This window comes from Alcaligenes sp. WGS1538 (assembly GCF_043187505.1).
Taxonomy (GTDB): domain Bacteria; phylum Pseudomonadota; class Gammaproteobacteria; order Burkholderiales; family Burkholderiaceae_B; genus Alcaligenes.
In genome coordinates this window covers 2,757,428-2,812,927 of the sequence record NZ_CP171109.1, presented here as the reverse complement: position 1 = coordinate 2,812,927, position 55,500 = coordinate 2,757,428, and the positions used below count along the sequence as shown (strand labels likewise).

Here is a 55,500-nt window from a genome sequence, read left to right as displayed (position 1 = left end):
GCATTGACCAGGGTCCGGGCCAGCGACCGGACGGGCGCGTCCAGGCCGGAATCCTGATATCTGCCGACAATGGCGACCGTTTTGAAATGCATGGGGCGAAAACCTTATTGATTAATGAAATAATTGCGATAAATTGATTATAGAGTTGCCGCTACAGGCTTGGTTGCAAGAATCTTCCCTTTGTCCTGCAGAGCTGGTTTTTTTTACCGCCGGGCCATCGGAATGCCGCATCACCCAAGATAAGAGGCGTTCCCCTGGGGGCGGCAAGCAGGCTTTAGCCTGCGCAGAGCGGGGGCGTTTTTTTAAGTGATACACGCGATATGGATGACAGAGCGAATGCATTGCTGAAGGTGCTGATCGAGCGGTATATCGCCGATGGGCAGCCCGTCGGGTCCCGTACCCTGTCAACCGTTTTTGATTTCTCGCCGGCCACCATACGCAATGTCATGGCCGAGCTGGAAGCCCTGGGCCTGATCCACAGCCCCCACACCTCCGCGGGCCGGGTGCCCACGCCCAAGGGGTACCGGCTGTTCGTGGACCGGCTGCTGGCCTCGCAGCGCTTCGAGCGGCCCGACGCCCAGAACCTGAGCCAGTTCCTGCCTTTCGACGAGCCCAATCGCGCAGTCAGTTCGGCGGCCTCCCTTCTGTCCAATCTGTCGCAGTTCGCCGGCGTGGTCCTGGCGCCCAAGAAGGCCCAGACTTTCAGGCAGATCGAATTCATCCGGCTGTCGGACAAGCGCGTGCTGCTGATCATCGTCACCCCGGATGGCGACGTGCAGAACCGCATCCTGTTCGTGCCGCGCGACTACCTGGAGCATGAACTGGTCGAGGCCAGCCATTTCTTCAACCAGCATTTCTCGGGCATGTCCTTCGAATCCGTGAAGCTGGCCCTGTCGCAGGAACTCAGCTCCCTGCAGGAGGACATCTCGCGCCTGATGCAGCAGGCGGTGGACGTCGGCAGCCACCAGCCCGACAACGAAGAAGCCGTGGTGATCGCCGGCGAGAGCAAATTGCTGAACGTGACGGAGATGGTGGCCGACATGGATCGCCTGCGCCGCCTGTTCTCGCTCTTCGAGAAAAAGACCGACCTGCTGCACCTGCTGGATGTCTCCAGCCAGGCCGAAGGCGTGCAGATCTACATCGGCGGCGATTCGCAATTGGTGCCGCTGGACGATGTCTCGGTCATCACCGCCCCGTACGGGGTGGATGGCAAGGTGGTCGGGACGCTGGGCGTGATCGGACCGTCGCGCATGGCGTACGATCGGGTGATCCCCATCGTGGACATTACCGCCCGGCTGTTGTCAAATGCCCTGAGCCATCATTCGGCCGGCTAGTCCGGTCTGCCCCCTTGGCCGGCCCTGCGGGTTCCGGCCTGCCGCTTTTTGCCTTTACCGCCATGCCCAAGTTGCTTGCTTCCCCCTATCTGCCCGAACCGGTCGACGTCGATATGTTCAATGCCGATGCGCCTGTGCGCGAGACCGGGCCGATCGGCATCCTGATGATCAACCTGGGCACGCCGGACCAGCCCGAACCCAAGGCCATACGGCGCTACCTGGGCGAATTCCTGTCCGATCCGCGCGTCATCGAGATCCCCCAGTTCCTCTGGCAGGTCATCCTGCGCCTGTTCATTTTGCCGCGCCGGCCGGCCAGGCTGGCGCCGCGCTACAAGGACATCTGGCTGGCCGAGGGCGCGCCCCTGCTGGTGTGGAGCCAGGCGCAGGCCGAGGGCCTGCAGGAGTTGCTGGCCGGGCAGGGGCACGATGTGCGCGTCGAACTGGGCATGCGCTATGGCAATCCTTCCATTGCCGGCGCCCTGGACAAGCTCAAGGCCGCCGGCTGCGAGCGCATCCTGGCCTTGCCGCTGTATCCGCAATATGCGGCCAGCACCACGGCCACGGCCTTCGATTGCGTGGCGGCGCATCTGCGCCGGCAGCGCAACCAGCCCGAGCTGCGCTTCATCAAGCGCTACCACACGCACCCGGATTACATCGGAGCGCTGGCCTCCCAGGTGCGCGGCCATTGGGAGGAGCATGGCAGGCCGGATCGCCTGCTGCTCAGTTTCCACGGCCTGCCGCGCCGCTGCGCCGAGCTGGGCGATCCGTATCTGCGCGATTGCCGCGAAACCGCCGCCGCCTTGCGGGCAGCGCTGGACGAACCGGCCGTGCCCGTCTTCATGTCCTTCCAGAGCCGTTTCGGCGCCCAGCGCTGGCTGGAGCCCTATACCGAGCCCTTGCTGCGTCAATGGGGCAAGGAGGGCGTGGGCCGGGTGGACGCCCTGTGTCCGGGCTTTCTGGCTGATTGCCTGGAGACGCTGGAGGAGATCCAGGTGGAATGCCGCGACGCCTTCCTGCAGGAGGGCGGGCGCGAGTTCCACTATATTCCCTGCCTGAACGCCGATCCCGAATGGGTCGAAGGGCTGGGACGGCTGGCCGTGCAGCACCTGGGCGGCTGGCTGCCCGGCCGCATTGCGCCGGGCTGAGCGCGCGCCGTCGCGCCGCTTTTTCGGCAAAATCTCGAATGCAGTCTTGAATTGGGGGCGCACGCCCCCATTTTCATGCGATCAACGATTCACGTAGTGGAGAAAGACGAATGGCTACACATGCCGATCCCAACAAGCCTCTGGACGGGGAAGTGACGGAAAACACGCCTGAACAGGCCCAGCCGGAAGTCCTGGGTCAGCAGCCCGAAGAAGACACCGCCGACCTGGCCGCCGAGCTGGCGCAGGCCCAGGAGAAGGTCTCGCAATACTATGACCAGCTGCTGCGCGCCAAGGCCGAAGTGGAGAACATCCGCCGTCGCGCGGACGACGAAGTCTCCAAGGCCCGCAAGTTCGGCACGGAGTCCTTCGCCGAGAGCCTGATCCCGGTGCGCGACAGTCTGGAAGCCGCCCTGGCCCAGCCCGAGCAAAGCGTCGAGGCGTGGAAGGAAGGGGTCGAGACCACCTTGCGCCAGTTGAACAGGGCTTTCGAGCGCAACAGCCTGAAGGAAGTCGCGCCCGGGCCCGGCGACAAGTTCGACCCGCACCTGCACCAGGCCATTTCGGCCGTGCCGTCGGAATACGAGGAAGGCGCCGTGGTGCAGCTGCTTCAGAAGGGCTACACCATCTCCGAGCGCGTCCTGCGTCCGGCCCTGGTCATGGTGGCTGCCGCCAAATGACGCTTTTCTGCCGCTGCCTTCAGGCGCGGCAGGCGCTTTTCCTGCATCGTTCAGGCCGGTCTGCCTGCCCCTTTCCAATGGGCGCTTTCTGTCTTGGAACGGTCCGGCGGCAAAAAATCGAGCTCCGGCTCTTGAAATGCACATAGTGTTCCCCATATGCATTTCATCGAACAATTTGCTTTCGCAATCTATTTTTTAGTCAGGTAAAAAATCATGGGCAAAATCATTGGTATTGACCTTGGCACCACCAACAGCTGTGTGTCTGTTCTGGATGGCGACCAGGTTCGTATTATCGAAAATGCCGAAGGCGCGCGCACGACGCCTTCCATCGTGGCTTACATGCAGGATGGCGAAATCCTGGTTGGCGCGCCTGCCAAGCGCCAGGCCGTCACCAATCCCGCCAACACCATCTTCGCCGTCAAGCGCCTGATCGGACGCAAGTTCACGGAAAAAGCCGTGCAGACGGACATCGACCACGTGCCTTACACCATCGTGGCTGCCGACAACGGCGATGCCTGGGTGGAAGCGCAGGGCAAGAAGCTGGCTCCTCAGCAGGTGTCGGCCGACATCCTGCGCAAGATGAAGAAAACCGCTGAAGACTATCTGGGCGAAGAAGTCACCGAGGCCGTGATCACGGTGCCCGCCTACTTCAACGACAGCCAGCGCCAGGCCACCAAGGACGCCGGCAAGATCGCCGGCCTGGACGTCAAGCGCATCATCAACGAGCCGACCGCGGCAGCCCTGGCCTTCGGCCTGGACAAGACCGACAAGGGCGACCGCAAGATCGCCGTCTATGACCTGGGCGGCGGCACCTTCGACGTGTCCATCATCGAAATCGCCGATGTGGACGGCGAAAAACAGTTCGAAGTGCTCTCGACCAACGGCGACACGTTCCTGGGCGGCGAAGACTTCGACAAGCGCATCATCGACTACATCATCGCCGAGTTCAAGAAAGAAAGCGGCGTGGACCTGTCCAAGGACGTGCTGGCCCTGCAGCGCCTGAAGGAATCCGCCGAAAAGGCCAAGATCGAGCTGTCTTCCGCGCAGCAGACCGAAATCAACCTGCCTTACATCACGGCTGATGCTTCCGGTCCCAAGCACCTGAACCTGAAGATCACCCGCTCCAAGCTGGAAGCGCTGGTCGAGGACCTGATCGAACGCACGATCGAGCCTTGCCGCGTGGCCATCAAGGACGCCGGCGTGAAGGTTTCCGAGATCGACGACGTGATCCTGGTCGGCGGCATGACCCGCATGCCCAAGGTGCAGGAGCGCGTGAAGGAATTCTTTGGCCGCGATCCTCGCAAGGACATCAACCCTGACGAGGCCGTCGCCGCCGGCGCCGCCATCCAGGGCTCCGTGCTCTCGGGCGACCGCACCGACGTGCTGCTGCTGGACGTGACTCCCCTGTCCCTGGGCATCGAGACCCTGGGCGGCGTCATGACCAAGATGATCCAGAAGAACACCACGATCCCGACCCGTCATTCGCAGGTGTTCTCCACCGCGGACGACAACCAGCCCGCCGTGACCATCAAGGTCTTCCAGGGCGAGCGCGAGATCGCCGCCGGCAACAAGGCGCTGGGCGAGTTCAACCTGGAAGGCATTCCACCGGCAGCCCGCGGCGTGCCGCAGATCGAAGTCACCTTCGACATCGACGCCAACGGCATCCTGCACGTGTCCGCCAAGGACAAGGGCACGGGCAAGGAGAACAAGATCACCATCAAGGCGAATTCCGGTCTGTCCGACGAGGAAATCGAGCGCATGGTGAAGGACGCCGAGGTCAACGCGGCCGAAGACCATCGCATCGCCGAGCTGGCCGTGGCCCGCAACCAGGCTGAAGCCCTGATCCACTCCACCCGCAAATCGCTGGGCGAATACGGCGACAAGCTGGAAGCCGCCGAGAAGGAAGGCATCGAGAAGGCCATCGCCGAACTGGAGGAAACCCTCAAGGACGGCGACAAGGAAGCCATCGACGCCAAGGTAGAAGCGCTGGGCGCGGCCTCGCAGAAGCTGGGCGAGAAGATGTACGCCGACATGCAGGCCCAGGCCGCCGCTCAGCAAGGCGCCGAAGGCGCTGCGCAGCAGCCTGCGGACGAGAACGTGGTCGATGCCGACTTCAAAGAAGTCAAGCGCGATCAGTAATTGCGAGCCTGAATAAGGTCTCGGGCCCGATTTCCGGCTGCGCGCTGGAAATCGGGCATTATTATTCAATCAGCGGCGTCACGGGCGTCGTTAAACAAAAATGGCAAAACGCGATTTATACGAAATTCTCGGTGTGGCCAAGAATGCGACGCAGGATGAACTCCGCAAGGCGTATCGCAAGCTCGCCATGAAGTACCATCCTGACCGCAATCCCGACAGCAAGGATGCCGAGGAAAAGTTCAAGGAAGCCAAGGAAGCGTACGAAATCCTGTCCGACGAACAGAAGCGCGAAGCCTATGACCGTTATGGTCATGCCGGAGTCGATCCCAACGCCGGCATGGGCGGCATGGGCGGCGGCATGGGCGGGGCCGGATTCGCGGATGCCTTTGGCGACATTTTCGGCGAGATCTTCGGCGGCGGACGCCGCGGCGGCGGTGGGCCCCAGGTGTATCGCGGGGCGGACCTGCGCTACTCGCTGGACATCAGCCTGGAGCAGGCGGCGTCCGGCTTCGATACCGAAATCCGCGTGCCCAGCTGGGAAAATTGCGATACCTGCTCCGGTACCGGCGCCAAGCCCGGCACCTCGGCGCAGACCTGCCGCACCTGCCACGGCAGCGGCGCGGTGCGCATGCAGCAGGGCATCTTCAGCATGCAGCAGACCTGCCCGACCTGCCACGGCAGCGGCAAGGAAATTCCTGACCCCTGCCACGTCTGTCATGGAGAAGGCAAGGTCAAGAAGACCAAGACCCTGCAGGTCAAGATCCCGGCCGGCATCGACGACGGCATGCGCATCCGCTCCAGCGGCAATGGCGAGCCGGGTGTGAACGGCGGCCCTCCGGGCGACCTGTATGTGGAGATCCGCATCAAGCCGCACGGCATCTTCCAGCGCGACGGCGAAGACCTGCATTGCGAGCTGACCATCCCCTTCACCACGGCCGCCCTGGGCGGTACGGTGGAAGTGCCCACCTTGACGGGACGCGGCGAGATCACCATTCCCGAAGGCACCCAGGTCGGCAAGACCTTCCGCCTGCGCGGCAAGGGAATCAAGGGCATTCGTTCCAGCTACCCCGGCGACCTGTATTGCCATATCCAGATCGAGACGCCGGTGAGACTGAACGAGGAGCAGAAGAAATTGCTGCGCCAGTTCGAGCAGGCCTTGAACGACGGCGGCGTGAAGCATTCGCCCAAAAGCGAATCCTGGACCGACAAGGTCAAGGGCTTCTTCTCCTGATTGAGGCAGGGAAGGCCGCAAGGCCTTTCCCGCTGCCGCTTCTAGCGTCCAAGCAGGGCCTGGATGCGCGCCACGGCCAGCGCAGCCCCGTCTTCACGAGACATGCTGCGCGCCAGGGTCTCGGCCCGTGACCTTACCTTCTCCGTCCTGGCAAGCCGGACGGCCTGTCGGATGGCGTCCGCGCTCAGTTTTCGCGTGGAGATCGGGTCGTCGGCCAGGCCCAGGCGCTTCAACTGTATTCCCCAGAAAAACTGGTCCCCCGCGAACGGCAGGACGATGGAAGGAATGCCGGCTCTGCAGGCCGAATGCGTGGTTCCGCTGCCGCCATGGTGAATGGCCAGCGATGTACGTGGAAAGAGCCAGCGATGGGGCGTCTGTCCGAGCACGAATATATTTTCGGGGAGCGGGACAGCGGGCATGCCGGCCCAGCCAGGGTAGAACAGGATGCGTTCCCCTTTCAGGGCCTCGAGCAGCGTGTGCAGCAAGGCGTTGCGATCAAATCCCACCATGCTGCCGAACCCTAGGTAAATCGGCGCCTCGCCGGCATCCAGAAAGGCTTGCAGCTCGGCGCTGGGGCTCCATGGCTGCTCCGGCTCCAGCCATTGGCCGCACAGCGTGGCGTTTTCGGGCCAGTCCGCGGGCTCGGGCAGCAAGGCCGGCGAGATGCCGTACAGCATGGGATGCCCGGTCCACAAGCGATGGCGGGGGTGCATGCCAAGCACCTGCTTTCTGGCCTGGTTGATCGATTTTCTGAATGACTGCCACAGCAGCCAGTTGACCAGCTTGTGGGAGGCCTTGTTCAAGGCCGGCGGCAGGCGCTGCCCGGACAGGAACGGCGAGGCGAAAGCCTGTGTGGGAGAGAAGGGGATCATCCCGGTTCCGATCACCGGAATGCCGAGCTGGTAGGCCACCGACAAGCCGACGAATGCGGTCAGGCCCGAAACGATGAGGCCGTCGCAACCGGCAGCCGCGTCAGCGGCTTGCCGCATCCAGCTTTGCGCCTGGGCATTGGCCATGCGCGACAGGCCCTTCAAGGTCGCATTGACCCCGGAGCCTTGCAGAACCAGGGTCTGCAGGTCCTGTTTGATGTCTCCGCTCAAGCTGTCATGCGGAACCGCCAGCTGGCGGGCGCTGTCCAGCGAGTTGGCCTCGGCCAGCAGGCGGACATGATGGCCGGCGTCCATCAAGGTGCGGCATAGTACGGCCAGGGGCCGGGTGTCGCCTTCCGTGCCGTAGGTCAGGACTGTCAGTTTCATCTTGGATGGATTTCATCAGCCGGTGGTCGGGGGCGAGGCCGCCCGGCCACGCCGGGCGCCTTCGCGAAGCGTGTCGGCAGGTTCCGCGCCTTGCGGAGCCCGCCGGCGGCTTAGTGCGCTTGCTCGGCGGCAGGCGCCTGGGCGTCGGTCTTCTGACGCTCGTGGTCTGCCGCGATCGCCACCACCAGATCCTCAGGCTTCAGGTACTTGCGCAGGACGGCATTGACCTGGGCGGCGTCCAGCTTCTGCATGGCCTGGTCCATCCGTTCGGACCACTCGAAGGTGCGTCCCAGGTCCAGGTAGTTGAGCCAGGCGCTGCTGAGCACGCTGTCATTGCTGCGGGTGAGACGGCGGTAGTTCAGCAGGGCGTTGACGCCTTCCTTGACTTCCTGCTCGGTGAAGCCTTCCTTGAGAGTCTGCTGCAGCACCTCCTGGATCGTCTTGTCCACCTTGGCGCTGTTGGCGGGTGCGTGGATGGCGTAGATGGTCCAGGAGCCGTTGGGCTCGTAGCTGGAGGCGTCCACCTGACTGCGCACGTTGTAGGAAAGGCCGTCCTGCACGCGCACCCGGTTCCACAGGCGGGAGGTCTCGGACAGACCCAGCAGATAGTTGGCCACGTAGATCGCCGGGAAGTCCGCGTCGCTGTCCTGCAGCTTCAGGCCCAGGTCCGCCAGGTAGAAGGCGTTGGCCTTGTCGGGCGTATTGATGTCGAACTGCTTGGGCGGCACGGCGTGGAACGGATCTTCGGGGCGCTGGTAGGCGGGCGCCTTGCGCCAGCCCTTGAAGCCGTCGGCCAGGACCTGACGGATCTGATCCTTGTCGAAATCGCCCACGGCGCTGAAGGCCATGTCGCCGGTACCGTAGAATTTCTGGTAGAAGTCGCGCACCTGCTTGATCTTCAGGTCCTGAACCTGTTCGATGGCCTCCTCGAAGGTGGGGGTGTAGCGTATGTCGCCCTTGGGCCAGGGGTTGCCGTAGCGCTCGATGGCGTGCTGGGCCAGGGCCGTGGGGTCGGTGCTGGCCGATTTCAGGTCCGTGATCGTGTATTCCTGATATTTCTTCAGTTCGGACTCGGGAAAGCTGGCTTCGCGCAGGATGGTCAGCGCCAGCGCCAGCGCCTTGGGCAGGTTTTCGCGCGTGGAGGACAGGCTGATCTGCAGGCGGCCGTTGGAGCCGTCGAAGCTGAATTGGGTCTGCAGGGCGGTGAACTGGTCAGCGATCTGCTCGCGGTCCAGCTTCCGGGTGCCGGTGGCCAGCAACGCCGCCGCGGCGGCTGCGGCCGCGCTTTGGTTCTTGAGTTCATCGGGCGTGCCGAACTTCAGGGACAGGCGCGCTTCCACCCGTTCGGCGCGGGTCGCCTTGGGCAGCAGGGCCATCTTGATCTCGCCCAGTTGCGGTCCGAGCGACAAGGGTTGAAGGTCGGTTCGGGCATCGATGTTGGCGGGGCTCGGATCGAAGGCTTCCACGGCCTTGCCGGTGTCCTTGCCTTTGTAGTCGGCGACCAGTTTCTGGACGTCGACCGGCGTCGCCTCGGGCGCGCGCACGGGCTTGTCGGTGGGAATGTACAGCCCGTTGGTGCGATTGCTGGCCACCAGCCAGGTCTGCAGGGCTTTCTGAACCTGGTCCAGCTTGGCGGACTCCACGCGGTCGCGCTGCAGGAAGAACAGCCGCCAGTCGCCGCTGGCGGCCGCTTCGGACAGCGCGCCGGCCAGGCTGGACGGGTTGGCGTAGGTGCGGGTCCAGGACGTCAGCCATTGGCTGCGGATGCGTTCCAGGTCAGTGGAAGCCAGCGGCGTCTTGGTCAGACCCTCCAAGGTATCGTTCATGACCTTCAGGGCTTTTTGCTGGTCCATGCCTGGTTTGAGCTCGGCGCCGAACAGCGCGTAGCCGGGATCGTGGCTGCCGGAGTCGAAGCTGAACACGCTGGTGGCCAACTGTTTGTTGACCAGGTTCTTGTAGAGCAGGCCGCCGGGCGTGTCGCCCAGGGCGCTGACGCCCAGGCTCAATGGGATGTAGTCGGGGCTGGCGGCGCTGGGCATGTGATACATGGACATGATCAGCGGCGCGCCGCCGTGGCGGCGCAGCGTCACGCTGCGGGTGCCGTCCTGCACCGGCTCCACCGTGTATTCGGGTCGCAGGCGGCGGGTGGGCTTGGGAATGGCGCCGAACGCCTTGGCGATGACCTCCAGCGTGGCTTCCTGGTCGAACTGCCCTGTAACGAACAGGACGGCGTTGTCCGGCTGGTAATAGTCGTGGTAGAACTTGCGCAGCTGCTCGATGTCCACGTTTTCCACGTCGGAGCGCGCGCCTATGGTGTTCTTGCCGTAGCTGTGCCATTGATAGGCCGCGGCGACCACTTTCTGCATCAGGATGCGAAAGGGATTGTTCTCGCCATTCTCCATTTCGTTGCGCACGACCGGCATCTCGGCTTCCAGGTCCTGCTTGTCGATCAGGGCGTTGACCATGACGTCCGCCTGCCAATTCAGGTACCACTCCAGAGTTTCAGGCTGGGCGGCGAAGCTGGCGAAATAATTGGTGCGGTCGCTGGAGGTGGTTCCATTGGCCTCCAGGCCGCGCTTGGCGAATTCGCCAAGCGCATTGCGCAAGGTGGGCGTGCCGCGGAACAGCATGTGCTCGAGCAGGTGGGCCATGCCGGTCTGGCCATAGTTCTCGTGACGCGAGCCGACCAGGTAGGTCATGTTGACGGTGGTGGTGGGCTTGGAATCGTCCGGAGCCAGTACGACGCGCAGGCCATTGTCCAGAGTGTATTGGGTGACGCCTTCGACCGAAGGGCCCTCGGCCAGTCCGGCGGGCAGGGCGTAGGCGGCCAGCGAGCTGGACAGCAGGGCGGCTCCGGCCAGATGGCGCAGGCGCAGGGCGACGGTCAGTACCGAGAGTTTCATGCACAATTCCTTACTGGGGTTACCGATGGAGCAGCCGGTAGCGGCGGCAAGTGTCTTTTGTAGCATGGGCCGGTTTGGCTGGGTAGGCGGCGCAATGGGCGGCCCGGCGGTAAAAAAGGTACTTCGAGGAATTCCGGGGATTCTTCCGTGTCTGGCGAGCCGTCTGGGCCAGGCGGAAAGAAACTCGGGTTCTCGCAAGGCCGGCCGGTCCGCCCTGGCCGGCCTCGCGAGAACGGCGCCGCTGTATGGGCCCAAACGGCGGGACGTCCGCGCACGCCGTCCAATGTATCAGCCATCGCTGAATTTTCTGTTTGGCATGGATGCGTATAGCCCTGTCCGATCTTTCTGCGCCTTGAACGGTGTCTTCAAAAAACCGGTTCGGCATCGACCTGGCAAATTGGCTGCCGCAATTCCTCGAAGAGCCAAAAAAAACCCACCAGGAGACCTGGTGGGCAAAGCAGCAAGAAAGCATCCGGATTTCAATCCGTTTTGTGTTTGAGCCGCTCCAGCGCGCTGGCTCGCAGGCTGGCGATGCTGTTGAACAGAAAATCATAGATCGCGATGAGCTGGGCGGGGTTGTGGCTGGCCGTGCGTTCAATGGCGCGGGCGGCGGACTCCTCCATGCTGATCATGATCTGCCGGCACTGTTTCAGGTCCGGGTACAGGGCCACCATGCGTTTATCCGCGGGATGGCGGCTGCGGTGGATGTAGCCGGCTTGTTCCAGTCGCCCGATCAGGGCGCTGGCGCCACTCGCGCTCAGGTTCAGCAGTTGCGCCAGCTGCCCTGGCGAGAGCGGATTCAGTTCCAGAATGAATTCCAGCGCCTTGTACTCATTGAGTGTCAGCCCGACATTTTCCGCCAGGCTGTACTTGCCGGCTTCGGCATAGACATCCAGTTGACGTCCCATCATGCGGGCAATATCGCTTCGCATATGCCCTGACAGGACGTCATCCGTGTTGCGCAGGCCGGACGAAAAGTGAGTGCCAGGCGGTTTGTCCGGCATGCGCAGTGCTCCTTATCGAGGAGACCCGCCCAGCAGGCCGCCGAGCAAACCATTGACGGGAGCGAGCAGGCCGCCATTGGCCGCTGCCGGAGGATTGCCAGCGGGTGGAGCGGACGGCTCGCCGGCCGGCGAGCCGGTCAGCCCGCCTACCAGGCCGCCGACCAGTCCGGTGACGGGGGCGAGCAAGCCGCCGTTGGGGCTTGCGCTGCCTTGGCCGCCGGCCAGCCCGCCGGTCAAGCCGCCGACCAGGCCGGTGACGGGCGCAAGCAGGCCGCCGTTGGCTTCGCCGCCGGTCAGCCCGCCGGTCAAGCCGCCGACCAGTCCGGTGACGGGCGCGAGCAGGCCGCCATTGGCTTCGCCGCCAGCCAGCCCGCCCGTCAGTCCGCCGACCAGCCCGGTGACGGGAGCCAGCAGTCCTCCTTCACCGCCGCCCAGTCCGCCGGTCAGGGAGGCGACGGCACCGGTGGCATGGTTCAGGGTCGCGCCCAGTGGATTGGGGTTCCCTTCGGTGGCGTGCAACAGGCCGCCGGCGCTGGCCACGGCGTCGCCCAGTCCGCCCAGCAAGCCGCCCAGGCCCAGGCCGGCTGCGCCGTCAACGGCTGAACCAGTCTGGTTCAGGACCGAACCTACGCCGCCCAGCAGGGCGTTGATGGGCTGGCCCACTCCCAGGCCGTCGCCGACTTGCTGGGTGACGTGAGTCACTGTTGCCCCGACAGGGGCGACGACGGTATCCAGAGTTTCGCCTACATTGCCCAGAATAGGGTTCAGGCCCACGGGAATGATGTTGTCCACGGCCTGGCCGACATTGCCCAGGGCGGGCTCGAGGATGGGAGCGGCATCGCCGCCGTTCAGCAAGCCGCCCAGGCCCAGTTGGCCGGTCAGCGGGTAAAGCAGGCTGCCTTCGCCGGTGAGCGAGTCCGTCAGCGCCGCCAGACCGCCGGTGGCATGGCCCAGCACGGCCGTCAGGGGGGCGGGGTTGTTGGGGTCGGCATGCAGCAGGCCGCCAGCGCTGCCGACCGCATTGCCCAGACCTGTCAGCAGCCCGCCCACGCCTTGACCCAGGTTCAGGGGCAGGCCGCTGTTGCCCAATTGCTCGCCCAGATTGGCGACCACGCCGCCGGTCTGGTTCAGCAAGCCATTGACGGGCTCGCCCAGGCCGGTCGCGCCGCCCACTTGCTGCGTCAGGCCTGTGGCCGTATCGACAACCGGCGCGACGACGCTGTCCAGGGTCTGGCCCAGCTTGCCGCCGGTTTCCTGCAGCCCTGCGGGCAGCACGTTGTCTACGGCTTCTCCGACATTGTTCAGCGTGGTTTCCAGAGGGCCTGGAGTGCGGGCGGGAGGTTCACCGCCGCCATTATCGCCGCCGCCGTTATCGCCGCCGCCATTGTCGCCGCCGCCATTGTCACCGCCGCCGTTGTCTCCGCCGCCATTGTCGCCGCCGCCGTTATCGCCGCCGCCGTTATCGCCGCCGCCATTGTCGCCGCCGCCGTTATCGCCGCCGCCATTGTCGCCGCCGCCATTGTCACCGCCGCCATTGTCACCGCCGCCGTTATCGCCGCCGCCGTTGTCACCGCCGCCGCCACCGCCATTGCCTGGATCAGGATTGGTCGGCACTGGTTTGCCTGAACCAGAAGAGCCGCCGCCCGTCAGGCTTCCGCAGGCCGTCAGAGTCAGTGTGCTGGCCATCAAGGTTGCCAACAGTGTCAGGCGAAGCACGGATTTCTTGCTGTCTGTGTTCTTATTCATTGCTTGCTCCAATAAGTGATCTGAGTATTCAGTTGCCTCAATACTTAAGAAGCAATAAGCGTGCCAAATTGAGTTCGGCGCGAAAGACCGCGGCAATCCTGGCTCTCCGTGAAAGGAGGCGAAAAAAAGAGGGTGTTTGTTACGCTGGCCGGACACACTGGGCCCGCATGTTACGTAACAAAAAAAAGAACCGCTGCAGGCAGCGGTTCAAAAAAGGAGATGAAAAGTATCAAGTCATGCGCGGTACGAGCGCCTTGGCATCCAGCCATGCTTTGGTGTTCTGCCGGAAGGCGCTCATGCTGTCCACCAGGAAGTCGTACATGGCGATCAACTGGGCCGGATTCTGGTTGGCGGCCGCATTGATGGCTTGAGTGATGGCGCGCTCTTTGATGGCCAGGACGCCGCGACACTTATCCATGACCGGGTGCAGGGCGATGACCCGCTTGTCCAATGGATGTCTTCCGCGAGTGATGTAGCCTTTGTGCTCCAGACGGTTGATCAGCGAGCTGACTCCGCTGGCGCTCAGGTCCATCAGCTGTGCAAGCTGTCCCGTGGGCAAGGCGTCGAACTCCATGATGTATTCCAGGGCCTTGAAGTCATTCAGCGGCAGGCCGGCTTCTTCGGCCAGGCTGGCTTTGAGCGCTTCGGCATAGACGGTGAACTGACGACCCAGCATCTTGCTCAGATCGAGCAACATTTTTTCTGAAAGCATCGTATTGCCCTCTGGGCGCGCGGACCAGTCTGTCCTGGAGACGGCGCCGGGCTGATAGCTTACCGGCCGGGAAACCGGGTTCATGACTTTATTCATCATTTGCGTCCACCTCCGAGCAGTCCGCCCACCAGTCCGGTAACGGGCGCCAGCAGTCCGCCATTGGCTTGAGCCGCTGGCGATGCTTCGCCGGCGGCGCCGGCATTGACGGAGGCTTGCACGCCCACGCCGCCCGTCAAGCCCCCCACCAGGCCGCCGACCAGGCCGGTGACCGGCGCCAGCAGCCCGCCGCCGGCTTGAGCGCCCGCTTCGGCGCCGGCGCCGACCGTCACGCTGCCTGTGATGCCGCCCAGCAAGCCGGTGACGGGAGCCAGCAGCCCGTCGTTGGCGCCGTCGCCGCCGGCCAGGCCGCCCGTCAAGCCGCCCACCAGTCCGGTGACTGGGGCCAGCAGCCCGCCGCTGGCGCCGTCGCCGCCGGCCAGGCCGCCCAGCAGGCCGGTCACGGGCGCGAGCAATCCGCCGTTATCGCCGCCGGCGACCCCGCCCAAGCCGCCGGTCAGCGATGCCACGGCTTTGGTGGTGCTGTTCAGCACATCGCCCAGCGGGTTCGCGTTATCAGCAGAGGCGTGCAGCAGCCCTCCGGCCGAGGTGACGGCATTGCCCAGATGGCCGACCACGCCGCCCAGTCCCAGCGGCGCCGCCGAGTCCAGCGTTCCGCCCGCCTGGTTCAGCACGCTGCCCACTCCGCCCAGCAAGGCGTTGATGGGTTGGCCTACGCCCAGCCCGTCGCCGACTTGCTGGGTGACATGGGTGACGGTGGCCGCCACGGGGGCAACCGTATTGTCCAGGGCGGCGCCCACATCGCCCAGGATGGGGTTCAAGCCCACGGGAACGATGTTGTCCACGGCCTGGCCGACATTGCCCAGGGCGGGCTCCAGGATGGGAGAGCCGGAATCGGCCAGAAGAGCGCCGCCCAGGCCCAGTTGAGAGGTCAGGGGGTGCAGCAGGCTGCCTTCACCCAGCAAGGCGCCCGTCAGCACCTCCACACCCTTGGTGGCGTGTTGCAGCGTATTGCCCAGGGGGTTGGCGTTGTCCGGATCGTTGACCAGCAGCCCGCCAGCCGAACCTACCGCCTGGCCCAGATGGCTGAGCAAGCCGCCGGCTCCCACGCCCAGATTCAGGGGAAGGCCGCTGTTGCTCAGTTCCCCGCCCAGGCCCGACACGACGCCGCCAACTTGCTGAGTCACGCCATTGACGGGTTCGCCTAGTCCGGTCACGCTGCCAACGGTGCGCGTGGTGTCCGTCACGATGCCGGTCACGGGCGCCAGGGCGCTGTCCAGGGTCTCACCCAGTTGCGAGCCTGTCTTTTCCAGGTTGAGCGGGATGACGTTGTCCACGGCCTTGCCCAGATTGCCCAGGGCGTTCTGCGTGACATTGGTGCCGCCTCCGTTGTTTCCGCCGCCGTTGTCGCCGCCGCCGTTGTCGCCGCCGCCGTTGTTGCCGCCTCCATTGTTGCCGCCTCCATTGTTGCCGCCGCCGCCAGGGTTCAGCGGAAGACCGGGGTCGACCACGGGAGGGGTGACGGCCACGTCGCTGCTGCGCACTCCGCCGCGCGAGGAGCAGCCTGCCAGCGCCGCGGCGCTGATGACGAGGGTGGCGACGACGGTGCGTTGCAGGATGCGTTGCACGGCGGCTTTTCTTGCTGAATTCCTTGCTTTCATGTCTGACTCCGTTTTGATATGAGAGGACGGCCCAGCGGGGCTGTTGATGAACATGAAGCAATAGTCGTGCCAATTTTTATGCTTATGGTGTTGTTGCTGGTTTCTCTTTAAAAATCAATAAACTGAAGTTTTTTTCAAGAGCAAGGGAGCGTGCTTCCTGTACTGGAAGCGGAATTTGGCCGCTGCGCCGCAGCCTGTTCCGGTGACGTGTTCCGTTCCTGTTACGTAACGTTTTCCGTAACACCTTGGTAAAAAAACGGCGAAGTTGAGGCATAAAAAAAGGCCATCTTGCGATGGCCGGGCGGCGGAGGCGGAATGCCGGGTCAGAAACCGTCGTAGAAGAACAGGAAGTTGGTGTTCAGCCGCAGCTTGCGCTTGTCCGTATTGACGGGCAGATCGCCGATGGGTTTGGCGATATTGATGTCGAACAGGTAGTGCTTGTTGTTGGACAGGCGCACGCCCAGCGCGGCCGAACTCAGCTTGCGATTGTTGTAGCTGTTCAGGCGCTCCAGGTTGTACCAGGCGCGGGCCCAGTCATAGGCGATATAAGGCTGGATGCTGTTGAGCCAGGAGGAGGAATTGGTGAAACGGCGGTTCAGTTCGATGGTGGCGCCTATGCCTTTGTCGCCCGCCAGTTCGCCTTGGGGATAGCCGTAGCCGTGGCGCCATGCGCCGAACGACACCTGTTCCGAGTTGGGCAGGACGTTGCTGCTGTATTGGCCGCTGGCTGACAGGCTCAGCCCGAACTGGGCGGGCAGGGCCACGTTCTGCTTGATCGAGGCTGTCCAGCGGGTGAAGTCCAGGTCCAGGTCCGACTCCATGTCCCGTTGCAGGTACGTGCTCAGGGTCTTGCGGGCGCCCATCGCGTCCATGCCCTTGTAGACGCCCAGATTGATCTCGCGGGACTGCCGCGCCGAGGCGTCCTTGTACTGCAATTCGCCTTTGACGGCGCGCACGTCGGTCGTGTTCTCGATCCAGACATTGTCCAGAGTCTCGTGCGTGTAGTCATCCAGCGAACGGCTGGCGTAGAAGCCCACATTGCCTTTCAGGCTGCGCTGGTTGCTCAGGATGAAAGGGTAGCTGATGGCGGCGCCGATGCGTTCGTTGATCACTTTGCGCTGCCACCCATCCCTTTCCAGCACTTCGTCCCGTGGCTTGGAGCGGTAGTGGTAGCCGTCGATGTCCAGCGACAGGCCATTGCCGGTCAGGGGGATGGACAGCGTGCCGCTGACGTACTTGACGTCTTCCGACGAGGTGGGGATGGCCGCCGTCAGCTTGAATTCTTCGCCCAGCGGGGTAAGGCTGTTGGTGGTCAGCTGCACGATCCCTTGCTTGCTGGATCCCATCTCCGCCACGCTGGCGTTGACCGCGAAGCTTTTGTGCATGGCGGCAATGACCAGTTCAGAGGCCCCGTCCGTGCGCGCCGGCATGTCCAGCTTGGGGTCTATCTTCAGGCCGGGAATGGTGCGCAGCAGGTTCATGGTGCGTTCCAGCGTGCGCTGGGTCAGCGGCTTTTCGTCCAGCATGGCTTGCGCGACGCGGCGGATGCGTGCTTCGCTGCGGCCGGGATCTCCCTCGATGCGCAGGCTGCCCACGTGTCCTTCCACGACCGTGACTTTCACGTGGCCATTGGCGAAGTCCTGTTCCTGCAAGATGGCGAACGACAGCGGATAGCCTTTTTCCTGGTAGAGCGCGGTGATGCGGTTGACCTGATTGATCAGTTCCGCAATGGTCAGGCGCTTGCCCGCCAGCGGTTCCAGGATGGCGGTGATCTGTTCGAAGGGAATGCTGCGGCTGCCGCTGACATCGAAGCTGCGTACCACCAGTTGCTGTTGCAGGCGGGCCTGCAACTGGGTCTGGGCCGGCGATTGCGGAATCGCCAGCGGGGCTGTCGGAGCCGGTTGGGCGGGGGCGGCTATCGGGGGCAGGGAATCCACGGGGTTGCCGCGCAGAGGCGCGTCGGCGCGGCTTTGCAGCGGCATGGCGCCGATTCCCAGGCCCGCCAGCAAAGCCAGGCAGAGAATGCGCGGTGAAGGCGTGTTCGTTGTCCCCGAGAGAGCGTGCGGTCGATGTAGGTTCATGGTTGCTGCTGAATTGTTATGCATGAAAACGTCGCGTGCCGTTACTGTGCCGCAGTTTGCCTGCGCTGTCATTTTTTGTTGTTCGAAGGTAACCGAATGATGGGTAGCCGATTTTCAATCCTTAACTATTACACTCGGAAACATAAGACCTGAAAAACCGCTTACCCTCTGCCTGATGTTCATAGGTTTTGAAAAAGGTTTTTCTTTTTTGCGCTAAGGGTATACACCGAGCCTCGATGGCTGACACAAACGAAGATACTTGATTTAACAAACCAAATTTATTTCACGATCGTTTTAAATCCTGCGTTGACGAAGCGGAATTTCATTGTGTCGAAAATGATAAAAATATTAACAATGACAAAGTTTGCCATATTTTATGTAAGTACATGGTTCAAAAAGCCGATTTTTTGCCGTTTTTTCATATATGAAATGACGTTCTGAAGCCACATCCATGCTTTTTTTGTATCTTTGAACTAAAATTCATCTCGTCAACAGGGCTTGTTACACGTAAATACTAGTTAAAACAACGAACTAGATAGTTATAAGATGTGTATCAACGCAAATTGAAAAAATTGATAATTTTGTTTGCCTGCTCCTGAGGCGCAGGCAGCACTGAAGTGCCCTGAGGGGCGTCCTGCCACCGGGTCCGGCGGCAATTTTTGTTCAAGGGGGAAGTCATGAAAGCTCAACTTCAACAATTCTGGAACGACGAAGACGGCGCTACCGCCATCGAGTACGGCCTGATTGCGGGCTTGATTGCCGTGGTGATCATTGCCGTCCTCACCCAGGTGGGGGATGGGCTCAAAGCCATGTTCCAGCAGGTGGTCGACAAACTGCCGGCGGGCGAGGGTGGAGAGGCAGCTAATCCTTAAGAGATTTAGCATCGGCCAGTTCCTGACTGGCCATTTTGCTGGCTTGAATAGGCTGATGCTAATGCTTTCCTTATTGCAAGGCATTTTTATATTTCTTCTGGTTTTTTTCTCGATCCAGATTATTTATCGTGATTTGAGATTCCGGAAGATTCATAACAACGTTCTTGTTCTTTATTTCCTGTCCATCCTGCTGCACAAACTGGCGGCGAATCAGTGGGTCGGGCTGCCTTCGGGAATCGTGCCGGGCTGGGGCGCATCGCTGATCGGCTTTCTGGGCGCCCTGGCGCTTTTTTTTCCGGTCTGGCAATGGCGCCTGATGGGCGCGGCCGATGTGAAGCTGATGGCCGTTCTCGGATTTGCGCTGGGGTGGCGCAGCGGCGGGGAAGTGGTGCTGATCGGGACCGTGCTGGCCGGCATGCATGCGCTGCTGTTGGTGATGGCGCCGTCTCTAGAACAAAAATATGGGTTCTCCATGCCGGGAACCCGGGTCAAGGCACGCAGCGTCCCGCTGGGGGCGTGGCTGTCTGTCGCAACAGTGGGGTGGATATGGATGCAGAGCTGAAGCAGGCCCGAAGGGGCTCGCCCAAGGCAAGGCAGCCCGCCATGGACAGTTGGCGTCAGCGCGGCGCGTACGCGCTCGAATTCGCCCTGGTCTTCCCCTTGCTGTTCATTCTTATTTATGCATTGCTGACTTTCGGTTTGATCATGACCGCTCAGCAATCGCTCAACTATGCGGCCGAATCGGGCGCGCGCGCGGCATTGGTGGCGCCGGGAGCCGATCCCGACCTGGGCGGCCTGACGCCGGCCGAACGCGAACAGGTGCTGCGCAACCGGCTGCTGAGCCGCGTGGAGCAGGCCCGCGCCCAGGCCGATGAGCAGGTCCGCTGGCTGTCGGACTGGGTGGGCGCCCAGTATGTGCGCGTATCGGCAGAGCTGATCAACAACGAAGTGCGCGTCGGCATCATCTATGACTATGGCCGGGCGCCGCTGGTGCCCATGCTTGGCCCCAGCGGCCTGTTCGCCCTGGTGGTGCCGGCCCGGCTGGACGGCCAGGCGCAGGTCAACCTGCAAGTGGCCGGCGAACTGGGAGCCGCCCTATGAGCACGCGTTCCGCCGCTGCAACCGACCTTCGTCCGGCCGCCCGGCAGCGCGGCGTGGCCGCCATTGAGTTCGCCCTGGTGCTCAGCCTGATGCTGGTGATCTTCGGCGCCATCATCAGTTTCAGCGCCTTGTTCCTGGCCCAGCAGAAAATCACCCACCTGGTGGGCGATGCCGCGCGCCAGAGCGTCACCCAGGCGCTGACTCCTGTTCAGACGGCGGCATTCTTTCAGGAATACGTGGACCGCCGCGCCCAGGACGATGTCCTGCTCAACTGGCTGGGCGGGCTGAGCGGCGGTTTTCGCCAGGCAGCCTGCGTGCAGGAGCCGGCGAATCAGTGCGGACGGTTCTCGTTGGAATTGAGTGTGCAGCCTTGGTTGCTGGCCAATCTGCTCGACATCCTGTCGCCTTTGCTGACGGACGATGAGCAGAACCATGCGCCGGGCAGTCTGCATGCGACGGCATTCGTTGTCCTAGGGAGAGGAAATCAATGAGCGGCATCATGAAGGGAGCGGCAGTGGTCCTGCTGCTGATCGCGGCAGTTCTGGTGGGCCTGGCCGTGTATCTGGGCATCAAGCCCAAGCCCGCGCCGGTGGCGCCGGCAACGGTGGGCACGGCCGAAAGTCACCGCCAGCCCTTGCAGTCGGTAGTGCTGGTCAAGCGCGCTCTGAAGGCGGGGGATACGCTTACGGCCGATGCCCTGGAGCTTGCGCAGTGGCCCGCGGCGCCCAGCCAATCCTATCAGGACATGCAGCCCCTGGTGGGCAAGACGCTGCGTTTCGACCTGGAGGCCGGGCAGCCCGTCCTGAGCAGCTTCATCGCCAAGAGTCTGGCCAGCTATCTGGAAGAAGGCGAGCGGGCGGTGACGATTCCGGTCGATGCGATTTCCGGCGCCAGCAATCGTGTCGAGCCCGGCGATCTGGTGGATGTGTTCTTCACGTTCAACAGCGGCAACGAAGTCAGTGATACCCAGGCGCGCCTGCTGATGCCGCGGGTGCGCGTGCTGTCTTACGGGAAATCCTCGCTGGCCGGACCGGAAGCCTCGGAATCCTCTGTTGCGCGTCAGGAAGGGCAGGCGCGCAACGCCATGCTGGCCGTGCCCCTGGCCTCGGTCAACGAACTGCTGCTGGCAAGCCGCAGCGGCAGCCTGCAACTGGTGCTGCGCGCGCCGTCGGACGCCAGCCTGCCCGACCCTGGCCTGTTTCCCGAATTCGCTGCTTTGATACCTGCGCGCGCGGGTCTTGCGCCAGAGCAGCGCGAGGCTCTGGCGCTGCCTGACAACCGGGCCATGGCGGGCCTGGGCCTGCGCGAGTTCTCGGCCAGCAATGAAAAGCTGGGCGAGGCCAAGACGCCGGTCGCCGCGCCGCGGACCGACGGCATGGCGCAGCCCCGCCGGGCTGAAGTCATACGCGGCGGGCGGGTCGAGGTGATCCAGTATTGAACGGGGGCGGATGCGTCCGCCCGCGGGATCCGGCCGGCTTTCGCGATGGAGCCGGGGTGATGCGAAGCAAGGCAGCATGGATTAGAGACATGAAACAACAAATCAGAACAGCAGGTCTGGGATTGATGTGGGCACTGGCGGCGGCAATGAGCGCGCTGCCCGTGACGGCAGTGGAGGCGCAGACGGTCCAGTCGGCCGGCAGCCAGAAGATCGTGAGACTGGTGGCCAATGACCAGGACATTCTGCGCCTGCCGCAGGTGCCGCAGCGTCTGGCCATCAGCGACGAGACGGTCGCGGATGTGCAGATCCTGTCGCCGGCGGCCGGCCAGCGCGGCGAGGTGCTGCTGGTGGGCAAGCGCGCGGGCAAGGCCGACCTGAGGATCTGGATGCCCGGTCGCAGCACGCCCGAGCGCTGGACCATCGAAGTGCAAAGCCAGGTGGAGCGGCAGCTGGAGCAGGCTGGACGATCCTTGTCCGCGGACGTTTCCGCGGCCGGACCGCAAGCCCTGGTCACGGGCAGCAGCCCGTCCCTGCTGGAGCATCAGGGAGCCGTGGCCGCCGCGCGCGCTGGGAGCGGCAAGGACGGCGCGGTGCTGGACCTGTCGGAAGTGGACGCCAGCGGCATGGTGCAGGTGGAAGTGAAGGTGGTGGAGGTCTCGCGCGAGGTCATGAAGGATATCGGCCTGAGCGCGGAGGCGATCGGCGGCAAGCCCTGGACGGGCGGCGTCAATCTGCTGCCGCGCGCTCTGAGCGGCGGACTGAACGTGATGTACAGCTCTCGCAATTTCAGCGCCACGCTGAATCTTCTGGAGCAGAACGGACTGGCCCGGGTGCTGGCCGAGCCCACTCTGGTGGCCATGTCGGGCCACAGCGCCAGTTTCCTGTCCGGCGGGGAGATCCCCATTCCTTCCTCGGCCGGCCTGGGCACCACGACGGTGGAGTACAAGCCCTTCGGCATAGGCCTGACCGTGACGCCCACCGTGCTCTCGCGCGAGCGCATCGCCTTGAAGGTGGCTCCCGAGGCCAGCGATCTGGATTACTCCAGGGTCGTGGAGATGCCGGGCGGCGGCCTCATGCCGTCGCTGCGCACGCGCCGGGCCGACACCACCATAGAGCTGGGCGATGGCGAAAGCTACATCATCAGCGGACTGGTGTCGCGCCAGACCGCCGCGGCCGTCAAGAAGATTCCTTTCCTGGGGGATCTGCCCATATTGGGCAGTTTCTTCCGCAATGTGCAGTACAGCCAGAAAGAACTGGAGCTGGTGATCGTCGTCACGCCGCGATTGATCAAGCCCATCCAGAAAGGAGCCACGATCGCCTTGCCGGGCGGGCGTCAGGAGAAGCTGGACGATGCGCCCAATGCCTGGGGGTACTTCCTGCTCGGCCGCCACGGCTATGAGCAGATGCCGGGGTTTTCGCGCTGAGCGGTTGGAGTCGTCATTGTGCAGAGATACAGGGAGTACCTGCTGTGTACCGAACGCCCCGAGCTGGCCGAGGCCATCAACGGCGCGGCGGCCGGGTTGCTGAAGGTGCGCGCCATCCTGCCTACGCAGGAGAGCCTGCGGCGCGAGCTGGCGGCTCAGGCCGAGCCCATGGTGTTCTTCGATTTCGCGCATGTGCAGCCCGACGGCAGCCAGGCGGGGATCGCCGCCCTGGTGCGCAGTCTGGCCCGCCTGGACGCCAGCGTGCAACGGGTCGCGGTCGGGCGGGTTTCTTTTCCGCAGGGAGCGGTCGAGGCCTTGCGCGCCGGCGCCAACGAGTTCCTGAATCTGGATGGTGCGGAGAACCTGCGCGAGGAGCTGCAGCGCATCATCGATCAGGCCGGGCAGAGCCAGCAGAGCGTGCTGGTCAAGAAGCCGTTTCGCTGCGTGCTGCTGCTGGGCGCGCGCGCGGGGGTGGGTTGCAGCACGCTGGCCAGCAGCCTGGCCTGGGTGCTGCAGCAGGAGATGAACCGTCTGGGCAAGCAGGCCCGCGGCCTGCCCGTCAACAAGCCCCTGCCCACCGAACTGGTGCCGCTCGGCGAGCGCGTCGGGCTTCTGGACCTGGGCTGGCCGACCGGCGACTGCGCCTTGTACATGGGCGCGGGTTCGGAATTCGATTTCATCCAGGCCGCCTCCCAGCGGCATCGTCTGGACGACACCATGCTGCACTCCGCGCTGGCCCAGCACAGCAGCGGGCTCAATGTCCTGTCCTTGCCCGCCGATGTGAACAGCCTGAACCAGATCGGCCTGGAAGATTCGCTGGGATTGTGCAGCTACTTGCGCGATCGCATGGGTTGCCTGGTGATCGATGGCGGCGGTTTTCCCAACCCGCGTTTCCTGGTGGAGCTGGAGTCGCAAGTGGACGAAGTGCTGCTGGTGACCGACCAGAGCATGGGGGCGCTGGTGTCGCTGGCCGAGACGCTGGCGATCCGCTCGGAGCTGGACGGCCTGGCCACGCTGCGGCTGGTGGTGAACCAGTTCGACGAACGCTACGGGCTGTCGGCTCAGGCCATTGCCGGACGCTTCGGGCTGGAGCTGGCCGCGGTGTTGCCGGACCGCCGTCTGGGGCACATGCGCAGCGCCAGCCTGGGCAAACTGCTGGTGCAGGTGGATGAAAAAGATGCCTATGCGCGCGCCGTGCAGGCGCTGGCGGGCGACATGGTGGAGCGCAAGGAAGTTCCGGCCCAGGCTGACGCGCCGTCGGTCTGGAATCGTTTCAAGTTCAGGTTTGGGGGCTGAGCCGGCCCATGCATGGAAGATTGACGCATGAATAGTATGTCTTTGCTCGGAGGGCGGCCCGACCTGATCCAGGTCAAGGAGCAGGCCCATGAACATCTGCTGGCCCGCATCGAAGAGCTGGGCGCGGAATTCGGCCGCTGGACGCGCCAGGCGATCCAGGATTTCGTCGGCATCGAGGTGGCCAGTTTCGCGCGCCTCAAGCGCATACCCGTCAACGAGGCCGAGATCCGCGAGGTGGTGCAGGCATTGACCAAGGAGCTGGCCGGCCTGGGTCCGCTGGAGGATTTGCTGGAGGATCCGGCGGTCGAGGACATCCTCATCAACGGCTTCGACAATGTCTTCGTGTCGCGCGGCGGCGTGCTGAGCCGGGAGAAGGCCAGCTTCACCGACAACCAGCATGTGCTGCGCATCGTGCGCCGCATCCTGGCGCCGCTGGGCCGGCGCCTGGATGAGTCCGTGCCCATGGTCGATGCGCGCCTGCCCGACGGCGGCCGCCTGAACGTGGTCATCCATCCGCTGGCGGTGGACGGTCCCATGGTGTCCATCCGCAAGTTCCGCAAGGATCCGCTCAAGCCGGACGACCTGATGCGCCTGGGAGCCTTCGACGAGTCCATCAACCGCCTGTTGCAGGCGGCGGTGGGCTCGCGCTGCAATATCCTGATCTCGGGCGGCACCAGCTCGGGCAAGACTTCGCTGTTGAACGCGCTGGCCTTCTACATTCCCAAGACCGAACGCGTGGTGACGGTGGAGGATACGGCGGAACTGGCCCTGAACCATCCGCACGTCGTGCGCCTGGAGGCCAGGCAGGCCGGCTACGACGGCAGCGGCGAGATCACGATCCGCGACCTGATCCGCAACAGCCTGCGGATGCGGCCCGACCGCGTGGTGGTGGGGGAAGTGCGGGGCGCCGAGGTCATCGACATGCTGCAGGCCATGAACACCGGCCACGAAGGTTCGATGGCCACCATCCATGCCAACTCGCCGCGCGAGTGCCTGTACCGGATCGAGATGCTGGCCGGTTTCGCCGGCTTCCAGGGCAGCGAGGACAGCCTGCGCCGCCAGATCGCCAGCGCCCTGGACTTCATCATCCAGATCGGACGCCTGCCCAATGGCAAGCGCCGCATCCTGTCCATCACGGAAGTGACCGGCATGGGCGACGGCGTGATCGCCATGCAGGAACTGTATCGGCATGAATCATATGTGGCCGCCGACGATACGGAGCAGGATCGCTGGGTCAGCCTGGGCATACACCCGCATACCCGCAAGCTGAACCAGTACCGCGACCAGCTCACGAGCGAACAGGCGCAGATCAGCGAGCCCGCTCCCAAGGAAGGGGGCGGCTTCTGGGACTGGAGGCGCTAGATGACGGCCTTGCTCATTGCCCTTGCGGCCGTACTGCTGATCCTGGGCGCCATGCTGCTCTGGCGACAGGCTGGACGGCGCCAGCAGGCGCAGATTTCCGCCAAGGTGCTGGAGCGGCAGCTGGCCCTGCGCCCTGGCGTACCCCTGGCCACGCGCGAGGAGCGCGTGCAGCAGGATGCCTGGCAAGGCGCGCCCAAGGGGTGGCGCGAATTCATGCTGCGCACAGGCATGCGCCCGTCGCGGCGCTTCTATTTCGCCTTGCTGGCCTGGACGCTGGGCCTGCCTGTGCTGCTGCTGGCGCTGGTCGGCCCGGTGGCGGGGGCGGCCATGCTGGCGGCGGCCATTGCCGGCGCCTATGCCTTCCTGTGGTTCAAGACCGATAGGCGGCATCGCAAGATCGTTGCGCAGATACCGGATTTCCTGGATCTGATGGTGCGCCTGATCACCATTGGCAACAGCATGGGCGCGGCTTTTCTCAACGCCGCCGACAACACGCCGCTGCCGCTGGGCGAAGTCCTCCAGGAGGCCAAGGCCCTGCACCGTTCGGGGCAGGAGCTGGATGCGGCTCTGCGCACCGTTTCCCGCCAGCATGGCCTGCATGAACTGTTCCTGGTGGCGGCGGTGATCGGCGTGGCCATGCGGTTCGGCGGACGCAGCGACCAGACCATGGAGCGCATGGCGGGTTTCATGCGGGACCGGGAAAACGCCCGCAATGAGCTGGTGGCCCTGTCGGCGGAGGTGCGCCTTTCGGCCTGGATACTGGCCTTGCTGCCGGCCGTGATCGCCGTGTACATCCTGATCTTCAACAACAATTTGTTCATGACCATGTGGCAGGACCCGACGGGCTTTCGCATGCTGGTGTTCGCGGTCGTGCTGCAACTGGTCGGTTGCTACTGGTTGTATCGCATGGCGCGCAATGTGTAGGAGCAGGCAATGATGGCAATGGATGCGGGGACGTTACTGATGTGGGGCGCGGCGGCCTGCGCCCTGGCCGGCTGCCTGCTGCTCGGTCTGTGGGCGGGCGCAAGCTGGCGGCAGCGGCAACAGGAGCGGCGCCTGGCGCGCGCCGTGGGCGAGCGCCTGCACGGGGCGCCGCCGGCGGCCGCGCCCGCCGGCCATCCGCGTCAGACCGTCGAGCAGATCAAGAGCCGGGCGGGCAATCTGGGCGCGCGCTGGCTGCAAGGGCGTTTCGGCGGCAGCCTGCTGGGCGAGGATGACCGGCAGCTGATCAACAATGCGGGCTTCGAAGACGTGGAGACGGCGCGCCGCTACTTCGTGCTCGGCCGGGTGGGCTTGAGCGTGGCCTTGATCGCCTTGTTCAGCCTGGTTCCCCTGACCCGGCGCCTGAACGACATGCTGCCCTTCCTGACCGTGTTCCTGGGCTTCGCCCTGGGCTGGATGCTGCCCAAATGGTGGCTCATGCGCCGGGCCGCACAGCGGCGCGTGCAGATGTCGGCCGAGCTGCCCTTGTTCGTGGATCTGCTGCGCCTGCTGCAGGGCGTGGGCCTGTCCATGGACCAGACGCTCTACACCATCGAGCGCGACTTCAAGGACGTGCTGCCCGTCATGGGTTCGGAGCTGACGATCGCGGTGGAGCAGTATGCCCGCGGCCGCACGCGCGAGCAGTCGCTGGAGCGTATCGCCCACCATTTCGGCAACGAGGACCTGTCCGTGATCTGCCGCCTGATCGTGCAGGTGGACCAGCATGGCGGGGCCATGCAGGAGCCCTTGCATCGCTTCGGCGTGCGCCTGCGCGAACAGCGCCGGCTGGAACTGAAGGAAAAGGTGGGCAAGCTGACGGTCAAGATGACGGGGGTGATGGTGCTGACCTTGCTGCCCGCCTTGTTGATCATTACCGCAGGGTCGGGCTTTCTGGCCCTGTTTCGAGGTTTGAGCCGGGTGGCCGGAGGATGAGCATCATGAAATCCCATGCACGCATGCGCAGATTGGCGGCCCTGGCCGTGATGACGGGCGGCAGCTTCTTGCTGGCGGCCTGCTCCAGCACGGATTCCGCGTACGAGCTGATGCGCCAGCAGCAGGAGCAGGAGGCGTTTATGCAAAGCAAGGAAATCGAACACTGGGAAAAGCGCAAGCCCAGCGACCGCCAGATGGCGGTGCAGATGCTGCAGGAAACACAGAAGCAGGGGCGGTACTTCGCCTCCCTGGCCTATGCGGACGCCATGCAGAAGGAGTACGGCGCCGATCCCGAGATGATGGCCCTGCGCGCCGAGGCCCTGCGCCAGACCGGCCAGCTGGAGCAGGCCGCCGCCACGTTCAAGTCCTTGCTCGGCACGCCGGTGAGCGCGCGGGCGTACCAAGGCCTGGGCCTGATTGCCGGCTCCCGGCAGAATTTCGAGGCGGCCGCCCATTACCTGGCCAAGGCGGCGGGGCTCGATCCCACCCAGGCGGCGCTGCAAAGCGACCTGGGCTATGCCTACCTGCGGGCCGGCCGGCCCGACCTGGCCCGTCTGGCCCTGGGCAAGGCGGCCGAGCTGGAACCGGACAATCCGAAGATACTGAGCAATATGGCCCTGTACCTGCTGGTCAGCGGCGCGCCGCAACGCGCCCAGTTCGTCATGCAGCAGGCGGGCATGAACGAGGCGACGCAGCAGGCGGTGGCGGAGATGGCCGGACAGATCGGCCGGGAGCTGGAGCAGTTGCATGCGTCCCGCCAGCGCGAGCAGCTGCTGGCGCGGGCTCAGCGCGCCCGGACTGTCGATGCTCAGTTCGCCGGGGAAGCGGCGGCGTCGGACGGGTCGCCCGTCGCAAGCCGCCGGGTGGTCGTCAGCCAGGACGGACAGGCGCCCGTTACCCAGCCGTCGCCGGCTGCTCGTCCGGCCGCCCTGGTATCGGATGCGGGGCTCAACCGGCCTTTGCTGGAAAGCCTGGCTCCAGCCTCGGCTCATTGAAACAAAGCTGCTTATTCAAGGATGTGACATGAACCATCGACAATTTCTGGCCTGCTGCTCGGTTCTCATGGCGAGCGCTTCGATTGCGCAGACTCAGCCGCCCCTGACGGGCGCCATGGCTTTGGAGGCGACCTCGTATCCTGTGGCGCCCAGTCCGGCCGCGGCGCCGGCTCCCGCCGAGCCGGCCCGGCCTGCGGCGGCCGAACGCCAGCCCTATGAAACATATCGCCTGACGCAGGAACAAGTGCACCCCTGGCCCGAAGTCGAAGGCCTGCCGGTCCACGTGCAGAATGAGCGCCGTCACATTCCGCCCGTGCTGCAGGTGGGCGAGGGCACGCGCAGCCTGATGAGCATGCAGGCCGATCCGCAGCGCGAGGGCAAGGAGCTGCCGGTGGCGGGCGCGGCGGCGACGCTGGCCTGGGAGCGCTACCTGAACAGTTTCAAGCATCCGATTCCTGAGTACATGCAGGAACGGGTGAAAACCAGCGGCAAGAATTAACAGATCGCGCAGTGTAGCGGGAGGAGGCACTATGAACTGGTTCGGCATTCGAGAGCGGGCGCAGCGAGCCGATCGGCAGACGGGTTCCGTGATCGTGCCCGCCGCCGCCGCTCTATTGGTGGGTCTGGTCTTGCTGGGCGCGGCGCAATTGGGCCAGAACTTCTATGCCAAGCGCGATCTGCAGAATGCCGCCGACCTGGCGGCGCTGGCCGGTGCGCAGTCGCTGGGCGCCGGCGATGCCGCGGGCTGCCAGCAGGCGCAGCGCATGGCCGGGGTCAGCCTGCGCAGCCAGAGCGGGTCGCCGGCGGCCGGGCTGACAGGCGAGGCGGCGCGGGTAAGTTGCGGCCGTTGGGACGGCAGCGTGGCCGATCCCGCGCAGCGTTTCACCGAGGCCCTGCCGGCGCATTCCGTGCAGGTGCGCCTGAGCTACCAGGCGCCGTCCCTGTTCCCTTTCCTGTCGCCGGCTTCGATCGACGCCGTGGCCACGGCCAATACCAGTGAGCCGACCGCAACCTTTTCGGTGGGAAGCCGCCTGTTGGCCTTGAAGAAAAACGGGCTGGTGTACAGCCTGCTGCGCGGCGTGGGATTGCGTCCGGACCAACTGACGGTGCTGGATGCGGCCGGGCTGGTCAATGCCAGGATCACGCCCGCCGGCCTGCTCAAGGCCCTGGGGCTGCCGGCCACGGTCATTGCCGGCGTGGGCACGCCCGAGGAATTGACGCGGCTGGAGCAGTTGACCCTGGCCGACCTGCTCAACGCCAGCCTGGAGCTGCTGGACCAGCAAAAGACATTGGGTCTGGACGTGGGCGCCCTGCAGGAGTTCATACGCCTGCTGCTGGGCGTGGGACCGTTGGACCTGCCCATCAAGCTCCTGGGCGAAGGCGGCATCCTGGCGATGGTCGATGGCGTGGATCCCTTGTCCGCCCTGAATGTGAACCTGGACGTGCTGCAACTGGTCAATACCGGGCTGGTGGTGGCCAACGGCGAGAACCTGATCGACCTGAACCTGACGGGCCTGCCCTCGTCCCTGTTCAACAAGACACTGGATTTGCGGGCCCGTATCGTGGAGCCGCCCAGCATTGCGATGGGCGGCGTCGGCACGACGGCCAATTCGGCCGGCGTGCGCATCTACCTGAAGCTGGACACGTCCCAGATCCCGGCGGTGGGGCCCATCCTGAAGGCGCTGGGCACGGAAGTCAGCCTGCCCCTGATCGTCGAGCTGTCCCAGGCGCGCGGCAAGCTGCTCAATGTGTGCCGTCCGCCCATCGAGCGGGATCAGGCCACGATCGCAGTCACCTCGTCGCTGGTCAATGTGTGCCTGGGCAATTTCCCGCACAGCGATTTTTTCTCGGCGGCCAACAGTTGCAAGGACACCGAATTCGGCGCCATCCAGCGTCATCGCGTCATCAACGTGCTGGGCATCCTGCCCCTGACCGCCAAAGTGACGCTGCCGCTGATCGACACCAAGGACCCGGTGGAGGTCACGCTGACGGCGCCTCCCGGCGAACCTTCCGAAAAGACGGTCAATGCCACGCAGCTCGATCTTTCGCGCAGCGTGCGCCTGCTGTCCGACGCCGTCCTGTCGGGCATTCTGGGCGATCTGCTCAACACTCCCTGGAGCGGCGCCTCGGGCAAGCGCCAGATGGCTGAAAGCGTGGTGGGCGACGGGGCGGGACGGGCCATTTCGTCCGTGGTGGCGGAAATGAACTGGTCCAAGGAGCGCATGGACCAGCTGGCGCGCACCATGAGCCAGAACGGGCTGGTCGGCGTGCTCGGGGGCACATTGGGATTCGTCGACAACCTGTTGACCACGCTGTTGGGCGCGCCGCTGAGCGACCTGGCCTGCGGTTTGGCCGGCATAGGCGGCGAGAAGGCCATGCGTGATTGCCGTGTCGGCGCAGTGGAAACGCTGGTCTTCAAGGATTCCAACCTGGTCGGCGCCGTCTTGAGCCTGGTCGTCGCCTTGCTGGATCCGGTGCTGCAGTCGCTGAGCGCATTGCTCGAAGGCCTGTTGCAGCTGCTGGGGCTGAGCCTGGTGGAGGCCGACGTCAAGCTGCACGACGTGCAGTGCGGCACGGCCTACCTGGTGCAGTAGACAAGGAGGCGGACAAGGACATGAGTAGCAGTTTCATCAGCAATGAACCTGTTCTGTACGTATGGGAGGGAAGCTCCGACCTGGCGGCGCGCGCCGAGCGCGCGATGGAAAATTCATCGGTGGCGGTGCTGCGCGTGGATCCGTCCCTGCGGCTCGATGCCGAGACGCATGCCACGCGCCACGCGGTCGCGCTGGTCTCGGTCAGCGTGATGACCGAAGGGCGCTTCGAGCAGCACGAATGGCTGGTCGAGCACGCCGTTCCCGTCATCTGGGTGGCCTCAGAGGAGCGCAGTTACGATCCGCGCTTCTATCCTTCCGCCTATTCCTATACCTTGCCCCTGTCTTTCACCGGCGCCGAACTGCGTACGCTGGTGGCCAAGCTGGCCGGACTGGTGGCCCAGGTCGACCGCCATTCCCAGGGCGGGCCGCGGCCGCTGGTGGCGGTCTCGCCCATCATGCGCGCCTTGCTGGCGGAGGCGGACATGTACGCCGACAGCGGGGCCAGCGTGCTGATCCATGGCGAGACCGGCGTGGGCAAGGAGCGCATCGCCCAGCTTCTGCATGAGCGTTCGTCGCGCGCCCAGGGGCCGTTCGTGCCGGTGAATTGCGGCGCGGTGCCCGAGGGGCTGTTCGAGGCCCATTTCTTCGGTCATGCCAAGGGTGCGTTCACCGGCGCCATCGGCGCCCACAAGGGCTACTTCGAACAGGCCGATCAGGGCACGCTGTTCCTGGATGAGATCGGTGACTTGCCGCTGCACCAGCAGGTCAAGCTGCTGCGCGTGCTGGAGCAGCGCACCGTCACGCGCCTGGGCGCCACGCAGGAGATCCCCGTGGACTTTCGCATGGTCGCCGCCACCAACAAGAATCTGCTGGGCCTGGTGCAGCAGGGGCAGTTCCGCGCCGACCTGTACTATCGCCTGGCCGTGGTGGAGCTGGTCATTCCCAACCTGGAGCAGCGCGGCCCGCAGGAGAAGATCGCCATTTTCTGCGCCTTGCTGGAGCAGGAGCTGCAATGCGACGTGGAGGACATTCCGCAGTGGGTGCTCGATGCGGTGGGCAATATGCGCTTCAACGGCAATGTGCGCGAGCTGGCCAATCTGGTCGAGCGGGTGGCGGTCATGAGCAAGCAGTTCGGCGCCTGGGAGTCGGTGCAGCTTCGCCAGGTGCTGGAGCGCTTCAATGCGCCCATCATGCCGCCGGCCCTGCCCTCGGCCAACCCGGCGCTGCTGCGCGAGTACGCCGAGCCGGTCCCGGCCTTGAGCGCGCACGAGCAGGAGGAGCGCGACCGCATCGTGGCGGCGCTGGACTCGCAGGGCTGGCGTCGACAGGATACGGCCGCCGTGCTGGGAATTTCTCGTAAGGTTTTGTGGGAAAAGATGCGGAAATTCAACATAAAGGCACAAGGCGCAACAACGGACGTTTAGAATACGCACTGTTCTCTATGTCAAGCGAATCACAACAAATTGATTTTCAAGGGAAGGGTATGGTGAACCTTAGTCGCAAGACAGGCATGGCTTTGTCGCTGGGTGTGCTGTTTGCGCTGTCGGCGTGCAGCTCGGTGTCTCTGGTGCAGGAGCCGGAGCGGCCCGTGGTGGCGCAGACCCAGGACGAAGCCGTTCAGGATGTGGAGCCTGTCGCGCCTGCGGCCGCGCCTGCTGCGCCGGCCCGTTCCGCCGCCGCGCTGAACACGACCGTGGCCGAACTGCAGCAGCTCATCCAGGCCCGGGGCGTGCAGGAATTGCGCACCGCCTACAACGGACGCTACGGCGCCAGCCTGCTGTTTGCTTCCGAGAACCTGACGTATTACGTCGCCCTGTTCCAGCAGCGCGAGTTCTGGCGCGTCTTCAAGACCACCGACGCCTCGCTGGCCGAGCGCATGTATACCCAGTACCGTCAGGACACGGTGGACTATGCGGCTTCCGACCTGGAGCGCATCAAGCTGCAGGCCGAAGTCGCCCGCACGGAAAAGGAACTGAACCAGAGCGCGGACCAGCTGACCATCCTGCAGAACGACCTGGCCATGCAGCGCCAGCAGGAAGCCCTGGCCATCGCGCAGCGCGAAGAGGCGCGCCGCGAGGCGCAAGCCCTGGCCGAGCAGGAGCGCGAAGCACGCGACCAGTTGCGTGAACTGCAGCGCCAGATCAAGGAACTGGAGCAGCAGCGCGCCGGCATGCTGGAGCGCCAGAAGCGCCGTTGACGCCTTGACGTCAAAAAAACCCGCAACGTCTGCCGGCGCTGCGGGTTTTTTTCATGGGACGGCCGCGGTCAGCGCGACAGGTAGCGCATGGCCTCTTCCAGCCCCGCCGTGGTGACCGGGTACATATGGCCGGACATCAGGTTCTCGATGATGGCGATGGACTGGCGATACGGCCAGTAGGCGCGGGGTTCAGGGTTGAGCCAGGCGGTGCGCGGCCAGTGCTCCCGCAGCCGCTGCAGCCAGGCGGCGCCGGTCTCCTTGTTGTAGTGTTCCACCGAGCCGCCGGGCGCCATGATTTCGTAGGGGCTCATGGTGGCGTCGCCCACGATGATGACGCGCCAGTCGTCGTTGTACTTGCGCAGCAGGTCCCAGGTGTCCAGGCGCTCGTCGTAGCGCCGTGAGTTGTGCCGCCAGACGGTCTCGTATACGCAGTTGTGGAAGTAGTAGGCTTCCAGGTGCTTGAATTCCGATCGGGCTGCCGAGAACAACGCCTCGACCTGGGCGATGTGGTCGTCCATGCTGCCGCCCACGTCCAGCAGCATCAGCACATTGACGCGATTCTGCCGCTCGGCGCGCATCTGCAGATCCAGCATGCCGGCGTTGCGGGCCGTCTCCCGTATGGTGCCGTCCAGGTCCAGCTCGGTGGGCGCGCCTTCCCGGGCAAAGCGCCGCAGCCGACGCAGCGCCATCTTGAAGTTGCGCGTGCCCAGCTCCTGCTGATCGTCGTAATCCTGGAACTCGCGCTTCTCCCAGACCTTGACGGCGGTCCGGTTGCCAGCCGACGGTCCGCCCAGGCGTATGCCTTCGGGATGGTAGCCTCCATGCCCGAAGGGCGAGGAGCCGCCCGTGCCTATCCATTTGCTGCCTCCGGCGTGGCGTTCCTGCTGTTCCTGCAGGCGCTGCCTGAACAACTCCAGCAGCTTGTCCAGGCCATGCTTTTCCAGGGCCGCCTTCTCTTCCGGGCTCAGGTGGCGAGTCAGGGTCTGGCGCAGCCAGTCCTCGGGCAGGACCTTGCCCTGTTCGAGCGCGTGCAACTGGGGCTGATAGAACTCGCCGAAGGCCTGGTCGAAGCGGTCATACAGGGTTTCGTCCTTGATCAGGACCAGTCGGGCCAGATTGTAGAAATCGTCCAGGGTGGGCGGCATGATGCCCCGGCGCAGGGCATCGAGCAGCGTCAGGTGCTCCTGGATGGAGACGGGCAGGCCCCGGGAGCGCAGGTGGTAGAAGAAATCAAGCAGCATGGCCGTGCCGCCGCAGGCGGTCCAGCAGGTGGGCGCGGGACTCGGGCCATTCGCCGGCCAGCAGGCTGTACATCATGGTGTCGCGCACCGTGCCGTCGCGCCGCGGCGCATGGTGGCGCAGCCGGCCGTCGAAACGCGCTCCCAGGCGGGTGATGGCCTGCTGGGACGCGAAATTGAAGTTGTCGGTGCGCCAGCCCACGACCGCGGCGCCCAGGGTGTCGAAGGCGTGCCGCAGCAGGAGCAGCTTGCTGGCGGTATTGACGTGGCTGCGCTGGACGCGCCGCGCGTACCAGGTGTAGCCGATCTCCAGGCGCGCCACGGCGGGCAGGATGTCGTGGTAGCGGGTCGTGCCCACCGCCTGGCCGCTGAGCAGGTCGCGCACCAGGAACGGCAGCATGTGGCCCTGCCGCTGGCCCTCAAGGGCGGTCTGTATGTATTGAGCCGCCTGGCCGGGGGCGGGCACGCCGGTGATGCGCAGGTTCCACAGTTCGCCGTCGGCGGCGGCCTCTTCGAGCAGGGGGGCGTGCTCGGCCAGCAGGGGCTCCAGGCGCACGCCCCAGCCTTCCAGGGTCAGCGGGACGATGGGAGCGCGAAAGGCAGTATTGTTCATGTCAGCTCCGCCGCTGGGTTTTCTGGCTCATGGCGGCCAGGCGCTGCATCAGGCTCAGGTCCTGTTCATTCTTGAGCAGGGCGCCCGCCAGCGGCGGCAACCCCCGGTCCAGTTCCTGCAGCGCGTCGGCGGGCACGTCGTTGGCCAGCAGCAGGTGCAGCCAGTCCAGGAATTCGGAGGTGGAAGGTTTCTTCTTCAGGCCGGGAACTTCGCGCAAGGCGAAGAAAGTGTCCAGGGCGCTGGCCAGGATGTCGCTGCGCAGGTCCGGGTAATGCACGGCCACGATCTGCTCCATCGTTGCACGGTCGGGGAAGCGGATGTAATGGAAAAAGCAGCGGCGCAAGAAGGCGTCGGGCAGGTCTTTTTCGTTGTTGGACGTGATGATGATCAGGGGCCGATGGCGCGCCTGCACGGTCTGGCGCGTCTCGTACACATGGAACTCCATGCGGTCCAGTTCCTGCAGCAGGTCGTTGGGGAATTCGATGTCGGCCTTGTCGATCTCGTCGATCAGCACCACGCTGGGCTGCTCGGACTCGAAAGCCCGCCAGAGCACGCCCTGCACGATGTAGTTGCCGATGTCGCGCACTTTCTCTTCGCCCAGCTGGGAGTCGCGCAGGCGCGAGACGGCATCGTATTCGTACAGGCCCTGGTGCGCCTTGGTGGTGGACTTGATGTGCCACTGCAGCAGCGGGCGATCCAGGGCGCGTGCCACTTCCAGGGCCAGCAGCGTCTTGCCCGTGCCGGGCTCGCCCTTGATCAGCAGGGGGCGCTGCAGGCTGAGCGCGGCATTCACCGCCAGCTTCAGGTCGTCGGTGGCGACATACTGGTCGGTGCCTTCGAAGGTGGCGGGCGTACCGGAACGGGAGGCGGTGGTCATGATGCGGATCCTGTGACTGGCATGAAATGTTGATCTGTCAAGAATGGTTTTTCAGGGATAAACACTAGTATCAATCATCCTTGGCAATTATCATACAATCGACTCAGTACTCGTCGGTCAGCATCACAAAAGGCAGGTGTCGCGTTATCCCACCCCGTGCTGTAATTGACGCGAGAGCCTGACCCGGACCGTTTTCAACTCCACGACAAAGCGAATAGCGATGATGAAGTTGCAAATGAAGCGGTATGTCTCTTCCATTCTTCTGGTCTCGTCCACCTGTCTGGGGCCCCTGGCGCTGGCGCAGGACGCTCCGGCCGCCAAGGCCGACCCTCAGGCGGCCCGCGACAAGGTCTCCATGTGCATAGGCTGTCACGGCCTGCCCGGCTACAAGGCCAGCTTCCCCGAGGTCTATCACGTGCCCATGATTGGCGGGCAGGGGGCGGCCTACATCGAGGCCGCGCTCAAGGAATACGCCAGCGGGGCCCGTACCTTCCCGACCATGCAGGCCATCGCGCAAAGCCTGTCGGAGCAGGACATGGCCGATATCGCGGCGTACTACGCCGGCACCAAACAATAAGAAGGGGGGCAAGCATGAAAAAAGCAGTACTGCTGATGGCGCTGGGGATGGCGACGTCCTGGGCGGGCGGCGCCCTGGCGGCCGACGATCTGAAAGCGGCGGGCGAAGCGGCCTGGAAGAAGTTCAATTGTGCGTCCTGCCATGGGGCCGACGCCAAGACGCCGCTGAATCCGGAATATCCAATACTGGCCGGGCAGCATGCGGACTATCTGCGCCAGTCCCTGATGGCCTACCAGCGCGGCCAGGCCGGCGCGCCGGCCACATCCAACATCCGCAAGAACGCCGTGATGGGCGCCATGGCGTCCACGCTCGCCCAGTCGGACATCGACAGCATCTCGGCCTGGCTGGCCAGCCTGCCGGGGCCCTTGTCCGTGCGGAAATAAAACCTTCAGTTGCGCGTGGCGTGCCGCAGGATCAGCTCGATGTAGCGTTCATTGTTCAGCGGCGCGCCCAGGCGCTGGGCCTCCCAGATCACTTCCCCCAATGCTTCCATGATGACGTGCGCGGCTTCGTGGCGGTCGTGCGTGGCCAGCAGCCTCTGATAGGCGGCCTTGATGCCTGGCGGCTGGTCGATGGACAGCTGTTCGTCTATGGCCAGATGCATGGACAGGTGCAGGAAGGGGTTGGTGCGTCCCTGCTCCACGGAATAGTCCTGGGCCACGGCGTCGGGATTGCGCAGGTCTTCGTGATATTCGGGGTGCTGCTGCATCAGGTCCACGGCCATGGTCTCCAGGGCGGTCAACAGATGGCCGCCCTGGTGCTTCTGCCAGGCTTCGATGAAGAATTGGCGAACCTGCTCGCGGGATGGATTGAACATGGTTTAGTCTTGAAATAAAAAGGCGGCCGGGCCGGAGGGGCGCATTGCGCCCGGGCATTTTACTACCGGGCCGCCATTTGCGCGGGCTGCGCACGTCGGCGCCTGGGGCGTGTAGAATCAATGATCCGCACGGAATGGAGACATTCTTGGCAAACATCGAGTCTGCAGGCGCATGATTGCGCAGGAATAAGTTAAACTCTTATATAAGACTCCGGAAACGCCGACGCGTTCCGTGTTTAGCCATTTTCTATTATTGGAGCACAACTGGAGCATCCATGTCTTATCAGCACATCAAGATCCCCGCGTCGGGGCAGAAAATCACGGTCAACGCGGACTTTTCCCTGAACGTCCCCGATCAACCCATCATCCCCTACATCGAGGGTGACGGCACGGGCGTGGATATCTCGCCAGTCATGATCAAGGTGGTCGACGCCGCCGTGGCCAAGGCCTACGCCGGCAAGCGCAAGATCCAGTGGATGGAAGTCTACGCCGGCGAAAAATCCACCAAGGTCTACGGTTCGGACGTCTGGCTTCCTGAAGAAACCCTGGATGCCGTCAAGGACTACGTCGTCTCCATCAAGGGTCCCCTGACCACCCCCGTGGGCGGCGGCATCCGCTCCCTGAACGTGGCCCTGCGCCAGCAGCTGGACCTGTACGTCTGCTTGCGCCCCGTGCGTTATTTCAATGGCGTGCCATCGCCCGTGCGCGAACCCGAAAAGACCAATATGGTCATCTTCCGCGAGAACTCCGAGGACATCTACGCCGGCATCGAGTTCGCCGCTGAATCCGAAAACGCCAAGAAACTGATCGATTTCCTGCAGAACACCCTGGGCGTCAACAAGATCCGCTTCCCCGGCACGTCCGGCATCGGCGTCAAGCCCGTGTCGCGCGAAGGCACCGAGCGCCTGGTGCGCAAGGCCATCCAGTACGCCATCGACAACGACCGCTCGTCCGTGACCCTGGTCCACAAGGGCAACATCATGAAGTTCACCGAAGGCGGCTTCCGCGACTGGGGCTATGCCCTGGCCCAGAACGAGTTCGGCGCCGAACTGATCGACGGCGGCCCATGGTGCAAGTTCAAGAATCCCAAGACCGGTCGCGAGATCACCGTCAAGGATTCGATCGCCGACGCCTTCCTGCAGCAGATCCTGCTGCGTCCCGCTGAATACGACGTGATCGCCACGCTGAACCTGAACGGCGACTACATCTCCGACGCCCTGGCTGCCCAGGTCGGCGGCATCGGCATCGCTCCCGGCGCCAACCTGTCCGACTCCGTGGCCATGTTCGAAGCCACGCACGGCACGGCGCCCAAGTACGCCGGCAAGGACTACGTGAACCCCGGTTCGTTGATTCTGTCCGCCGAAATGATGCTGCGTCACATGGGTTGGACCGAAGCGGCCGACCTGATCATCTCCAGCATGGAAAAATCCATCACGTCCCGCAAGGTCACCTACGACTTTGCCCGTCTGATGGAAGGCGCCACTCAGGTGTCCTGCTCCGGCTTCGGCGAAGTCATGATCGAAAACATGTAATCGCTGCGGGCCCGCGGGCTCCTTTGATGCAGGCGAAACCGCCGGCCTTCATGGCCGGCGGTTTTTTTTGCTGCGGGTCGGCGAATGGGTCGTCCATTTTGTTTCCTCAATGCGTCAAAGGGCCGCGGAAAGCTTTCTGCAGGCCGATTTGATCAGGCGTCATGCGCGAGAATCTGTCTTGGGTGCGGTAGCTGTGCAGGTCCCCGGACCACAGCTTGAATCCGAGGCAGGCTTGCCACTTGTCCAGCTGGTACAGCCAGTGCGTATGGCAGACCGAGCAGCGGTACAGGCTTTCGGTGCCGTTTTCGCCGAAGTCCTCCAGCCGGGTAAGGGGGCGCATATTCGCATGTCCCGGTGTGTGAGGTTTCGAGAGCGGTAGTGTCTGGCACATGATGCACATGGTGCCGTGGTCAAGCTTGGCCATATTTCTTCTCCTGGTAGTGGTGCTACAGTCGAAACGGCAGGATCAGCCGCAGTTTCAGGCATGGATGCATGAGAGGATTCATGCCGATTCTTGAAACAAAATTCAGTCTATAGAAGTATGTTTGTCATTTATGTGCAAACGTGTTTTGTGTAATCGACTGTCGCCTCAGGCTCAGGAAAGGCGAAGTATGAAAAGGCCGCCCACTAGGCGGCCCGGCGGCTGCGGAAGGAGCAGAAATAACAGGACAGGGTTCAGGCCCTGCCGGGTTCGTGCGGTGTGCGATGCGGCTGATTGCCGGGACGCTGCCCTGGATTGCGGTTGGGGCCCGTGTCCGACGTCTTGTCCCTGTCCTCCTGCACCGGCCGCCTGCTGCCGGGAATGCGTTCAGGATCGGGCTCGGGGTTGGGCGTCTTGCCGGGCGGCGTCGTGTCGGGGGCCTTGGTTGGATCGATGACATATCTCATGGCAGTCTCCTGATGAGTGGGTCCGGCGCCCAGCCGTTTTTTGCAGCGCGGACGGCCGCGTGCGCCTGAAGTGCCATCGTCACATGATCATCTTGCAAGGCTGTAAGCATTTTGCTCGTTTTTGCGGCGATTGTTTCCGTTGGCGTTCGACAATGCCAATGCCTCAGCATATCCCTGCAAAAAAAGAGCCGCTCGTAGAGCGGCTTAAACACGAGGGAGATGGAGCCAGGATGCGGGTGTGTTTCAGACGCGTCCGGGATCATTCGGGTTTGGACGGGAAGGCTCGCCAGGCTCATGGCCGGGCAGGCGTTCGGGGTCCAGGTCTGGTTGCGGCTCGGGGTCCATATCCGGCAAGGGGTCTTCACCCGGCATATTGCCCGGAAGGGGCTCGTGATTGGGAATGCCGTTGGACGGAAGGTCGCCTGGACGGGGGACGGGTTCGGTAAGACGGGTCATGGTGCTGTCTCCTGTGCTGGGGGCGCCGTTACCGTTTCTGCGGTAGGAACGCTGCTTCTTGGCACCTTGCACTTGCATCCTACATTTCCGGGACGGGCGCGATGTAAGCGCTTATGGCTGATCTGGAGCAAGCTTCCATAGGAGAAAACGCGGAACGCACGGATATTCTGTTGCGCTTTTCAGCAAGTAGTCCAATGCCGCATCAATTCAAATCCGGCATTGCATATGCAAACGCCGATTTGCAATCTGCCTGATACCCCTTTATGGCGTCTGCCGTGACGTCTACGGCTTGACTGAAGGCCTGCAGAGCAGGGCCGGACTGGTTTCGGCCGAGCTCCGTTCCTGTTGCCGGCAACCGGACGTGGCAGGTGGTCAGGCTGGCGCGTCGGGCTACATTCTCGAAGGCGCCGCCCTACACGCCCAGATAGGCCTGCTGGATGGCCGGGTCGGCGGCCAGTTCGGCGCTCGGCCCTTCGCGCACGATGCGGCCTTCGCTCAGGACGTAGGCGCGTTGGGAGACCCCCAAGGCCATGCGCGCGTTCTGTTCGGCCAGCAGGATGGCCAGGCCGTCGCGGCTGAGCCGGGCGATGGTGGCGAAGATCTCGGCCACGATCTTGGGCGCCAGCCCTAGCGAGGGTTCGTCCAGCAGCAGACAGCGCGGCCTGCCCATCAGCGCGCGGGCGATGGCCAGCATCTGCTGCTCGCCGCCCGAGAGCGTGCCGGCGGTCTGTTCCAGCCGCTGCTGCAGTTTGGGGAATACGTCCAGAACCCACTCCAGGTCCTGGCGCACGGCTTGCCGGTCGCGGCGGCTGTAGGCGCCCATCTGCAGATTCTCGCGCACGCTCAGCGGCGCAAAGACCTGTCGGCCTTCCGGCGACAGGGACAGGCCTTGCCGGATGCGCCTGTCGGCCGGCAACGCGTCCAGCGCGCGCCCGTCCAGCGTGATCCGGCCCTCGCGCTGGCGCAGCAGCCCGGCCAGCGTGTTCATCAGCGTGGACTTCCCGGCGCCGTTGGGCCCCAGCAGGCAGGCGATCTCCCCGGCCTGCAGGCGCAGGTCCACGCCGTGTAGGATGCGCGCCTGGCCTATCCAGGTCGAGACGGATTCGACTTCAAGCATGGTGGCCTTCTCCCAGATAGGCATCGAGCACGGCCGGGTCTTCGCGCACTTGCGCCGGGGCGCCGTCCGCGATGCGCCGGCCATTGTTCAGGACGGTGATGTGGTCGGACAGGCGCATGACCACGCGCACATTGTGTTCCACCAGCACGGTGGTGACCTTCTGGCCTTGCAGGAAGCGGATGGCCTGTTCAACGTGTTCGATGGCGCCGGCCGGAAGGCCCGCCAGGGGTTCGTCCAGCAGCACCAGGCTGGGCTCGGACGCCATGGCGCGCGCGATCTCCATCAGCTTGCCTTCGCCGTAGCTCAGCGCGCCGGCAGGCTGCCCGGCCCTGGCCTGCAGGCCGAGCTGCTCGAGCAGGTGCATGGCGCGCTCCCGGCCGAGGCGATTCTCCCGGCGCTGCCGGCGGCTGTTCAGCAGGGCGTCCCACAAGGTGCTGCGGGTGCGGGGGTGGCAGCCGACCATCACATTTTCCAGCACCGTCATGTCGGCGAACAACTGCAGGTTCTGGAAGCTGCGGGCCATGCCGGCCTGGATGCGCAGGTGCGCGGGCAGGTGCTCGACGGGCCGGCCCTGGAACAGGATGCGGCCGCTGGAGACCGGATTGACGCCGGTGATCAGGTTGAACAGGGTGGATTTGCCCGCGCCGTTTGGTCCGATCAGGGCGTGGATGGCGCCCGGCTGCACAGTCAGCGATACCTCGTCCACGGCCTTGAGGCCGCCGAAGTGGCGGCTGACTTTGTCCAGTTGCAGGATGGGCGCGCTCATGAGGCTCTCCCGGACTTGCCGCCCAGTCGGCGCAGCAGGCCCGCCAGGCCGGCGGGCATGAAGCCCACGACCACGATCATGGCGGCGCCCAGGATCAGCAGCTCCACGTCGTGGAAGCTGCGGATCAGCTCGGGCAGGGCGGTATAGAGCAGCGCGCCCAGGAAAGCGCCCCAATAGCTGCCGAAGCCGCCGATGGCCACCATGACCAGCAACAGGATGGAGGTGGAAAAGGAAAAGGAATCGGGCGACACGAACTGGTTCTGGTGCGCGAACAAGGCGCCGGCCAGACCGGCGATGGCGCTGGCCAGCACGAAGACGCCGATCTTGTAGCGCAGCACGGAAATGCCCATGCAGGCGGCGGCCACATCGCTGCTGCGTATGGCGCGCAAGGCGCGGCCGCTGCGGGACTGTTCCAGGAAGCACAGACTCAGCATCACGGCGCCGGTCAGCAGCCAGCCCAGCCAGTAGAAGGAGGCGGCGTCAGCCAGCTCCCAGTCGCCCAGGCGGTAGGCGGGGATGCCGATCAGGCCGTTGGGTCCGCCGGTCCAGTCCACCAGTCCCACCAGCAGCACCGACACGATGGCATTGAAGCCCAGCGTGGCCATCGCCAGGTAATGGCCGCTCAGGCGCAGCGTGGGCAAGCCGACCAGGGCGGCGCACAGCGCGCACAGCAGCATGGCGGCCGCGGTGCCCAGCCAGGGCGACAGACCCGCGTGCACGCTGAGCATGCCGCTGGCATAGGCGCCCAGGCCCCAGAAGGCGGCGTGCGCGAGCGAGGTCAGGCCGGTATAGCCCACCAGCAGGTTCAGGCTGGCGATCAGCAGCAGATGAATGAAGAAGGTCGAGCCCAGGCTCAGCACGTAGTCGTTGGGCGCCAGCCAGGGCCAGGCCAGCAGGAGCAGCCAGAGCGGGACGAGACGGCGCGCCGTGGGGTTCAGGCAGGCGTTCATAGCTTGTTGATCTCCGCCTTGCCCAGCAGGCCCTGCGGACGCAGCAGCAGCACCAGCAGCAGGACCAGGAAGGCGGCCGCGTCCTTGAACTGCGAGGTCACGTAACCGCTGACCAGCGCCTCCAGCAGGCCCAGCAGCAGGCCGCCCAGGGTGGCGCCCGGCAGGCTGCCCAGACCGCCCAGCATGGCGGCGCTGAAACCCTTGAAGCCCAGCATGGCGCCGCTGTCGTAGGACATCAGGGTGAGCGGGGTGATGATGGTGCCGGCCAGCCCGCCCACGGCGGCGGCGATGATGAAGGAGCCCAGCACGACGCGGCGGTGGCGTATGCCCACCAGGGCCGCGGCGGCCGGGTTGGCGGCCGCGGCGCGCATGGCGCAGCCCCAGCGCGTATGGGCGAAGAACACATGGGTCAGCGCCATCAGGGCCAGGGTGATGGCCAGGATCCACAGGGTCTGGCTGGCGATGGAGGCCCCGCTCAACTGCACGAACTCCCGGCCGGACAAGCCGGGATAGCCGACGGGGTTCTTGCCCAGGGTCAGCATCACCAGGCTCTTGGACAGCAAGGCGATGCCCACCGTCACCAGGGTCAGGGCGAAAGGTGTCTGGTTGACCAGCGGGCGGATCAGCAGGCGCTCGGTCAGCGCGCCGACCAGGGCCACGGCCAGCCCGGCCAGCAGGCAGGCCTGCCATACCGGCAGGTGCGCGTCATTGAAGCAGAAGGCGGCCAGCATGCCGCCCAGCATCACCCACTCGCCCTGCGCGAAGTTCAGCGCGCCCGTGCTTTTGAAGATGATGTTGAAACCCACGGCGATCAGGGCGTAGATGCTGCCATTGCCCAGTCCCGACAGGATGATCTGGAGAAAAGAGGAACTGTCCAAGGTCGATCTCGAAAGTGGAGCGCAGCGGCCCCGCGGGACCGCTGCGCGTCGGGCGCTACTGGTAGTCGTGCAGGCGGAACGCGCCGTCCTGCCACTTCAGCAGGACGATGTCGCTCTTGGACAGGCCCGAGTGGCGCTGCGCCGAGAAGTTGAAGGTGCCGCCCACGCCGTGGTAGCCCTGTATGGCCTCCAGCGCCGCGCGGGTCTTGTCCTTGTCGCCGCCGCTGCGCTCCAGGGCCTGGCGGGCCAGCTGGATGGCGTCATAGGTCTGGGCGACATACTGGTTGGGCTTGCGGCCGTAGCGGGCCTCGAACTTGCGGGTCAGCTCGGCGATGACTTCTTTCTGGGTGTCGCTGTCGGGCAGGTCGGCGCCCACCGGAAACTTGACGGACACCAGCAGCACGTTGCCGGCGGCATCGCCCGCCAGTTCCATGTACTTCTGCGACACGAAGCCGTAGCTGTGGATCAGCGTGCGGTCGGTCAGCCCCAGCTGGGTGGCCTGCTTGTTGAAGATCACCCCGGCCGGGGTCACGGTCCAGCACAGCACGGCTTGCGCATCGCTGTTCTTGATGCGGGTCAGCTGCGGGGTCAGATCGGTGTCGGTGGGCGCGAAGGCCTCGAAGCGGGCGTCCAGGCCCAGGCCCGGCGCCATCTTCTTCAGTTCCTCCGCGGCGGCCTGTCCGAAGCCGCTGGTGTCGTGCAGCAGCGCCACGCGGGTGATGCCTTGCTTGCGGAGGTAGTCGGCCAGGCGCTCGAAGACCTGGCGGTCGTCCACCGTGCTCTTGAAGGCCCAGGGGCGCTGTTCAGCCGGGTCCACGATGGCCAGCGAACCTTCCGTGGAAATGAAGGGCGTCTTTGCCTGGGCGCTCAGGGGGACCATGGCCAGCGCGATGCCGCTCATGTTGCCGCCGCCCACGATGATGTCCACCTTGTCCTGCGAGAGCAGGCGGCGGGTGGCGGCCAGGGCCTTGGCCGCCTGGCTTTCGGCGTCGTAGAAGACCCATTTGACGGGCTCGCCGGCTATGCCGCCGGCGGCGTTGATTTCCTCGACGGCGATTTCCATGCCGGCTTTCATATCCTCGCCCAGAAAGGCGGCGGGCCCGGTCGTGGACAGGATGGTGCCTATGGTCAGGGCCATGGCTTGCTGGGCGGCCAGGCCCAGGGATGCGGCGGCCAGCAGGCCGGCGGCCCGGTGTTTCAGTTTCATGATGGGTGTGTGCTTTGCAAGAGTTGTTTCAGGGGGTCAGCGGGTGCTGAAGACGCGCACGCTGACCGGGGCGCCCCGGGACAGCGAGCCGTAGATGGGACAGACGGCCTGGAAGCGGGCCACCAGGTCCTGCGCCTGCTCCTGGCTGACGCCCTGGAAGTGATAGTCCAGCGTGATGTAGCGGTAGTGGCCGGGCTGCTCCTCGTCGTTCTCGCAGTCGGCTTCGATGCGCAGGGCGTAGTCGTTCAGCCCCTGCTGGCGTGCTTCGTTGTCGATGACGGCGTGCGAGCAGGTCTGCAGGGCGCCCAGCAGCAGCTCGGCCGCCTGCCAGGCCTGGGCCTGGCCGCCGCGGCCCGCCGATGCGTCCACGACCAGGTGCTGGTCGCGGGCCTGCAGCAGGAATCGTCCTGCCTGGCCGCTCAGGCGGCTGTCCACGTGATTCTTGGCCATGTCGGCTCCTTTCAGATGCGAGCGGGGCGTTCCAGCCCAAGATGCTCGCGCAGGGTGTCGCCGGTGTAGTTGCGACGGAACAATTCGCGGTCCTGCAGGCGGGGCACGACCAGGCGTACAAAGCTTTCCAGTCCGCCGGGCAGGTAGGGCACCTGGATCATGAAGCCATCGCAGGCGTCGGCCTCGAACCAGTGCTGCAGGCTGTCGGCCACTTTGTCGGCCGAGCCCACGAAGTCGCGCAAGGGACCGATGCCGTAGCGGTGGCCCAGCTCGCGCAGGCCGATGCCGCTGCGGCGGGTGAGCTCGGCCACTTCCTTGTAGTGGCCCTGCACGCCGGGCACGTCCAGGTCCGGCAGGACTTCGTCCTGGGGAAACTGGGACAGGTCGATGTCCAGGTGATAGGACAGCGTGGACAGGCCGGACTCCGGATCGGTCAGGTCGCTGAGCAGCTTTTCCTGTTCCAGGGCGATGGCCTCCGTCTCGCCGACGATGGGCACGATGCCCGGCAGAATGCGCAGGCTGTCGGGCGAGCGCCCGAAACGGGCGGCGCGCTCTTTCATTTCCGTATAGAAGGCCTGGGCGGATTCCAGCGAGGAATGAGTCACGAAAATGACGTCGGCCCAGCGCGCCGCGAAGTCCTTGCCGCGGCCCGAGGCGCCGGCCTGGATGAAGACCGGCCGTCCTTGGGGAGGACGGCTGACGTTCAGCGGACCTTGCACGTTGAACCATTTGCCCTGGTGATCGATGGCGCGCACGCGGGCCGGGTCGGCGAACTGGGGCGTGGCGGCATCCAGGCGCAGGGCCTCGTCGTCCCAGCTATCCCACAATTTGCAGGCCACTTCCACGAACTCCTCGGCGCGGTCGTAGCGCTCGTCGCGGCTCAACTGGTCGGTCAGCCCGAAGTTGGCGGCCTCGGCCTGCTGGAAGGAGGTGACGATGTTCCAGGCGGCGCGCCCGGCGCTCAGGTGATCCAGCGTGGCCAGCGAACGCGCCACGGCGTAGGGGCTGAAGTAGGAGGTGGAGATCGTGCTGGCCAGGCCCAGGTGGCGGGTGGCGCCGGCGATCAACGACAGCACGATCATGGGGTCCAGGCGCAAGGCGCCCAGCGCGCCCAGTTGCAGTTGGCTGTCCATCCGGCCCTGGTAGCGGCGCGGGATGGCCAGGATGTCGGCCAGGAACAGCATGTCGAAGCGCCCTTGCTCCAGCAATTGGCCCAGGCGGGTGTAATAGGAGGCGGACAGCAGTTGCGTGTCGGCAGCCGGGTGGCGCCAGCCGCCGTGGCAGCCCGATACCGGGCCGGCAACGACGAAGGCGGCCAGATGCATGGCCCGATCACGGGAAGAATGGATAGTCATGAAGCGGCGTTCTTGCTTTTGTTGCGAAGGATTCCTGGGAAGCGGCGGCCGTTGGGACGGCGCTGGAGCGGTTGCCTTCAGGGCGCGAGCGAAGCGCGCAGGAAGCGCCTTTCGTCGAAGCGGTCACGAGCCCGCCGTAGTGCGATACTCGCCCTGAAGCTTCGGGGCATGTTAGCAATTGGGGGCTAATTGTTTGGATATAAAATAGTTATATGCTTAAAACCCGGCTTTCAACTTATTGTTTTTCAAGGGTTTTCTGAAACTATGCTGGGCATGTCCACACGCAAGCCGGCCGCTTGCCATTGCGGAAATCCGCCTTCCAGGCGACAGGCGTCCCAGCCTTCGGCGCACAACAGCTGGACGGCGCGGGCCGACAGGGGAGAGGCCGGCCCGCGACAGTAGACCACCAAGCGGCGGCAAGGCGGCAGCTCGGGCAGCCGCCGGATCAGCTCATCCTCGGGAATGTTGATGGCGCCGGGCACGTGTCCCAGGGCATACTCGTCTTGCGGGCGGACGTCCAGCAGGAAGGGGCGGTCCCGCTGCGGGGTGCGCAGGAATTCTTCCAGATGCATGCCGGGGCAGGAGGGCGCGCCGGAGGACTGATAGAGGCCGTGCTCCGTCGAGTTCGCATAATGCTGCAGCGCAGCCAGCAAGATCAGGACCGGCCCATCGCCCAGCCGATACACTTTGTGCTTGCCATTGCGGCGCGCCTGCACGAAGCCCGTGCGCCGCAGGGCTTGTAGATGCTGGGAGGCGGCCGCGGTGGATTGGCCTGTCAGGGCTGCCAGACGTTCGACATGCCGTTCGCCCTGCGCCAGGTGCTCCAGCAGCGCCAGGCGTAAAGGATGCCCCAGGGTCCGGGCGACTTCGGCCAGACCTGCATGATGTTCAGAGGAAGGTCGAATTGGGGTGTCCATGCTGAAAATTTATCATTTGCCGTTTCAAGCGACAATATACGCATGCAGCTTGCGCTTCTTGTAACAATGGACGGGTTTCTTCTACGGTGAAAGTCGGCCGTATGTTCGATGCGCAGGCCTGGACAAGACGATTTTTTTGGAGCGAAACGATGCGCGAAGGATTGGAAAAACTGCTGGCGGCCGGCAAGGACAGCGCCTTGCTCCGGCTGGGGCTGGGCAATGCCTGCCTGGCTGATGGGGATCTGGCGGCGGCCGAGGCGCATCTGCGCTGCGCCGTGCAGATGGATGGAAATTACACCGCTGCCTGGAAGCAGCTGGGGCGGGTTTTGCTGGACAGCGGTCAGCTGGCGCAGGCCAGGAGCGTGCTGGAGCATGGACTGGAGATCGCCCGCCAGCATGGCGACAAGCAGGCCGAAAAGGAAATGCAGGTGTTCCTGAAGCGCGTCCTGAAAGGCTTGCCGCCCGGCGACAATTAATTTAGGTTTAAATAAAGAGGCGGCCCTTGTTTTCGGCTTGAACGGATATCAGTGCATTCCCTAAGTGTGACATTGTCATAATTGGGGCACAATGCGTTTCATGCAGGTGAGGAGACATAGCCCGCAAAGCAGGGCATAAAGACTGACATCGAGCGGTCGACACTATAAAAGCAATATGCAGTACAACATAACAACAACAAGGAAAAGGCCAGCGCAAGCTGGCCTTTTTCACGTCCGGCCTCGGCTGAAGCCCCTTGGCCTGGCGGCTGGGGCATTGCACGACCAGGCGCTTCCCACATCGTATCCGGCCAGTCGCGCTTGAACCCGTCGTCAGCGGCGGGGCCGGCGCGTGGTCAGCGCCGTGGCTCCTGCGCGGGCGACTGCGCCTGCAGCACGAGCTTTACTGCGCCGTCGCCGCCCTCGTTGGGCGCGCATTCCACAAAAGCCAGCACGGCGGGCAGTTGGGTCAGCCAGCGGCGCACCGTGTGCTTGAGCACGGGTTCCCCGTTGCGTGAGCCGTAGCCCGCGCCATGCACGATGCGTACGCAGCGCACATTGTGCTCCAGGCAGGAGCGCAGGAAATTGTCCAGGCGTTCGCGCGCCTGCTCCAGGTCGGAGCCATGCAGGTCCAGGCTGGATTCGATCGGCCAGCGATTGCGCTCCAGGTCGCGCAGCACGTCGGTGCCGCAGCCCGGGCGCAGGTGGCGCCGGTCGTTGGTCTCGCCTTTGACGCTGACGTACTGGTCCGAGGCCGCCGGCAGGGCGGGCGGCGTCAAGGGGTCGCCGACCGCATGGCGGCGGCGCTGTTCCAGTTGTTCGGGGGTGGCGGCCGGGCGCGTGCTCGGCGCGGACTGGCCGCGCTTCTTGAGCGGCGCCACATCGCGCAACGACTGGCGCAGCAGGGCCAGGTCCGCGGGATCCAATTGGGACGCCGGTTCGGCGACAGTCTGGAAGACGTTGGGCCGGCGCGCGGGCTTGCTGCCCGGATCGGGCGGGCGAGGGCGCTGCCGGCGCTGGGGGCGGGCGGGTTCGGGCGCGGGCGATTCGGCCTGGCGGACCTGGTTCTGCAGCTTCTTCAGGTCGGCCAGGCTGTTGCCCACGGCCTTGGGCTTACTCGTTTTCATCCAGCCAGCGCTGTGCGTCCAGGGCGGCCATGCAGCCGCTGGCGGCGCTGGTGATAGCCTGGCGATAGATGTTGTCCTGCACGTCGCCGGCGGCGAAGACGCCCGGCACCGAGGTCATGGTGGCCATGCCCTGCAGGCCGCTGCGGGTGGTGATGTAGCCGTCGTGCATGTCCAGCTGGCCCTGGAAGATGCCGGTGTTGGGCTTGTGGCCGATGGCGATGAAGGCGCCGGTCACGTCCAGGTCTTCCGTGGCATTGGTCTGGTTGTTCTTCAGGCGCACGCCGGTCACGCCGGAGGCGTCGCCCAGCACTTCCTGCAGCTCGTAGTGCAGCTTCAGGCGGATGTTGCCGTTCTCGACCTTGTCCATCAGCTTGTCGGTCAGGATGGCTTCCGAGCGGAAGGTGTCGCGGCGGTGCACCAGGGTGACGGTCTTGCAGATGTTGGACAGGTACAGGGCCTCTTCCACGGCCGTATTCCCGCCGCCCACCACGATGACGTCCTGGTTCTTGTAGAAGAAGCCGTCGCAGGTGGCGCAGCCCGATACGCCGCGGCCCATGAATTCCTGCTCCGTGGGCAGGCCCAGGTACTGGGCCGAGGCGCCGGTGGCGATGATCAGGGCGTCGCAGGTATAGACCGTGCCGCTGTCTCCCTTCAGGGTGAAGGGCCGCTTGCCCAGGTCCACCGAAGCGATCATGTCGAAGATTAATTCTGTTTCGAATCGTTCTGCATGCGCCTGGAAACGTGCCATAAGATCAGGTCCCTGGACGCCTTGCGCATCCGCCGGCCAGTTGTCCACGTCGGTGGTGGTCATCAACTGACCGCCTTGTTCCATGCCTGTGACCAGTACCGGTTTGAGGTTGGCGCGGGCGGCATAGACTGCTGCGGTATAACCGGCCGGGCCTGAGCCCAGAATAAGTACTTTCGCGTGTTTTGTAGTCGACATCACAGAAAATCCGAAAAAGACGATCTCCAATTATAATGAGTACATGGCAAGAATACCTGCAACATCCCCTCGTACCTCCCGGTCATCGAAAAACGTGCGCAACGGCCCTTCGGCCCTTCAGCAGCGCCTGACCGGTCTGCTGCGCGAAGCGCGGTGGATCATCTTCGCCGCGCTGGCGGCCTGGCTGGGGCTGGTGCTGGCGACCTGGGATCCGGGCGATCCGGGCTGGTCGCATTCTGTGCATGCCGGGGCCACGCAGAACGGCGGCGGCATCTTCGGCGCCCATATCGCCGATTTCCTGCTTTTCCTGTTCGGCCTGTCGTCCTGGCTGTGGGTCGTGCTGCTGGTGCAGCGCGTCGGGGTGGGCTTCTATCGTCTGACCACGCTGCTGCTGCCCAACAGCAAGGGCGAAGATCCGCTGCCGCGCGTGCGCTGGGAGACCGGCATCGGCTTTACCCTGCTGTTCCTGGGCTGCATGGGTTCGGAAGCCTTGTTCTTCAAGGACCTGGGCGCGCGCCTGGGCCTGCCGGCCGGAGCCGGCGGGCAGCTGGGCCAGCTGCTGGGGCAGTTGCTGTCCACCTCCATCGGCGCCGGCGGCGCCACGCTGGTCCTGCTGGCTTTCGTGGCGGTGGGCGCCAGCCTGTTCTTCGGTTTTTCCTGGCTGGTGCTGGCCGAACGGCTTGGCGCCCTGATTGAAAACGGCCTGCGCCGCCTGCTGGCGCTGCGCGCTGCGCGCGAAGATCGCCGCGTGGGCGAGGTCAAGCGCGCCGAGCGCACCGAAAGTGTGGTGGCCAAGCAGGAACAGCTGGTGCACGAACAGCCCGTGCGCATCGAGCCGGCCTTCGTGGCCGTTCCCAAATCCGAGCGCGTCGAGAAGGAAAAGCAGCAGACGCTTTTCAAGGCCCCGCGTCAGGCCGGCGAAGCCGGCGACTTGCCGCCGCTCTCGCTGCTGGATGCGCCTTCGGACAATGCGGAGACCGTCTCTCCCGAAACCATCGAATTCACTTCCCGCCTGATCGAAAAGAAACTGTCGGATTTCGGCGTGGCGGTCACCGTGGTGGCGGCCCAGGCCGGCCCGGTCATCACGCGCTACGAAATCGAACCGGCCACGGGCGTGAAGGGCAGCCAGATCGTCAACCTGGCCAAGGACCTGGCGCGGGCGCTCAGTCTGGTCAGCATCCGCGTGGTGGAGACCATTCCCGGCAAGAACCTGATGGGCCTGGAGCTGCCCAATCCGCGCCGCCAGATGGTGCGCCTTGAAGAAATCATCGGCTCGCAGACCTATCACGCCAGCGCCTCGCTGCTGACCATGGCGCTGGGCAAGGACATCGCCGGCAAGCCCGTGGTGGCCGACCTGGCCAAGATGCCGCATCTGCTGGTGGCCGGCACCACCGGTTCGGGCAAGTCGGTGGGGATCAATGCGATGATCCTGTCACTGTTGTACAAGGCCGACCCGGCCGACGTGCGCCTGATCCTGATCGATCCCAAGATGCTGGAGATGAGCGTCTACGAGGGCATCCCGCATCTGCTGGCCCCCGTGGTCACCGACATGCGCCTGGCGTCCAACGCCCTGAACTGGTGCGTGGCCGAAATGGAAAAACGCTACCGGCTCATGAGCAAGCTGGGCGTGCGCAACCTGGCCGGCTTCAACGCCAAGATCCGCGAAGCGCAGAAGCGCGACGAGCTCATCCCCAATCCTTTCTCGCTCACGCCCGATGCGCCCGAGCCCTTGTCCGTGCTGCCCATGATCGTGGTCATCATCGACGAGCTGGCGGACCTGATGATGGTGCAGGGCAAGAAGATCGAAGAGCTCATCGCCCGGCTGGCGCAGAAGGCGCGCGCGGCCGGCATACACCTGATCCTGGCCACGCAGCGACCCAGCGTGGATGTCATCACCGGCCTGATCAAGGCCAACATCCCCACCCGCATCGCCTTCCAGGTCTCTTCCAAGATCGACTCGCGCACCATTCTGGACCAGATGGGCGCCGAGACCCTGCTGGGGCAGGGCGACATGCTCTATCTGCCGCCCGGCACGGGCCTGCCCAATCGCGTCCACGGCGCCTTCGTCAGCGACGACGAGGTCCATCGCGTGGTGGAATTCCTGAAAGAGCACGGCGAGCCGGACTACGTGGAAGGCCTGCTCGAAGGCGCCCTGGAGGGCGAGACGGGCGAAGGCGTCAATCCCGTCACGGGCATGGTGGATGCGGAGTCCGACCCGCTGTACGACCAGGCGGTGCAGGTCATCATCAAGAATCGGCGCGCGTCCATTTCCTCGGTGCAGCGCCATCTGCGCATCGGCTACAACCGGGCGGCGCGCCTGCTGGAGCAGATGGAGCAGGCCGGCCTGGTGTCGGCCATGCAGCCCAATGGCAACCGGGAAATCCTCGTTCCCGCAGGAGGTGCTAGCGATGAAGATTAAAACCCTGATGGCCTGCCTGGCGCTGGCCGCCACGCCGGCCCTGACCCTGGCGGCTTCGGCCAGTGAGCAGCTGCGCGCCTTCGTGCAGGACGTCAAGACGGCGCAGGGCCAGTTCTCCCAGCGCACGCTGGATGCCCAGGGCCAATCCAAGGGCGCTCCGCAATCGGGACTGTTCGCCTTCCAGCGTCCCGGCCAGTTCAAGTGGCAGGTGCAGCGTCCCTACGAGCAACTGATTGTGTCCGATGGCAAGCATCTTTATCAATACGATCCCGACCTGGCGCAAGTCACGCAGCGCGGCGTGGACCAGTCCATCGGCACGTCTCCGGCCGCCATCCTGTTCGGTACGGGCGACCTGGAGCAGTCTTTCGAGCTCAAGGACCAGGGTGAACGCGACGGACTGGACTGGCTGCGCGCCACGCCCCGCCAGAGCGATGCGGGCTTCGCCTACGTGGATATCGGCTTCAAGGGGCGCGAGCCCCGGCGGCTGGAGCTGAAGGATTCCTTCGGCCAGACCACGTACATCGACTTCAGCGCCCTGGAGTCCAATCCGCGCTTTGCCGCCGGCGCCTTCGACTTCAAGGCGCCGCCCGGCGTCGATGTCGTCTCCATGCCCTGATGTCGGATCTGTTCAAGGTCGAGCCGGCCGCACCCCTGGCCGAGGCTCTGCGTCCCCAGTCCCTGGACGAAGTCATCGGCCAGTCCCATCTGCTGGGCGAAGGCCGGCCGCTGCGCCTGGCCTTCCAGTCCGGCAAGCCGCATTCCATGATCTTCTGGGGCCCTCCCGGCGTGGGCAAGACCACGCTGGCAAGACTGACGGCCCGGGCCTTCGACTGCGAGTTCATCGCCTTGTCGGCGGTGTTCTCGGGAGTCAAGGACATTCGCGCCGCCATGGAGCAGGCCGAGCGGAACCTGAGCCTGGGCAAGCGCACCATCCTGTTCGTGGATGAGATCCACCGCTTCAACAAGGGCCAGCAGGACGCTCTGCTGCCTTATGCGGAAAGTGGCCTGGTCACCTTTATTGGCGCGACCACGGAAAACCCTTCTTTCGAGGTCAACTCGGCGCTGCTCTCGCGGGCACAGGTCTATGTGCTCAAGTCCTTGACGGACGAGGAGCTGCGCCAGCTGCTGCAGCGCGCCCAGGAAAAGGCCCTGCCGCAGTTGCAGTTCGACGAGCTGGCTGCCGACACCCTGATCGGCTATGCGGACGGGGACGCGCGCCGTTTCCTGAACCTGCTGGAACAATGCAGCACCGCGGCCGGGGCCGCGGGCGTGACGCATATCGATGCCGCCTTCATCGAAAAAGCCCTGACCCTGAACGCCCGTCGCTTCGACAAGGGCGGCGACAATTTTTACGATCAGATTTCCGCCCTGCACAAATCCGTGCGCGGCTCCAGCCCCGATGCGGCCCTGTACTGGCTGACGCGCATGCTGGACGGCGGCGCCGATCCGCGCTATCTGGCGCGGCGCATCGTGCGCATGGCCTGGGAGGACATCGGCCTGGCCGATCCGCGCGCGCTGCAGATCGCCAATGACGCGGCCAATACCTACGAGCGCCTGGGCAGCCCGGAGGGCGAACTGGCCCTGGGGCAGGCGGTCATCTATCTGGCCGTGGCGGCCAAGAGCAACGCGGGCTACATGGCCTACAACCAGGCGCGGGCCTTCGTGAAGCAGGACAAGAGCCGCGAAGTGCCGGTGCACTTGCGCAACGCGCCCACCAAGCTCATGAAAGAACTGGGCTATGGCCACGCCTACCGCTACGCCCACGATGAGCCCAACGCCTATGCGGCGGGCGAGACCTATCTGCCTGACGGCATGCAGGAACCGGGCTGGTACAAGCCGGTGCCGCGCGGGCTGGAAATCAAGATAGGCGAGAAGCTGGCGCGCCTGCGACAGCTGGACGAAGAGGCGGGCAAGAAGTAGGCGGGCTCAGGCCCGCTGCTTGCGGCGGTGCTTGTCTTCGTACATGGCATGGTCGGCCTGGGCCAGGGCCTGGTCGGCCATGATCTGGTCCGGGTTCAGGGTGATGACGCCCATGCTGGCGCCCTTGTAGTCCAGCACCACGCCGTCCAGCTCGTACCGGCCTGTCAGGGCGTGATCCAGGCGCTGCCTCAGGGATGCCATGGCCGCGGGGGCTTCGTCTTTCCGGACCAGGGCGGCCAGGACGAATTCGTCGCCGCCCAGGCGACCCAGGAGATCGCCGGGACGGCATTCGCGCTCCAGGCGCTGCGCCACTGCGCGCAGGAAGTCGTCTCCCGTGTCATGCCCATGCTCGTCGTTGATGCGCTTGAAGTCGTCCAGGTCTATGAAGACCAGCAATAGCTGCTGTTCGTGGCGGCGCGCCTGGTCCAGGCGTTCCTCCAGCCCTCGCACGACGGCGCGCCGGTTGGGCAGGTCGGTAAGCGCGTCCGTGTAGGAATACCCCAGCAAGGCCTGGTTGGCTTTCTCCAGCTTGTCCAATAGCTGTTCGCGCTCGATGTAGTTCGAAATGAGTTCGGCGAACAACGTCAGGGTCAGCGGGCCGCGCGGCGCCATGGGCTTGTCGTGCGCGCTGGCGGCGCACAAGGTGCCAAACAGCGAGCCGTCGCTCAGCCGTACCGGCGTGCTGGCGTAGGTGCGCAGTCCCAGGGCCCGGGCGGCGTCCGAGTCGCCCCAGCAGTCGGCCACATTGTTGGTGTAGGGGCGGCCTTCATCCAGGGCGCGCTTGCACAGCGTATCGCCCCAGGGTACGGTCAGCCCTTCGGGAATGTTCAAGGTGCGGATA

54 protein-coding genes (2 of these 54 only partly in view) are annotated in these 55,500 nt (G+C 64.6%); 28 read left to right on the top strand and 26 right to left on the bottom strand.

Annotated elements, in window-relative coordinates:
- Positions 1–92, bottom strand: partial view of an NAD kinase gene (locus ACF3ND_RS13115; RefSeq protein WP_394061113.1) — the 5' end (the start) only. Its footprint begins 808 nt before the window's first position; 92 of the gene's 900 nt are visible here — the first part of the coding sequence; its start codon is at positions 90–92; the stop codon falls past the left edge of the window.
- A 228-nt stretch (positions 93–320) separates the two neighbouring features.
- Here ACF3ND_RS13115 and hrcA point away from each other — a divergent pair, with 228 nt between their 5' ends.
- The 5 genes from hrcA (at position 321) to dnaJ (ending at position 6,526) form a co-directional block, all read left to right on the top strand.
- Positions 321–1,334, top strand: coding sequence for a heat-inducible transcriptional repressor HrcA (hrcA, locus tag ACF3ND_RS13110; protein ID WP_394061111.1), 1,014 nt, complete (start codon positions 321–323; stop codon positions 1,332–1,334).
- Between the two features lie 62 nt (positions 1,335–1,396).
- Positions 1,397–2,479, top strand: coding sequence for a ferrochelatase (gene hemH, locus ACF3ND_RS13105; RefSeq protein WP_394061109.1), 1,083 nt, complete (start codon positions 1,397–1,399; stop codon positions 2,477–2,479).
- Between the two features lie 110 nt (positions 2,480–2,589).
- Entirely contained in the window at positions 2,590–3,156 is a 567-nt protein-coding gene (gene grpE, locus ACF3ND_RS13100; RefSeq protein ID WP_394061107.1) for a nucleotide exchange factor GrpE, read from the top strand.
- Positions 3,157–3,369: 213 nt separating this feature from the next.
- A complete protein-coding gene (dnaK, locus tag ACF3ND_RS13095; RefSeq protein WP_394061105.1) occupies positions 3,370–5,295 on the top strand; it encodes a molecular chaperone DnaK in 1,926 nt (641 codons plus the stop codon).
- A 100-nt stretch (positions 5,296–5,395) separates the two neighbouring features.
- On the top strand, positions 5,396–6,526 hold the full coding sequence (gene dnaJ, locus ACF3ND_RS13090; RefSeq protein WP_394061103.1) for a molecular chaperone DnaJ: 1,131 nt from the start codon (positions 5,396–5,398) through the stop codon (positions 6,524–6,526).
- Between the two features lie 41 nt (positions 6,527–6,567).
- Here dnaJ and ACF3ND_RS13085 read toward each other — a convergent pair whose 3' ends face one another.
- The 4 genes from ACF3ND_RS13085 to ACF3ND_RS13070 form a co-directional block, all read right to left on the bottom strand.
- Positions 6,568–7,782: a glycosyltransferase gene (locus ACF3ND_RS13085; protein ID WP_394061101.1), complete on the bottom strand. Its 1,215-nt coding sequence runs from the start codon at positions 7,780–7,782 to the stop codon at positions 6,568–6,570.
- 110 nt (positions 7,783–7,892) lie between these two features.
- A complete protein-coding gene (locus ACF3ND_RS13080; RefSeq protein WP_394061099.1) occupies positions 7,893–10,685 on the bottom strand; it encodes a M16 family metallopeptidase in 2,793 nt (930 codons plus the stop codon).
- A gap of 479 nt (positions 10,686–11,164) precedes the next feature.
- Positions 11,165–11,596: a MarR family transcriptional regulator gene (locus ACF3ND_RS13075; protein WP_394061097.1), complete on the bottom strand. Its 432-nt coding sequence runs from the start codon at positions 11,594–11,596 to the stop codon at positions 11,165–11,167.
- A 105-nt stretch (positions 11,597–11,701) separates the two neighbouring features.
- Positions 11,702–12,964, bottom strand: a complete 1,263-nt coding sequence (locus ACF3ND_RS13070) for a collagen-like triple helix repeat-containing protein (RefSeq protein WP_394065843.1) — start codon at positions 12,962–12,964, stop codon at positions 11,702–11,704.
- Between ACF3ND_RS13070 and ACF3ND_RS13065 the strand changes: the two genes are divergently transcribed.
- Positions 12,863–13,315, top strand: coding sequence for a hypothetical protein (locus ACF3ND_RS13065; RefSeq protein WP_394065878.1), 453 nt, complete (start codon positions 12,863–12,865; stop codon positions 13,313–13,315). The two genes, ACF3ND_RS13070 and ACF3ND_RS13065, sit on opposite strands and share 102 nt — an antisense overlap.
- A 349-nt stretch (positions 13,316–13,664) precedes the next feature.
- Here ACF3ND_RS13065 and ACF3ND_RS13060 read toward each other — a convergent pair whose 3' ends face one another.
- The 3 genes from ACF3ND_RS13060 to ACF3ND_RS13050 all read right to left on the bottom strand — a co-directional run bounded on the left by ACF3ND_RS13060 (position 13,665) and on the right by ACF3ND_RS13050 (position 17,946).
- Positions 13,665–14,132 carry a MarR family winged helix-turn-helix transcriptional regulator gene (locus ACF3ND_RS13060; RefSeq protein WP_394061095.1) on the bottom strand — a complete coding sequence of 156 codons (468 nt, stop codon included), beginning with the start codon at positions 14,130–14,132 and terminating at the stop codon, positions 13,665–13,667.
- Positions 14,133–14,242: 110 nt separating this feature from the next.
- Positions 14,243–15,865 (bottom strand): collagen-like triple helix repeat-containing protein, encoded by a 1,623-nt coding sequence (locus tag ACF3ND_RS13055; protein ID WP_394061094.1) that lies wholly within the window; start codon positions 15,863–15,865, stop codon positions 14,243–14,245.
- 323 nt (positions 15,866–16,188) lie between these two features.
- Positions 16,189–17,946 (bottom strand): ShlB/FhaC/HecB family hemolysin secretion/activation protein, encoded by a 1,758-nt coding sequence (locus ACF3ND_RS13050; RefSeq protein ID WP_394061092.1) that lies wholly within the window; start codon positions 17,944–17,946, stop codon positions 16,189–16,191.
- 677 nt (positions 17,947–18,623) lie between these two features.
- Between ACF3ND_RS13050 and ACF3ND_RS13045 the strand changes: the two genes are divergently transcribed.
- The 15 genes from ACF3ND_RS13045 (at position 18,624) to ACF3ND_RS12975 (ending at position 33,139) form a co-directional block, all read left to right on the top strand.
- Positions 18,624–18,818, top strand: a complete 195-nt coding sequence (locus tag ACF3ND_RS13045; RefSeq protein WP_394061090.1) for a Flp family type IVb pilin — start codon at positions 18,624–18,626, stop codon at positions 18,816–18,818.
- Positions 18,819–18,879: 61 nt separating this feature from the next.
- Positions 18,880–19,380: a prepilin peptidase gene (locus tag ACF3ND_RS13040; protein WP_394061088.1), complete on the top strand. Its 501-nt coding sequence runs from the start codon at positions 18,880–18,882 to the stop codon at positions 19,378–19,380.
- 41 nt (positions 19,381–19,421) lie between these two features.
- Positions 19,422–19,919 (top strand): TadE/TadG family type IV pilus assembly protein, encoded by a 498-nt coding sequence (locus ACF3ND_RS13035; protein WP_394061086.1) that lies wholly within the window; start codon positions 19,422–19,424, stop codon positions 19,917–19,919.
- On the top strand, positions 19,916–20,410 hold the full coding sequence (locus tag ACF3ND_RS13030; protein ID WP_394061084.1) for a TadE/TadG family type IV pilus assembly protein: 495 nt from the start codon (positions 19,916–19,918) through the stop codon (positions 20,408–20,410). The genes ACF3ND_RS13035 and ACF3ND_RS13030 overlap by 4 nt, the downstream gene beginning before the upstream one ends.
- The gene (gene cpaB, locus ACF3ND_RS13025) at positions 20,407–21,357 is read left to right on the top strand and encodes a Flp pilus assembly protein CpaB (RefSeq protein WP_394061082.1); all 951 of its coding nucleotides are present in this window, start codon (positions 20,407–20,409) and stop codon (positions 21,355–21,357) included. Before ACF3ND_RS13030 ends, cpaB begins: the two co-directional genes overlap by 4 nt.
- Before the next feature lie 89 nt (positions 21,358–21,446).
- Positions 21,447–22,781: a type II and III secretion system protein family protein gene (locus tag ACF3ND_RS13020; protein WP_394061080.1), complete on the top strand. Its 1,335-nt coding sequence runs from the start codon at positions 21,447–21,449 to the stop codon at positions 22,779–22,781.
- A gap of 18 nt (positions 22,782–22,799) precedes the next feature.
- On the top strand, positions 22,800–24,077 hold the full coding sequence (locus ACF3ND_RS13015; RefSeq protein WP_394061078.1) for a pilus assembly protein CpaF: 1,278 nt from the start codon (positions 22,800–22,802) through the stop codon (positions 24,075–24,077).
- Positions 24,078–24,104: 27 nt separating this feature from the next.
- Positions 24,105–25,439 carry a CpaF family protein gene (locus ACF3ND_RS13010; RefSeq protein ID WP_394061077.1) on the top strand — a complete coding sequence of 445 codons (1,335 nt, stop codon included), beginning with the start codon at positions 24,105–24,107 and terminating at the stop codon, positions 25,437–25,439.
- The gene (locus ACF3ND_RS13005) at positions 25,440–26,363 is read left to right on the top strand and encodes a type II secretion system F family protein (protein ID WP_394061075.1); all 924 of its coding nucleotides are present in this window, start codon (positions 25,440–25,442) and stop codon (positions 26,361–26,363) included. It begins immediately after the preceding gene.
- Between the two features lie 9 nt (positions 26,364–26,372).
- Positions 26,373–27,353, top strand: coding sequence for a type II secretion system F family protein (locus ACF3ND_RS13000; protein ID WP_394061073.1), 981 nt, complete (start codon positions 26,373–26,375; stop codon positions 27,351–27,353).
- Between the two features lie 5 nt (positions 27,354–27,358).
- Positions 27,359–28,348, top strand: coding sequence for a tetratricopeptide repeat protein (locus ACF3ND_RS12995; RefSeq protein ID WP_394061071.1), 990 nt, complete (start codon positions 27,359–27,361; stop codon positions 28,346–28,348).
- 28 nt (positions 28,349–28,376) lie between these two features.
- Complete coding sequence (locus ACF3ND_RS12990) at positions 28,377–28,847, top strand: DUF3613 domain-containing protein (protein WP_394061069.1); 471 nt, start codon at positions 28,377–28,379, stop codon at positions 28,845–28,847.
- 31 nt (positions 28,848–28,878) lie between these two features.
- On the top strand, positions 28,879–30,942 hold the full coding sequence (locus ACF3ND_RS12985; protein WP_394061067.1) for a pilus assembly protein TadG-related protein: 2,064 nt from the start codon (positions 28,879–28,881) through the stop codon (positions 30,940–30,942).
- A gap of 20 nt (positions 30,943–30,962) precedes the next feature.
- Positions 30,963–32,366 (top strand): sigma-54 interaction domain-containing protein, encoded by a 1,404-nt coding sequence (locus ACF3ND_RS12980; protein ID WP_394061065.1) that lies wholly within the window; start codon positions 30,963–30,965, stop codon positions 32,364–32,366.
- 59 nt (positions 32,367–32,425) lie between these two features.
- Positions 32,426–33,139 (top strand): DUF2968 domain-containing protein, encoded by a 714-nt coding sequence (locus ACF3ND_RS12975; protein WP_394061063.1) that lies wholly within the window; start codon positions 32,426–32,428, stop codon positions 33,137–33,139.
- A 68-nt stretch (positions 33,140–33,207) separates the two neighbouring features.
- On the opposite strand, the gene ACF3ND_RS12970 is transcribed toward ACF3ND_RS12975, so the two are convergent.
- Genes ACF3ND_RS12970 through ACF3ND_RS12960 form a run of 3 tightly spaced genes read right to left on the bottom strand, consistent with a single transcriptional unit; the run spans position 33,208 to position 35,867 of the window.
- Positions 33,208–34,380, bottom strand: a complete 1,173-nt coding sequence (locus ACF3ND_RS12970; RefSeq protein WP_394061061.1) for a VWA domain-containing protein — start codon at positions 34,378–34,380, stop codon at positions 33,208–33,210.
- On the bottom strand, positions 34,370–34,990 hold the full coding sequence (locus tag ACF3ND_RS12965; protein WP_394061059.1) for a GNAT family N-acetyltransferase: 621 nt from the start codon (positions 34,988–34,990) through the stop codon (positions 34,370–34,372). The genes ACF3ND_RS12970 and ACF3ND_RS12965 overlap by 11 nt, the downstream gene beginning before the upstream one ends.
- Position 34,991: 1 nt before the next feature.
- Positions 34,992–35,867, bottom strand: coding sequence for an AAA family ATPase (locus tag ACF3ND_RS12960; RefSeq protein WP_394061057.1), 876 nt, complete (start codon positions 35,865–35,867; stop codon positions 34,992–34,994).
- Between the two features lie 235 nt (positions 35,868–36,102).
- On the opposite strand from ACF3ND_RS12960, the gene ACF3ND_RS12955 reads away from it, so the two are divergent.
- Entirely contained in the window at positions 36,103–36,444 is a 342-nt protein-coding gene (locus ACF3ND_RS12955) for a c-type cytochrome (protein ID WP_394061056.1), read from the top strand.
- 14 nt (positions 36,445–36,458) lie between these two features.
- A complete protein-coding gene (locus ACF3ND_RS12950) occupies positions 36,459–36,827 on the top strand; it encodes a c-type cytochrome (protein WP_394061054.1) in 369 nt (122 codons plus the stop codon).
- A 5-nt stretch (positions 36,828–36,832) separates the two neighbouring features.
- Here ACF3ND_RS12950 and ACF3ND_RS12945 read toward each other — a convergent pair whose 3' ends face one another.
- Positions 36,833–37,261 (bottom strand): DUF1841 family protein, encoded by a 429-nt coding sequence (locus ACF3ND_RS12945; RefSeq protein WP_394061052.1) that lies wholly within the window; start codon positions 37,259–37,261, stop codon positions 36,833–36,835.
- Positions 37,262–37,536: 275 nt separating this feature from the next.
- On the opposite strand from ACF3ND_RS12945, the gene icd reads away from it, so the two are divergent.
- A complete protein-coding gene (gene icd / locus ACF3ND_RS12940) occupies positions 37,537–38,793 on the top strand; it encodes an NADP-dependent isocitrate dehydrogenase (RefSeq protein ID WP_394061051.1) in 1,257 nt (418 codons plus the stop codon).
- Between the two features lie 106 nt (positions 38,794–38,899).
- Here icd and ACF3ND_RS12935 read toward each other — a convergent pair whose 3' ends face one another.
- The 11 genes from ACF3ND_RS12935 to ACF3ND_RS12885 all read right to left on the bottom strand — a co-directional run bounded on the left by ACF3ND_RS12935 (position 38,900) and on the right by ACF3ND_RS12885 (position 47,777).
- Positions 38,900–39,133 (bottom strand): hypothetical protein, encoded by a 234-nt coding sequence (locus tag ACF3ND_RS12935; protein WP_394061050.1) that lies wholly within the window; start codon positions 39,131–39,133, stop codon positions 38,900–38,902.
- Between the two features lie 335 nt (positions 39,134–39,468).
- Positions 39,469–39,681 carry a hypothetical protein gene (locus ACF3ND_RS12930; protein WP_394061049.1) on the bottom strand — a complete coding sequence of 71 codons (213 nt, stop codon included), beginning with the start codon at positions 39,679–39,681 and terminating at the stop codon, positions 39,469–39,471.
- Between the two features lie 243 nt (positions 39,682–39,924).
- A complete protein-coding gene (locus ACF3ND_RS12925) occupies positions 39,925–40,137 on the bottom strand; it encodes a hypothetical protein (RefSeq protein WP_394061048.1) in 213 nt (70 codons plus the stop codon).
- Between the two features lie 412 nt (positions 40,138–40,549).
- Complete coding sequence (locus tag ACF3ND_RS12920) at positions 40,550–41,254, bottom strand: ABC transporter ATP-binding protein (RefSeq protein ID WP_394061046.1); 705 nt, start codon at positions 41,252–41,254, stop codon at positions 40,550–40,552.
- Positions 41,247–42,020: an ABC transporter ATP-binding protein gene (locus ACF3ND_RS12915; protein ID WP_394061044.1), complete on the bottom strand. Its 774-nt coding sequence runs from the start codon at positions 42,018–42,020 to the stop codon at positions 41,247–41,249. Before ACF3ND_RS12915 ends, ACF3ND_RS12920 begins: the two co-directional genes overlap by 8 nt.
- Positions 42,017–42,970: a branched-chain amino acid ABC transporter permease gene (locus tag ACF3ND_RS12910; RefSeq protein ID WP_394061042.1), complete on the bottom strand. Its 954-nt coding sequence runs from the start codon at positions 42,968–42,970 to the stop codon at positions 42,017–42,019. Before ACF3ND_RS12910 ends, ACF3ND_RS12915 begins: the two co-directional genes overlap by 4 nt.
- Positions 42,967–43,848: a branched-chain amino acid ABC transporter permease gene (locus ACF3ND_RS12905; protein ID WP_394061040.1), complete on the bottom strand. Its 882-nt coding sequence runs from the start codon at positions 43,846–43,848 to the stop codon at positions 42,967–42,969. Before ACF3ND_RS12905 ends, ACF3ND_RS12910 begins: the two co-directional genes overlap by 4 nt.
- Before the next feature lie 55 nt (positions 43,849–43,903).
- Positions 43,904–45,055, bottom strand: a complete 1,152-nt coding sequence (locus ACF3ND_RS12900) for an ABC transporter substrate-binding protein (RefSeq protein WP_394061038.1) — start codon at positions 45,053–45,055, stop codon at positions 43,904–43,906.
- Between the two features lie 36 nt (positions 45,056–45,091).
- The gene (locus tag ACF3ND_RS12895; protein ID WP_394061036.1) at positions 45,092–45,505 is read right to left on the bottom strand and encodes an OsmC family protein; all 414 of its coding nucleotides are present in this window, start codon (positions 45,503–45,505) and stop codon (positions 45,092–45,094) included.
- Positions 45,506–45,516: 11 nt separating this feature from the next.
- Complete coding sequence (locus ACF3ND_RS12890) at positions 45,517–46,860, bottom strand: LLM class flavin-dependent oxidoreductase (protein WP_394061034.1); 1,344 nt, start codon at positions 46,858–46,860, stop codon at positions 45,517–45,519.
- Positions 46,861–47,105: 245 nt separating this feature from the next.
- A complete protein-coding gene (locus ACF3ND_RS12885; protein ID WP_394061032.1) occupies positions 47,106–47,777 on the bottom strand; it encodes an ArsR/SmtB family transcription factor in 672 nt (223 codons plus the stop codon).
- A 149-nt stretch (positions 47,778–47,926) separates the two neighbouring features.
- Between ACF3ND_RS12885 and ACF3ND_RS12880 the strand changes: the two genes are divergently transcribed.
- A complete protein-coding gene (locus ACF3ND_RS12880; protein WP_394061030.1) occupies positions 47,927–48,253 on the top strand; it encodes a tetratricopeptide repeat protein in 327 nt (108 codons plus the stop codon).
- 353 nt (positions 48,254–48,606) lie between these two features.
- Here ACF3ND_RS12880 and ACF3ND_RS12875 read toward each other — a convergent pair whose 3' ends face one another.
- Entirely contained in the window at positions 48,607–49,377 is a 771-nt protein-coding gene (locus tag ACF3ND_RS12875) for a Smr/MutS family protein (protein WP_394061028.1), read from the bottom strand.
- Positions 49,364–50,320, bottom strand: coding sequence for a thioredoxin-disulfide reductase (gene trxB, locus ACF3ND_RS12870; RefSeq protein ID WP_394061026.1), 957 nt, complete (start codon positions 50,318–50,320; stop codon positions 49,364–49,366). Before trxB ends, ACF3ND_RS12875 begins: the two co-directional genes overlap by 14 nt.
- A 43-nt stretch (positions 50,321–50,363) precedes the next feature.
- Here trxB and ACF3ND_RS12865 point away from each other — a divergent pair, with 43 nt between their 5' ends.
- From ACF3ND_RS12865 to ACF3ND_RS12855, 3 genes are read left to right on the top strand one after another with little or no spacing between them, the layout of a single operon-like run.
- The gene (locus tag ACF3ND_RS12865) at positions 50,364–52,739 is read left to right on the top strand and encodes a DNA translocase FtsK (RefSeq protein ID WP_394061024.1); all 2,376 of its coding nucleotides are present in this window, start codon (positions 50,364–50,366) and stop codon (positions 52,737–52,739) included.
- A complete protein-coding gene (lolA, locus tag ACF3ND_RS12860) occupies positions 52,729–53,355 on the top strand; it encodes an outer membrane lipoprotein chaperone LolA (protein WP_394061022.1) in 627 nt (208 codons plus the stop codon). Before ACF3ND_RS12865 ends, lolA begins: the two co-directional genes overlap by 11 nt.
- Entirely contained in the window at positions 53,355–54,659 is a 1,305-nt protein-coding gene (locus ACF3ND_RS12855; protein ID WP_394061020.1) for a replication-associated recombination protein A, read from the top strand. Before lolA ends, ACF3ND_RS12855 begins: the two co-directional genes overlap by 1 nt.
- Positions 54,660–54,665: 6 nt before the next feature.
- On the opposite strand, the gene ACF3ND_RS12850 is transcribed toward ACF3ND_RS12855, so the two are convergent.
- Positions 54,666–55,500, bottom strand: the 3' portion of a protein-coding gene (locus tag ACF3ND_RS12850; protein ID WP_394061018.1) for a diguanylate cyclase domain-containing protein. 173 nt of this gene lie beyond the right edge of the window; only the last 835 of its 1,008 coding nucleotides appear in the window; its start codon lies beyond the right edge, outside the window; it ends in the stop codon at positions 54,666–54,668.

Bases quoted from the DNA above. Each gene is read 5' to 3' on its own strand.
- hrcA (WP_394061111.1), top strand. From the start codon at position 321: ATGGATGACAGAGCGAATGCATTGCTGAAGGTGCTGATCGAGCGGTAT.
- hemH (WP_394061109.1), top strand. From the start codon at position 1,397: ATGCCCAAGTTGCTTGCTTCCCCCTATCTGCCCGAACCGGTCGACGTC.
- grpE (WP_394061107.1), top strand. From the start codon at position 2,590: ATGGCTACACATGCCGATCCCAACAAGCCTCTGGACGGGGAAGTGACG.
- dnaK (WP_394061105.1), top strand. From the start codon at position 3,370: ATGGGCAAAATCATTGGTATTGACCTTGGCACCACCAACAGCTGTGTG.
- dnaJ (WP_394061103.1), top strand. From the start codon at position 5,396: ATGGCAAAACGCGATTTATACGAAATTCTCGGTGTGGCCAAGAATGCG.
- ACF3ND_RS13085 (WP_394061101.1), bottom strand. From the start codon at position 7,782: ATGAAACTGACAGTCCTGACCTACGGCACGGAAGGCGACACCCGGCCC.
- ACF3ND_RS13080 (WP_394061099.1), bottom strand. From the start codon at position 10,685: ATGAAACTCTCGGTACTGACCGTCGCCCTGCGCCTGCGCCATCTGGCC.
- ACF3ND_RS13075 (WP_394061097.1), bottom strand. From the start codon at position 11,596: ATGATGGGACGTCAACTGGATGTCTATGCCGAAGCCGGCAAGTACAGC.
- ACF3ND_RS13060 (WP_394061095.1), bottom strand. From the start codon at position 14,132: ATGTTGCTCGATCTGAGCAAGATGCTGGGTCGTCAGTTCACCGTCTAT.
- ACF3ND_RS13055 (WP_394061094.1), bottom strand. From the start codon at position 15,865: ATGAAAGCAAGGAATTCAGCAAGAAAAGCCGCCGTGCAACGCATCCTG.
- ACF3ND_RS13050 (WP_394061092.1), bottom strand. From the start codon at position 17,946: ATGAACCTACATCGACCGCACGCTCTCTCGGGGACAACGAACACGCCT.
- ACF3ND_RS13045 (WP_394061090.1), top strand. From the start codon at position 18,624: ATGAAAGCTCAACTTCAACAATTCTGGAACGACGAAGACGGCGCTACC.
- ACF3ND_RS13040 (WP_394061088.1), top strand. From the start codon at position 18,880: ATGCTTTCCTTATTGCAAGGCATTTTTATATTTCTTCTGGTTTTTTTC.
- ACF3ND_RS13035 (WP_394061086.1), top strand. From the start codon at position 19,422: ATGGACAGTTGGCGTCAGCGCGGCGCGTACGCGCTCGAATTCGCCCTG.
- ACF3ND_RS13030 (WP_394061084.1), top strand. From the start codon at position 19,916: ATGAGCACGCGTTCCGCCGCTGCAACCGACCTTCGTCCGGCCGCCCGG.
- cpaB (WP_394061082.1), top strand. From the start codon at position 20,407: ATGAGCGGCATCATGAAGGGAGCGGCAGTGGTCCTGCTGCTGATCGCG.
- ACF3ND_RS13020 (WP_394061080.1), top strand. From the start codon at position 21,447: ATGAAACAACAAATCAGAACAGCAGGTCTGGGATTGATGTGGGCACTG.
- ACF3ND_RS13010 (WP_394061077.1), top strand. From the start codon at position 24,105: ATGAATAGTATGTCTTTGCTCGGAGGGCGGCCCGACCTGATCCAGGTC.
- ACF3ND_RS13005 (WP_394061075.1), top strand. From the start codon at position 25,440: ATGACGGCCTTGCTCATTGCCCTTGCGGCCGTACTGCTGATCCTGGGC.
- ACF3ND_RS13000 (WP_394061073.1), top strand. From the start codon at position 26,373: ATGATGGCAATGGATGCGGGGACGTTACTGATGTGGGGCGCGGCGGCC.
- ACF3ND_RS12995 (WP_394061071.1), top strand. From the start codon at position 27,359: ATGAAATCCCATGCACGCATGCGCAGATTGGCGGCCCTGGCCGTGATG.
- ACF3ND_RS12990 (WP_394061069.1), top strand. From the start codon at position 28,377: ATGAACCATCGACAATTTCTGGCCTGCTGCTCGGTTCTCATGGCGAGC.
- ACF3ND_RS12985 (WP_394061067.1), top strand. From the start codon at position 28,879: ATGAACTGGTTCGGCATTCGAGAGCGGGCGCAGCGAGCCGATCGGCAG.
- ACF3ND_RS12980 (WP_394061065.1), top strand. From the start codon at position 30,963: ATGAGTAGCAGTTTCATCAGCAATGAACCTGTTCTGTACGTATGGGAG.
- ACF3ND_RS12975 (WP_394061063.1), top strand. From the start codon at position 32,426: ATGGTGAACCTTAGTCGCAAGACAGGCATGGCTTTGTCGCTGGGTGTG.
- ACF3ND_RS12970 (WP_394061061.1), bottom strand. From the start codon at position 34,380: ATGCTGCTTGATTTCTTCTACCACCTGCGCTCCCGGGGCCTGCCCGTC.
- ACF3ND_RS12965 (WP_394061059.1), bottom strand. From the start codon at position 34,990: ATGAACAATACTGCCTTTCGCGCTCCCATCGTCCCGCTGACCCTGGAA.
- ACF3ND_RS12960 (WP_394061057.1), bottom strand. From the start codon at position 35,867: ATGACCACCGCCTCCCGTTCCGGTACGCCCGCCACCTTCGAAGGCACC.
- ACF3ND_RS12955 (WP_394061056.1), top strand. From the start codon at position 36,103: ATGAAGCGGTATGTCTCTTCCATTCTTCTGGTCTCGTCCACCTGTCTG.
- ACF3ND_RS12950 (WP_394061054.1), top strand. From the start codon at position 36,459: ATGAAAAAAGCAGTACTGCTGATGGCGCTGGGGATGGCGACGTCCTGG.
- ACF3ND_RS12945 (WP_394061052.1), bottom strand. From the start codon at position 37,261: ATGTTCAATCCATCCCGCGAGCAGGTTCGCCAATTCTTCATCGAAGCC.
- icd (WP_394061051.1), top strand. From the start codon at position 37,537: ATGTCTTATCAGCACATCAAGATCCCCGCGTCGGGGCAGAAAATCACG.
- ACF3ND_RS12935 (WP_394061050.1), bottom strand. From the start codon at position 39,133: ATGCGCCCCCTTACCCGGCTGGAGGACTTCGGCGAAAACGGCACCGAA.
- ACF3ND_RS12930 (WP_394061049.1), bottom strand. From the start codon at position 39,681: ATGAGATATGTCATCGATCCAACCAAGGCCCCCGACACGACGCCGCCC.
- ACF3ND_RS12925 (WP_394061048.1), bottom strand. From the start codon at position 40,137: ATGACCCGTCTTACCGAACCCGTCCCCCGTCCAGGCGACCTTCCGTCC.
- ACF3ND_RS12920 (WP_394061046.1), bottom strand. From the start codon at position 41,254: ATGCTTGAAGTCGAATCCGTCTCGACCTGGATAGGCCAGGCGCGCATC.
- ACF3ND_RS12915 (WP_394061044.1), bottom strand. From the start codon at position 42,020: ATGAGCGCGCCCATCCTGCAACTGGACAAAGTCAGCCGCCACTTCGGC.
- ACF3ND_RS12910 (WP_394061042.1), bottom strand. From the start codon at position 42,970: ATGAACGCCTGCCTGAACCCCACGGCGCGCCGTCTCGTCCCGCTCTGG.
- ACF3ND_RS12900 (WP_394061038.1), bottom strand. From the start codon at position 45,055: ATGAAACTGAAACACCGGGCCGCCGGCCTGCTGGCCGCCGCATCCCTG.
- ACF3ND_RS12895 (WP_394061036.1), bottom strand. From the start codon at position 45,505: ATGGCCAAGAATCACGTGGACAGCCGCCTGAGCGGCCAGGCAGGACGA.
- ACF3ND_RS12890 (WP_394061034.1), bottom strand. From the start codon at position 46,860: ATGACTATCCATTCTTCCCGTGATCGGGCCATGCATCTGGCCGCCTTC.
- ACF3ND_RS12885 (WP_394061032.1), bottom strand. From the start codon at position 47,777: ATGGACACCCCAATTCGACCTTCCTCTGAACATCATGCAGGTCTGGCC.
- ACF3ND_RS12880 (WP_394061030.1), top strand. From the start codon at position 47,927: ATGCGCGAAGGATTGGAAAAACTGCTGGCGGCCGGCAAGGACAGCGCC.
- ACF3ND_RS12875 (WP_394061028.1), bottom strand. From the start codon at position 49,377: ATGAAAACGAGTAAGCCCAAGGCCGTGGGCAACAGCCTGGCCGACCTG.
- trxB (WP_394061026.1), bottom strand. From the start codon at position 50,320: ATGTCGACTACAAAACACGCGAAAGTACTTATTCTGGGCTCAGGCCCG.
- ACF3ND_RS12865 (WP_394061024.1), top strand. From the start codon at position 50,364: ATGGCAAGAATACCTGCAACATCCCCTCGTACCTCCCGGTCATCGAAA.
- lolA (WP_394061022.1), top strand. From the start codon at position 52,729: ATGAAGATTAAAACCCTGATGGCCTGCCTGGCGCTGGCCGCCACGCCG.
- ACF3ND_RS12855 (WP_394061020.1), top strand. From the start codon at position 53,355: ATGTCGGATCTGTTCAAGGTCGAGCCGGCCGCACCCCTGGCCGAGGCT.